This is a genomic window from Streptomyces sp. NPDC002265 (genome assembly GCF_040296125.1).
Taxonomy (GTDB): domain Bacteria; phylum Actinomycetota; class Actinomycetes; order Streptomycetales; family Streptomycetaceae; genus Streptomyces.
Genome location: NZ_JBEOWS010000008.1, coordinates 1 through 55,085 on the forward strand (window position 1 = coordinate 1; position 55,085 = coordinate 55,085).

54 protein-coding genes and 1 pseudogene (1 of these 55 running past the window's edge) are annotated in these 55,085 nt (G+C 72.0%); 24 read left to right on the top strand and 31 right to left on the bottom strand.

Features of this window, described 5'->3' with window-relative positions:
• The first annotated feature begins 147 nt into the window (after positions 1-147).
• A complete protein-coding gene (locus ABT085_RS02645; protein WP_351600855.1) occupies positions 148-1,587 on the top strand; it encodes a tetratricopeptide repeat protein in 1,440 nt (479 codons plus the stop codon).
• A gap of 21 nt (positions 1,588-1,608) precedes the next feature.
• Here the strand turns inward: ABT085_RS02645 and ABT085_RS02650 are convergent, their stop codons facing one another.
• Both ABT085_RS02650 and pnuC read right to left on the bottom strand, forming a co-directional pair.
• Entirely contained in the window at positions 1,609-2,700 is a 1,092-nt protein-coding gene (locus ABT085_RS02650) for an AAA family ATPase (RefSeq protein WP_351600858.1), read from the bottom strand.
• The gene (pnuC, locus tag ABT085_RS02655; RefSeq protein WP_351600861.1) at positions 2,697-3,302 is read right to left on the bottom strand and encodes a nicotinamide riboside transporter PnuC; all 606 of its coding nucleotides are present in this window, start codon (positions 3,300-3,302) and stop codon (positions 2,697-2,699) included. The genes ABT085_RS02650 and pnuC overlap by 4 nt, the downstream gene beginning before the upstream one ends.
• Before the next feature lie 188 nt (positions 3,303-3,490).
• On the opposite strand from pnuC, the gene ABT085_RS02660 reads away from it, so the two are divergent.
• The 4 genes from ABT085_RS02660 (at position 3,491) to ABT085_RS02675 (ending at position 9,483) form a co-directional block, all read left to right on the top strand.
• Complete coding sequence (locus ABT085_RS02660; RefSeq protein WP_351601046.1) at positions 3,491-4,237, top strand: LLM class flavin-dependent oxidoreductase; 747 nt, start codon at positions 3,491-3,493, stop codon at positions 4,235-4,237.
• A 219-nt stretch (positions 4,238-4,456) separates the two neighbouring features.
• On the top strand, positions 4,457-5,266 hold the full coding sequence (locus ABT085_RS02665; RefSeq protein ID WP_351600863.1) for an alpha/beta hydrolase: 810 nt from the start codon (positions 4,457-4,459) through the stop codon (positions 5,264-5,266).
• Positions 5,263-6,093 (top strand): SDR family NAD(P)-dependent oxidoreductase, encoded by an 831-nt coding sequence (locus tag ABT085_RS02670; RefSeq protein WP_351600866.1) that lies wholly within the window; start codon positions 5,263-5,265, stop codon positions 6,091-6,093. Before ABT085_RS02665 ends, ABT085_RS02670 begins: the two co-directional genes overlap by 4 nt.
• A 624-nt stretch (positions 6,094-6,717) precedes the next feature.
• Positions 6,718-9,483, top strand: coding sequence for a helix-turn-helix transcriptional regulator (locus ABT085_RS02675; protein ID WP_351600869.1), 2,766 nt, complete (start codon positions 6,718-6,720; stop codon positions 9,481-9,483).
• A gap of 688 nt (positions 9,484-10,171) precedes the next feature.
• Here ABT085_RS02675 and ABT085_RS02680 read toward each other — a convergent pair.
• Positions 10,172-11,311, bottom strand: a complete 1,140-nt coding sequence (locus ABT085_RS02680; protein ID WP_351600872.1) for a hypothetical protein — start codon at positions 11,309-11,311, stop codon at positions 10,172-10,174.
• Between the two features lie 83 nt (positions 11,312-11,394).
• Here ABT085_RS02680 and ABT085_RS02685 point away from each other — a divergent pair, with 83 nt between their 5' ends.
• The 3 genes from ABT085_RS02685 to ABT085_RS02695 are packed head-to-tail and all read left to right on the top strand — an operon-like array spanning position 11,395 to position 16,398.
• A complete protein-coding gene (locus ABT085_RS02685) occupies positions 11,395-13,155 on the top strand; it encodes an FHA domain-containing protein (protein ID WP_351600875.1) in 1,761 nt (586 codons plus the stop codon).
• On the top strand, positions 13,152-14,738 hold the full coding sequence (locus tag ABT085_RS02690) for a serine/threonine-protein kinase (RefSeq protein ID WP_351600878.1): 1,587 nt from the start codon (positions 13,152-13,154) through the stop codon (positions 14,736-14,738). Before ABT085_RS02685 ends, ABT085_RS02690 begins: the two co-directional genes overlap by 4 nt.
• A 34-nt stretch (positions 14,739-14,772) precedes the next feature.
• Positions 14,773-16,398, top strand: a complete 1,626-nt coding sequence (locus ABT085_RS02695) for a hypothetical protein (protein WP_351600881.1) — start codon at positions 14,773-14,775, stop codon at positions 16,396-16,398.
• Positions 16,399-16,463: 65 nt separating this feature from the next.
• Here the strand turns inward: ABT085_RS02695 and ABT085_RS02700 are convergent, their stop codons facing one another.
• A complete protein-coding gene (locus ABT085_RS02700; RefSeq protein WP_351600883.1) occupies positions 16,464-17,072 on the bottom strand; it encodes a TetR/AcrR family transcriptional regulator in 609 nt (202 codons plus the stop codon).
• Positions 17,073-17,165: 93 nt separating this feature from the next.
• On the opposite strand from ABT085_RS02700, the gene ABT085_RS02705 reads away from it, so the two are divergent.
• A complete protein-coding gene (locus ABT085_RS02705; RefSeq protein ID WP_351600886.1) occupies positions 17,166-18,026 on the top strand; it encodes a class I SAM-dependent methyltransferase in 861 nt (286 codons plus the stop codon).
• Positions 18,027-18,230: 204 nt separating this feature from the next.
• On the opposite strand, the gene ABT085_RS02710 is transcribed toward ABT085_RS02705, so the two are convergent.
• The 7 genes from ABT085_RS02710 to ABT085_RS02740 form a co-directional block, all read right to left on the bottom strand.
• On the bottom strand, positions 18,231-19,307 hold the full coding sequence (locus ABT085_RS02710) for a fatty acid desaturase family protein (RefSeq protein WP_351600889.1): 1,077 nt from the start codon (positions 19,305-19,307) through the stop codon (positions 18,231-18,233).
• A 171-nt stretch (positions 19,308-19,478) separates the two neighbouring features.
• Complete coding sequence (locus ABT085_RS02715; protein ID WP_351600891.1) at positions 19,479-20,177, bottom strand: SDR family oxidoreductase; 699 nt, start codon at positions 20,175-20,177, stop codon at positions 19,479-19,481.
• 64 nt (positions 20,178-20,241) lie between these two features.
• Complete coding sequence (locus ABT085_RS02720) at positions 20,242-20,619, bottom strand: ATP-binding protein (protein ID WP_351600894.1); 378 nt, start codon at positions 20,617-20,619, stop codon at positions 20,242-20,244.
• Between the two features lie 328 nt (positions 20,620-20,947).
• A complete protein-coding gene (locus ABT085_RS02725) occupies positions 20,948-21,433 on the bottom strand; it encodes a DUF1269 domain-containing protein (RefSeq protein ID WP_351600897.1) in 486 nt (161 codons plus the stop codon).
• A 115-nt stretch (positions 21,434-21,548) separates the two neighbouring features.
• Positions 21,549-22,811 (bottom strand): FAD-dependent oxidoreductase, encoded by a 1,263-nt coding sequence (locus ABT085_RS02730; protein WP_351600900.1) that lies wholly within the window; start codon positions 22,809-22,811, stop codon positions 21,549-21,551.
• A 177-nt stretch (positions 22,812-22,988) separates the two neighbouring features.
• The gene (locus ABT085_RS02735) at positions 22,989-23,933 is read right to left on the bottom strand and encodes a CU044_5270 family protein (RefSeq protein WP_351600903.1); all 945 of its coding nucleotides are present in this window, start codon (positions 23,931-23,933) and stop codon (positions 22,989-22,991) included.
• Complete coding sequence (locus ABT085_RS02740) at positions 23,926-24,582, bottom strand: RNA polymerase sigma factor (RefSeq protein ID WP_351600911.1); 657 nt, start codon at positions 24,580-24,582, stop codon at positions 23,926-23,928. Before ABT085_RS02740 ends, ABT085_RS02735 begins: the two co-directional genes overlap by 8 nt.
• Positions 24,583-24,810: 228 nt before the next feature.
• Here ABT085_RS02740 and ABT085_RS02745 point away from each other — a divergent pair, with 228 nt between their 5' ends.
• Positions 24,811-25,695, top strand: a complete 885-nt coding sequence (locus ABT085_RS02745) for a TIGR03619 family F420-dependent LLM class oxidoreductase (protein WP_351600914.1) — start codon at positions 24,811-24,813, stop codon at positions 25,693-25,695.
• Positions 25,696-25,813: 118 nt separating this feature from the next.
• Entirely contained in the window at positions 25,814-26,494 is a 681-nt protein-coding gene (locus ABT085_RS02750; protein ID WP_351600917.1) for an NADPH-dependent F420 reductase, read from the top strand.
• A 112-nt stretch (positions 26,495-26,606) separates the two neighbouring features.
• On the opposite strand, the gene ABT085_RS02755 is transcribed toward ABT085_RS02750, so the two are convergent.
• Positions 26,607-27,266, bottom strand: a complete 660-nt coding sequence (locus tag ABT085_RS02755) for an MSMEG_1061 family FMN-dependent PPOX-type flavoprotein (protein ID WP_351600919.1) — start codon at positions 27,264-27,266, stop codon at positions 26,607-26,609.
• 128 nt (positions 27,267-27,394) lie between these two features.
• On the opposite strand from ABT085_RS02755, the gene ABT085_RS02760 reads away from it, so the two are divergent.
• Positions 27,395-27,952, top strand: coding sequence for a hypothetical protein (locus tag ABT085_RS02760; protein ID WP_351600921.1), 558 nt, complete (start codon positions 27,395-27,397; stop codon positions 27,950-27,952).
• Positions 27,953-28,024: 72 nt separating this feature from the next.
• Here ABT085_RS02760 and ABT085_RS02765 read toward each other — a convergent pair whose 3' ends face one another.
• Positions 28,025-28,879 carry a carbon-nitrogen hydrolase family protein gene (locus tag ABT085_RS02765; RefSeq protein WP_351600924.1) on the bottom strand — a complete coding sequence of 285 codons (855 nt, stop codon included), beginning with the start codon at positions 28,877-28,879 and terminating at the stop codon, positions 28,025-28,027.
• Between the two features lie 244 nt (positions 28,880-29,123).
• On the opposite strand from ABT085_RS02765, the gene ABT085_RS02770 reads away from it, so the two are divergent.
• A complete protein-coding gene (locus ABT085_RS02770) occupies positions 29,124-29,552 on the top strand; it encodes a VOC family protein (RefSeq protein ID WP_351600927.1) in 429 nt (142 codons plus the stop codon).
• Between the two features lie 107 nt (positions 29,553-29,659).
• Here the strand turns inward: ABT085_RS02770 and ABT085_RS02775 are convergent, their stop codons facing one another.
• A complete protein-coding gene (locus tag ABT085_RS02775) occupies positions 29,660-30,712 on the bottom strand; it encodes an SGNH/GDSL hydrolase family protein (protein ID WP_351600930.1) in 1,053 nt (350 codons plus the stop codon).
• A 250-nt stretch (positions 30,713-30,962) separates the two neighbouring features.
• Here ABT085_RS02775 and ABT085_RS02780 point away from each other — a divergent pair, with 250 nt between their 5' ends.
• Positions 30,963-31,892, top strand: a complete 930-nt coding sequence (locus ABT085_RS02780; RefSeq protein WP_351600933.1) for an ADP-ribosylglycohydrolase family protein — start codon at positions 30,963-30,965, stop codon at positions 31,890-31,892.
• 61 nt (positions 31,893-31,953) lie between these two features.
• Here ABT085_RS02780 and ABT085_RS02785 read toward each other — a convergent pair whose 3' ends face one another.
• Positions 31,954-32,799: an oxidoreductase gene (locus tag ABT085_RS02785; RefSeq protein WP_351600936.1), complete on the bottom strand. Its 846-nt coding sequence runs from the start codon at positions 32,797-32,799 to the stop codon at positions 31,954-31,956.
• A gap of 107 nt (positions 32,800-32,906) precedes the next feature.
• Here ABT085_RS02785 and ABT085_RS02790 point away from each other — a divergent pair, with 107 nt between their 5' ends.
• The gene (locus ABT085_RS02790; RefSeq protein ID WP_351600938.1) at positions 32,907-33,821 is read left to right on the top strand and encodes a LysR family transcriptional regulator; all 915 of its coding nucleotides are present in this window, start codon (positions 32,907-32,909) and stop codon (positions 33,819-33,821) included.
• 114 nt (positions 33,822-33,935) lie between these two features.
• Here ABT085_RS02790 and ABT085_RS02795 read toward each other — a convergent pair whose 3' ends face one another.
• Positions 33,936-35,438 (bottom strand): hypothetical protein, encoded by a 1,503-nt coding sequence (locus ABT085_RS02795; RefSeq protein ID WP_351600941.1) that lies wholly within the window; start codon positions 35,436-35,438, stop codon positions 33,936-33,938.
• Between the two features lie 152 nt (positions 35,439-35,590).
• Between ABT085_RS02795 and ABT085_RS02800 the strand changes: the two genes are divergently transcribed.
• The gene (locus tag ABT085_RS02800) at positions 35,591-35,902 is read left to right on the top strand and encodes an NIPSNAP family protein (protein WP_351600944.1); all 312 of its coding nucleotides are present in this window, start codon (positions 35,591-35,593) and stop codon (positions 35,900-35,902) included.
• 321 nt (positions 35,903-36,223) lie between these two features.
• Here the strand turns inward: ABT085_RS02800 and ABT085_RS02805 are convergent, their stop codons facing one another.
• From ABT085_RS02805 to ABT085_RS02855, 11 genes are all read right to left on the bottom strand, one after another.
• Positions 36,224-37,351, bottom strand: coding sequence for an LLM class flavin-dependent oxidoreductase (locus tag ABT085_RS02805; RefSeq protein ID WP_351600947.1), 1,128 nt, complete (start codon positions 37,349-37,351; stop codon positions 36,224-36,226).
• A gap of 14 nt (positions 37,352-37,365) precedes the next feature.
• Positions 37,366-38,457, bottom strand: coding sequence for an LLM class flavin-dependent oxidoreductase (locus tag ABT085_RS02810; RefSeq protein WP_351600949.1), 1,092 nt, complete (start codon positions 38,455-38,457; stop codon positions 37,366-37,368).
• Positions 38,454-39,827 carry an NtaA/DmoA family FMN-dependent monooxygenase gene (locus tag ABT085_RS02815; protein WP_351600951.1) on the bottom strand — a complete coding sequence of 458 codons (1,374 nt, stop codon included), beginning with the start codon at positions 39,825-39,827 and terminating at the stop codon, positions 38,454-38,456. The genes ABT085_RS02810 and ABT085_RS02815 overlap by 4 nt, the downstream gene beginning before the upstream one ends.
• Before the next feature lie 19 nt (positions 39,828-39,846).
• On the bottom strand, positions 39,847-41,058 hold the full coding sequence (locus ABT085_RS02820) for an LLM class flavin-dependent oxidoreductase (RefSeq protein WP_351600954.1): 1,212 nt from the start codon (positions 41,056-41,058) through the stop codon (positions 39,847-39,849).
• Positions 41,059-41,133: 75 nt separating this feature from the next.
• A complete protein-coding gene (locus ABT085_RS02825; protein ID WP_351600957.1) occupies positions 41,134-41,223 on the bottom strand; it encodes a putative leader peptide in 90 nt (29 codons plus the stop codon).
• Positions 41,220-42,026 (bottom strand): GNAT family N-acetyltransferase, encoded by an 807-nt coding sequence (locus ABT085_RS02830; protein WP_351600960.1) that lies wholly within the window; start codon positions 42,024-42,026, stop codon positions 41,220-41,222. Before ABT085_RS02830 ends, ABT085_RS02825 begins: the two co-directional genes overlap by 4 nt.
• Before the next feature lie 180 nt (positions 42,027-42,206).
• Positions 42,207-43,022: an amino acid ABC transporter ATP-binding protein gene (locus ABT085_RS02835; RefSeq protein WP_351600962.1), complete on the bottom strand. Its 816-nt coding sequence runs from the start codon at positions 43,020-43,022 to the stop codon at positions 42,207-42,209.
• Entirely contained in the window at positions 43,019-44,050 is a 1,032-nt protein-coding gene (locus ABT085_RS02840; RefSeq protein ID WP_351600965.1) for an amino acid ABC transporter permease, read from the bottom strand. The genes ABT085_RS02835 and ABT085_RS02840 overlap by 4 nt, the downstream gene beginning before the upstream one ends.
• Before the next feature lie 543 nt (positions 44,051-44,593).
• Complete coding sequence (locus ABT085_RS02845; RefSeq protein WP_351600968.1) at positions 44,594-45,733, bottom strand: LLM class flavin-dependent oxidoreductase; 1,140 nt, start codon at positions 45,731-45,733, stop codon at positions 44,594-44,596.
• 105 nt (positions 45,734-45,838) lie between these two features.
• Positions 45,839-46,393 (bottom strand): NADPH-dependent FMN reductase, encoded by a 555-nt coding sequence (gene ssuE / locus ABT085_RS02850; protein WP_351600971.1) that lies wholly within the window; start codon positions 46,391-46,393, stop codon positions 45,839-45,841.
• A gap of 195 nt (positions 46,394-46,588) precedes the next feature.
• Complete coding sequence (locus ABT085_RS02855) at positions 46,589-46,672, bottom strand: putative leader peptide (RefSeq protein ID WP_350284076.1); 84 nt, start codon at positions 46,670-46,672, stop codon at positions 46,589-46,591.
• A gap of 350 nt (positions 46,673-47,022) precedes the next feature.
• On the opposite strand from ABT085_RS02855, the gene ABT085_RS02860 reads away from it, so the two are divergent.
• From ABT085_RS02860 to ABT085_RS02875, 4 genes are all read left to right on the top strand, one after another.
• Positions 47,023-47,715, top strand: a complete 693-nt coding sequence (locus ABT085_RS02860) for a hypothetical protein (protein WP_351600973.1) — start codon at positions 47,023-47,025, stop codon at positions 47,713-47,715.
• Between the two features lie 195 nt (positions 47,716-47,910).
• A complete protein-coding gene (locus ABT085_RS02865; protein ID WP_351600976.1) occupies positions 47,911-48,216 on the top strand; it encodes a radical SAM protein in 306 nt (101 codons plus the stop codon).
• The gene (locus ABT085_RS02870; RefSeq protein ID WP_351600979.1) at positions 48,200-48,439 is read left to right on the top strand and encodes a hypothetical protein; all 240 of its coding nucleotides are present in this window, start codon (positions 48,200-48,202) and stop codon (positions 48,437-48,439) included. The genes ABT085_RS02865 and ABT085_RS02870 overlap by 17 nt, the downstream gene beginning before the upstream one ends.
• A gap of 320 nt (positions 48,440-48,759) precedes the next feature.
• Positions 48,760-50,283: an FAD-binding oxidoreductase gene (locus tag ABT085_RS02875; RefSeq protein WP_351600982.1), complete on the top strand. Its 1,524-nt coding sequence runs from the start codon at positions 48,760-48,762 to the stop codon at positions 50,281-50,283.
• A 128-nt stretch (positions 50,284-50,411) separates the two neighbouring features.
• Here ABT085_RS02875 and ABT085_RS02880 read toward each other — a convergent pair whose 3' ends face one another.
• A complete protein-coding gene (locus tag ABT085_RS02880; RefSeq protein WP_351600989.1) occupies positions 50,412-50,900 on the bottom strand; it encodes an ArsI/CadI family heavy metal resistance metalloenzyme in 489 nt (162 codons plus the stop codon).
• A gap of 79 nt (positions 50,901-50,979) precedes the next feature.
• Here ABT085_RS02880 and ABT085_RS02885 point away from each other — a divergent pair, with 79 nt between their 5' ends.
• From ABT085_RS02885 to ABT085_RS02900, 4 genes and pseudogenes are all read left to right on the top strand, one after another.
• Positions 50,980-51,360, top strand: coding sequence for an ArsR/SmtB family transcription factor (locus ABT085_RS02885; protein WP_351600992.1), 381 nt, complete (start codon positions 50,980-50,982; stop codon positions 51,358-51,360).
• On the top strand, positions 51,357-52,100 hold the full coding sequence (locus ABT085_RS02890; protein ID WP_351600995.1) for an aquaporin: 744 nt from the start codon (positions 51,357-51,359) through the stop codon (positions 52,098-52,100). The genes ABT085_RS02885 and ABT085_RS02890 overlap by 4 nt, the downstream gene beginning before the upstream one ends.
• Positions 52,101-52,129: 29 nt before the next feature.
• The gene (locus ABT085_RS02895; RefSeq protein WP_351600998.1) at positions 52,130-52,552 is read left to right on the top strand and encodes an arsenate reductase ArsC; all 423 of its coding nucleotides are present in this window, start codon (positions 52,130-52,132) and stop codon (positions 52,550-52,552) included.
• Between the two features lie 29 nt (positions 52,553-52,581).
• Positions 52,582-53,054, top strand: a pseudogene (locus tag ABT085_RS02900) (GNAT family N-acetyltransferase).
• A 106-nt stretch (positions 53,055-53,160) separates the two neighbouring features.
• Here ABT085_RS02900 and ABT085_RS02905 read toward each other — a convergent pair.
• The 3 genes from ABT085_RS02905 to ABT085_RS02915 all read right to left on the bottom strand — a co-directional run.
• A complete protein-coding gene (locus ABT085_RS02905) occupies positions 53,161-53,508 on the bottom strand; it encodes a DUF1330 domain-containing protein (RefSeq protein ID WP_351601001.1) in 348 nt (115 codons plus the stop codon).
• 112 nt (positions 53,509-53,620) lie between these two features.
• Positions 53,621-54,286 carry a response regulator gene (locus ABT085_RS02910; protein ID WP_351601004.1) on the bottom strand — a complete coding sequence of 222 codons (666 nt, stop codon included), beginning with the start codon at positions 54,284-54,286 and terminating at the stop codon, positions 53,621-53,623.
• Positions 54,283-55,085 carry the 3' portion of a sensor histidine kinase gene (locus ABT085_RS02915; protein WP_351601007.1) on the bottom strand. The gene runs 373 nt beyond the window's last position, so the window shows 803 of its 1,176 coding nt (coding positions 374-1,176); its start codon lies off the right edge, out of view — the gene reads right to left on this strand; it ends in the stop codon at positions 54,283-54,285. The genes ABT085_RS02910 and ABT085_RS02915 overlap by 4 nt, the downstream gene beginning before the upstream one ends.

Sequence of the window (55,085 nt, forward strand, 5' to 3'; positions counted from 1 at the left end):
TCAGCATTGCTGCGGTGAATACGTTCCCGGGCCTTGTACACACCGCCCGTCACGTCACGAAAGTCGGTAACACACGGATCCGGGCCGACTCCGCTTTCGCCTTCCACTACAGCCGCCCCGTACTCCGGACAGGTTTAGGGTGCCCCCGTGAATGTTGATGATCTCCAGTGGCAGAAGGCCCATCTGGGCGGTGTCCTGCCGCGGTTCGTGGACGAGATCCTGGCACGCGGGGGCCTCGAGACCCTGGTGGAGGCGGCGCGTGAACGCGAGGACTGGTTCTGCGCCGTGGGCGCGGTACGAGGGCTGTGCGCTGCAGGGGAGTTCGAGCGGGCCTGGACGGTCGTGGAGGCGTTCGCGGCGGCGGGCTGGCAGCCGGCCGTACGGACGGGGGCCGATGTCCTCGTGCGGTGGGACCGTGTCGAACAGGCGCTGGAGCTGGCGCACCCGGGCCGACGGGGGCAGGAGAGTGCCGAGGCCTGGCGGGACTACGCCGAGGCGCTGGTCCGGGCCGGGCGGGCGGACGAGGCGATGGACGTGCTGAGCCCGTACCTGCGTGAAGGGTGGGTACTGCGGAGCCTGGTGGAGATGACCGACGGGCAAGGATGCGACGAGCGGGTGCTGGAGGTGCTCACCCCGCTCGCCGAGGGATTCCGGCATGCCAAGGGGCAGCGCGGCGCCCGTGACCTGCGCGAGGCCCCGCTCGCCCCGACCGGTCACCTGTGGGAGGCACTGCCCGCACAGGCCCGGGTCCTGGAACGGTCCGGGCGCGTCGACGAGGCGATCCGGCTGCTCGGCGCGGACGTGGCCGCACGCCGGTACGGACCGGAGAACACCGTCGGGTTCTACGTCGAGCTGCTGGCCCGGCACGGTCGGGTCGAGGAGTTGCGCGACCTCGCCACCGGCGGCCGGAGGACAGCCGCCGCGAGTCCGTACGTGAAGGTCCTGGAGAACCTGGGCCGAGCCGAGGAGGCGGAGGCGTACCTGCGTGACTGCATGGCAGGCGAACATCCGGGCTGGTCCGAGAGCATCCTGATGGATCTGCTCATCCGCCAGCGCCGCTTCGACGACGCCATCGAGGCAGTGGGGCACACGTTCGACGAGCTCTACGACGGAAACCTTCTCCAGGCGGCCCTCATCCTGCTTGCCGAACAGGGCCGGCCCGACCTGGCGATCGGACTCACGGAAGGACGCAGCCCTGAGTACCTCGCGGAGAACGAGACGTACTGGCTCCGGTCCAACCGGTGGTGGCTGATGGGCGAGGCGGGACGCGCTCGGGAGGCGATCGCGCAGATCGAGGCGCTGCCGGCCGACGAGGTCGACGACCGCGAGCTGACCATCGCCTGGCTCCTCGCGCAGGACGGCCGCGTCGAGGAGGCGATCGCGCTCCTGCGCCCGCTGCCCGGCAGGTCGGCCGCGAACGACCTGGCCGAACTGCTGATCCGGCAGAACCGCCTCGCCGAAGCCGTCGCCGTCATCCCCGACGTGGCCGCCCAGCGCAGGGAGCAGGAGATGGAGCGGAAGAGGGCTGCATCCGACAGCGTCGGCGGATGGGGCGGCCCATCGACCGTGGAGGCTTCCTCGACCTGAAGCCTTTCGGCGCGGCGGTCGTCAGCGGTGCTCCGGGAGCGGGTCGGCGAAGTGCCAGCCCTCGGCGAGCAGACCGTCGACCGCCTCCACCGCGGTGCGCAGCCGCTGCTCGGGGCTGCCGGTGACCAGCAGGTAGCGGCGGCCGGTGCGCTCCAGTTCCGCCCGGAAGCGGCCGGTCATCCACGGGCGCAGGTGCGGGCCGTCGCGCAGGCCGTCGTCCTCGAAGGGCACGCCCTCGTGGTCGGTGAGCAGGTACAGATGGCGCGGGGTGCGGTCGGCGACGGCCGCGGTCTCGGAGCTGGGCGTGCCGAGGTAGCGCTCGTGCCAGATCGTGGTGGCGAAGGAGTCGGTGTCGCAGAAGAGCACCGGGGATCCTGCGCGGGCCGCCCGCTGTTCGTCGGTGTCCTGGCGGCGGGCGATGAGGGGGAACTCCTCGGAGGTGAACTCGACTTCCGTCCAGTCGGCTGCGGGGTCGGTGGCGCGCAGGGCGGCGAGCTTGTCCTCGCTGTACGCGCGGCCGTACTCGGGCACCCAGCCGGTGTCCGTCCACATGCCGCCACGGGCGCGGTAGTGGGCGGCCAGGGCCCGGGAGAGCGTGGTGGTGCCGGTGGACTCGGCACCGAGGACGACCACGCGCCGGGCGAGGGCGGCGCGCACGCCCGGGCCGAGGTACGCCCAGCAGCCCACCGGGTCCTTGCGCACGGCCGTGCCGGAGACGGGGTACGCGGTGCGGTCGAGGTCGACCAGGACCTCGGCCGCGCCGAACCGGCGGGCCAGCTCGGTGCCGTAGGACTCGGAGGTGAACACGGCGTCCACCGGGTCCGGGACGGCCGTGCGGAAGACGGCCATGTGGGCGTCCCAGACCGCGGGGTCGTGCAGGTCGACCGGGTGGTCGTCGACGGCGCCGACGACCTCGGCGTCCGGGTGGGCCTCGCGCATCCAGCTCACCCGGTCGGCGAGCGGTACCGACTCCACGGAGGCCGCGCAGACCAGGACGGTCAGCCGGTCGCACTGCGCGAGGGCGGTGCGCACGAGGTGGTGGTGGCCGGCGTGCGGCGGATAGAACTTGCCGAGGACCAGGCCGTGCCGGTACTTGCGGGCGGCGGCGCTCATGCGGTCACCGCCGTCGCGGTGGCGGCGCGGGCGGAGAGGGTGCGCCGCCAGCCGAGCAGGCCGGCCACGCACAGCGCGAGAAAGCCGACATACAGCAGGGAGGTCAGGTACAGGCCCTTGTAGGCGTAGAGCGGGATGTAGACCAGGTCGGCGGCGATCCACAGCCACCAGGACTCCAGCAGCTTGCGGCACTGGCCGTAGGTGGCGGTCAGGGAGAGCGCGGTGGTGAGCGCGTCCCAGAAGGGGACGGTGGAGTCGGTGGCCCGGTCCAGCAGGAGGGTGAGGGCGGCGGTGCCCAGCACTCCGGCGGCGGCGAGCCAGGCCCATTCGACAGCCGTGGTGCGGCGTACCGGCAGGGCGCCGGCGGTGACCGGTCCGGCGCCGCGGGCCCAGGTCCACCAGCCGTAGGCGGCCAGTGCGATGAAGACGACCTGGAGACCGGCGTCGGCGTACAGGCCCGCCTGGAGGAAGAGCACGATGAAGAAGACGTTGTTGGCTATGCCGACGGGCCAGTTGGCGATGTGCTGACGTGCCACCAGCCAGACGCAGAGGGCGCCGGTGGCGAAGCCGAGCGCTTCGGTCCAGCTGAGGTTCCAGTTCACGAGCGGACTCCTTAATAGTCATCTCGACTATAAACAGAGTGGCGGGTGAAGGACAAGGGAGAAACCCGCGGGCACGCCGCAGCCAGGCCGGCGGTCTTCATGAGAGTCCGGCTGTTCGGCGAGCTTGCCGGCCGAGGCCCTTCGCCCTGCCGCTTCTCTAGAGCCGACGGCCTCTCCCGCCCGTCCTGATCCGGGCCGGACCGTCCGTCCGTCCGTCACAGGGCCCCAAAGGCCCATTCCCCGCCGGTGGCCGGCTCGTCGTGACCGTCGGCGCGGGCTTCCCCGGCCGCTTCGGGCGGCCCCTCTACGCGCTGTCCGAGCTGCCGTGGGAAAGGCGCTTCGCCCGTCTGGACGAGACCGTCGCGCTGTGGCGGGCCCTGTGGGATGGTGCCGACTCCTTCCACGGCGAGATCCACCGGTTCTCCGACATCCCGCCCGCGACCCGGCCGTACCGGGCCGGCGGCCCGCCCGTCTGGCTCGGCGGCGCCACCCCTGCGGCGCTGGCCCGCACCGGCCGGTCGTACGACGGCTGGCTGCCCTACCCGCCCGACCCCGCCGACTACGCGACCGGCCTGCGTCAGGCCCGCCGTGCCGCCGTCGACGCCGGGCGGGCAGCCGAGGACATCACCCCCGCGCTGTTCGTCTCGGTACGGATCGACGACGACGCCGAGCACGGACGCCGGGCGACGGACGCCTACGCGCGGGCCACGTACGGCATGCCCCTGGAGGAGCTGGAACGGATCCAGGCCGTCGTCACCGGCTCCGCCGACCAGGTGCTCCGGCGCCTGGACCGGTACGTCGCCGCCGGCGCCCGGCACATCGTCGTCCGGCTCGCCGCGCTGGACCTGCGCACTCAGCGCGACCAGCTCGAACGGATCGCGGACCTGATCCCCGCCGTCCGCAGCACAGCAGTTCACGCCGCCGGCTCGGGATGAGCGAGCGGCAGTGGCGGCCGGCTGCACCGCCGAGGACGGCTTCCGCGCCGAGCCGGGCGTCCCGCTCGCCCGCCGGGCCTCGCTCTTGTCCGGAGCTCCAAGAGCCGTGCGGTGTCCCGGTCCTGAACCACTGGGGTGTCACCCCGGTGCGAGGGCACCGGGGTTCCAGGTTTCGTGTGGACGACCGGCTCGGTACGCCCCCGCGAGAAAGGCGTCGTCATGACCGTCACGCGTCCCGTGGTCTTCATCCACGGACTCTGGCTGCACAGCAGCTCCTGGCAGCCTTGGATCGACCTGTTCGGCGAGCAGGGTTACAGCCCGTCCGCGCCCGGCTGGCCCGGCGACCCCGACACCGTCGAGGAGGCACGCCAGAACCCCGAGAGCATCGCCGGACACGGCATCGACGACGTGGTCGAGCACTACGCGGCCCTGATCGCGGACCTGCCGGTACGGCCCGTCCTGATCGGTCACTCCTTCGGCGGCATGATCGCGCAGAAGCTGCTCGGCCAGGACCGCGCCGCCGCGGCGGTCGCGATCGACGCCGCGCAGATCAAGGGCGTACTGCCGCTGCCGCTGTCCGCGCTGAGGGCGACGTTCCCGGTCTTCAAGAACCCGGCCAACAAGCACAGGTCGGTCTCCCTGACCGCGGAACAGTTCCGGTTCGCGTTCGGCAACGCCATCGAGGAGGAGGAATCGGCGGCACTGTACGAGCGCTGGACCATACCGGCGCCGGGCAAGCCGCTGTACGAGGCCGCCTCCGCCAACTTCGACCCGCACTCGCCGGCGAAGGTCGACACGGACAACAGTGGACGCGGTCCGCTGCTGCTCATCTCCGGCGGCAAGGACCACACGGTGCCCGAGACCGTCACCCGGGCCACCCTCAAGCAGTACCGGCACTCCGAGGCCGTCACCGACATCATCAACTTCCCCGACCGGGGGCACTCCCTGACGATCGACGGAGGCTGGCGCGAGGTCGCGGACACCGTTCTGACCTGGGTGCGGCAGCAGAATCCGGAGCCCGGGCGATGAGCACCCGGCCGCCCGAGGCCGCCGGAACGTCCGGCCCCGACGCGGGCCTGGCGGGACGTACGGTGGTGGTCACCGGCGCCGGGCGCGGCATCGGGCTGGCCGTCGTGGAGGCCTTCCTCGCGGCCGGCTCCCGCGTCGTCGCGGCATCGAGGTCACGCACCGACGCCCTCGACGAGCAGGTGAAGCAGGGGGCCGAACTCACCGTCGTGGAGGTCGACCTGGCGACACCCGACGGTCCGTCGGCGCTGCTCGCCGAGGCCGTCGCGGTCCACGGCGGTGTCGATGTCCTGGTGAACAACGTGGGCGCGGTACGGCCGCGGGTGGACGGTTTCCTGAGCACGACGGACGCGGACTGGGACTGGACGTTCACGGTCAATCTCATGGCCGCCGTCCGCACCACCCGGGCCGCCCTCCCGCATCTGCTCGCCGCCGGGGCGGGCTGCATCGTCACCGTCTCCTCCGTCAACGCCCGGCTGCCGGACCCGCTGGTCATCGACTACGGCGCGGCCAAGGCGGCACTGACCAACTTCTGCAAGGCCCTGTCCAAGGAGGTGGGTCCCCGCGGTGTACGGGTGAACACCATCGGTCCCGGCCCGGTGGAGACGGCGCTGTGGCAGGGCTCCGGCGGCGTGGCCGCCGCGGTCGGCCGGTCCCGGGGCGTCGACCCCCGGGAGGTGGCCCGCGGCGCGGCCGGGCAGTCGGTGACCGGCCGCTTCAGCCGGCCGTCCGAGGTGGCCGACCTCGTGCTCTACCTCGCCGGACCTTCGGCGGCGAACATCACCGGGGCCGACTTCGTCATCGACGGCGGTCTCGTCGAGTCCCTCTGACCCGTCGACCGACGGCCACGGTCTTCACCCCGGACGACCCGCGGGTCCTCGCCCGCCGCCCGCGCGACTCCGCGCACCTGGAGGCCGGCCTGCGGCTCCCGGCCATCCTGAGCGAGCAGGAGCTCCGAACAAGAGCGGGCCCGTCGGACGGCGCCCACGTGGGCCCGTCGGGCGCGCCCGCTCTTGTTCGGCCGGGGGCCGCGTGCCGTGGGCACGTCCCGCCGTCCGCAGCGCCGCCTTCCGTCATGAGTCGCCGGGTACGGAACACCACGGCCTGGCGCAGCACGACCCCGCCGACACGGTGGCGGCCCCGGTCGACGCGCCGGCCCCGCTGCGGCCTCTCCCACCGGAGCACCGGGAAGTCCTCGTGCACACCTGCCCCCGCCGTGCTGCAACGGTTCGCGTGCCGTACGGACGCGAGCATTCCGGCCCGAGGGTCCAGAGCGAGAGTGCACGATAGAAAAACACTGCACCATGGGAGCGGTCCCACAGGGCGGACAGCCCGCCACGCACCGCACGCGAACGGCAGGACCAGCGGCCGCGACCCGGACGCGACGCCCGCCCCGTCCGCCCTTCGAGCGCGCCCACGCCCGAGCCGGTCACTGCATCACGAAGGGGCTTGCCATGGTGTCCGACGTTCCCTCCGCGCCCGGGCCGCCGATGGTCGGTCGGCTCGCGGAGCGTGAGGCGATCGGAAGGCTGCTCGCATCGGTCCGTGACGGCTTCAACGGCGTCCTGGTGCTCCACGGCGACGCGGGCGTCGGCAAGTCCCGGCTCCTGCGGTACGCGGCCGAGTCCGCCCAGGACCTCACGGTCGTGAGGCTGGTCGGTGTCGAGGCCGAGACCCGGCTGAGCTACGGAGCACTGCACCGGCTCCTGCGGCCCTGCCTGGACCGGCTGCCGGCCCTGCCGCAACGCCAGTGCGACGCCCTGAACGCCGCGTTCGGGCTGACCGACGCACCGCCGTCCGACCGCCATCTGGTCGGGTTGGCCACGCTGACGCTGCTCTCGGCCGCCGCCACGGCGGCGCCGATGCTCTGCCTGGTCGACGATGTGCAGTGGCTGGACCGCGAGTCGGCGGAGACGCTGGCCTTCGTGGGCCGACGCCTGTACGCGGACTGCCTCGGGCTGCTGTTCGCCGGGCGTGAAGGCGCCGGCGACCTCGCTGTCTTCGGCGATCTGCCCGCACTCCGGCTGGAGGGGCTCGCCGGCCACGAGGCCAGGGCCCTGCTGAGCGCCCGTGTGACCGGGCACCTGAACCGGTCGGTCGCCGAGCGGCTCGTCGCCGGCACCGGGGGCAACCCGCTCGCGCTCCTGGAACTGGCGGTGAACCTGGGCTCGGAACGGCTGGCCGGGGTCACCCCGCTGCCCGAGCCGCTGCCGGTCAGCCGGCAACTGGAGGAACACTTCCGGCGGGCGGCGGCGCTGCTGCCCGCCGACACCCAGACCCTGCTGCTGCTCATGGCCGCGACGCCCACGGACGACCAGGCGGCACTGTGGCGTGCCGCCGGCGCGCTGGGACTGTCCATCCGGTCCGCCGCACCCGCCGTCGCCGCGGGGATACTCAACCGCGGCACCACCGCCGAATTCCGCCACCCGCTGATCCGTTCCGCGGTCCACTCGGCCGCGTCCGCGGACGAGTTGCGCAGGGTCCAGACGGCACTGGCCGCCACGAGCGCCCCCGAGCGCCGCGCCTGGCATCTGGCCGAGGCGGCCGACGGCCCGGACGACGACGTGGCCGCGGAACTCGAAGCCGCCTCGGAACTGGCCCAGGCTCGTGGCGGATACTCCGAACAAGCCCTGGTCCTCACGCGGGCGGCGGAGCTGACCGCACATCCCGGCAAGCGGGCCGAGCGGTATCTCGACGCCGCAGCGGCACACCTCACCTCCGGCAACCTGTCGGCGGTCCAGGCGCTGCTCGAACTCGCCACTCCCCACCTGAGCGGCCCGGTGGCCCGGGTTCAGGCGACTCGGCTGCGGGCGTCCGTAGAGATGCTCCGCGCCCGCCCCCGCGAGGTGCCCGCGATGCTGCTGGACGCGGCGGCCGAGCTCACCACCACCGATCCGACGGCCCGCTGGGACCTGCTGCGCGAGGCGATGCAGGCCGCGATCATCGGCGGCCGGATGATCACCGGGACGACACCCCGCGAGGTCGCCGAAGCCACTGCCGACGCCTGGCACGAAGCGGCGTTGCCGGCCGGGAGTCCCGATCCGCTGATGGCGGCACTGGCGCGCTCCATCGCCCACGGCTACGCGGCGGGGGCCCCGGCCCTGGTGGCGGCCCTTGACCGGTTGCGCAGCGCCGACGAGCTGCACGAACAGGACGCGTTCAGCGTCATGGTCGGCATCGCGGGCGACGAGGTGTGGGACATCGAGGGCAAGCGGGAGATCCTGCAGAAGCTGGTGGCGGCGGGCCGCGCTCGCGGCGCGCTCTACGGGCTCAGCCTTGCCCTGCTCGCCCTTGCCAAGGCGGAGATCTGGAACGGCCGGTTCGCCGCCGCCGAAAGCTGCTTCATCGAGTCGGACGACTACATGAACGCGACGGGATACTTCAGGTCGGGAGACTTCCACAAAGCCCTGCTGTACGCCTGGACCGGCCGGGAAGCCGAACTGCGGGCCGCCGTCGCGACGATGCGCGCCATGTCCGACAGTCACGGCACCGGGGTGACGTACCGGTGGGCCGCCCAGGCCCTGAGCATCTTCGAGATCGGCCGCGGGCGCTACCGGGAAGCACTCGACGCCCAGCTCACCATATTCGCCGACCACCCCTTGGTCCTGGGCGACATCAATCTCGCCGGAATGGTCGAGGCCGGGCTGCGGGCCGGTGATCCCGGAGCCGCCGCCCTGGCCATGGAACGTATGGAGGAACGCGCTCCGCTCGCCGCGACCCCGTGGGCGCTGGGACTGCTCGCCCGCTGCCGGGCCCTGATGACCGACGGCGACAAGGCCGAGCGGCTTTACCAGGAGTCGATCGCGCAGCTCGAGAAGGTTCCGGTGGCGGTGGACCTGGCGTGGTCGCGCCTGCTGTTCGGCGAGTGGCTGCGCCGCCGCAGACGTCGTGCCGACGCCAGGGTCCAACTGCGCTCCGCCTTCGAGTCCTTCGAGTCCTGGGGAGCCGTGCCCTTCGCCGAACGGGCGAAGGCGGAGCTGCTGGCCACCGGGGAGACGGCACGCAAGCGGACCGCCGACACCCGGTTCGACCTCACCCCGCAGGAACGTCATGTGGCGATGCTGGCCGCGTCGGGGCTGACCAACACGGAGATCGCCGGCCAGCTGTTCATCACCACCTCGACCGTCGAGTTCCATATGAGCCGGGTGTTCCGCAAGCTCGGCATCACGTCGCGCAGGCACATCGAGCGCAGGCTGGGTGAGACTGATCCTGGCGATTGACCGCGGGAAGCCCCGGGGCCCGACCGGTCGAGCGCGCCGACCCGACGGTCTCACCGGTGGCCGTATCCGAGCGGTGCCCGGCCGAGACGGCCGATCCTTCCGGAGGCATATTTCACTGGAGTGTCCAGCTCCCGGCCTTGCGCGGGTCATGCCATGCCCCTTATAACCGTCGGTGCAGCATCGGTGGGGGTGGCTGGAAAGGGCAGTTGCCGCCGGCCAGGGGGATCCTCAGCTCCGCCGGGAACGGACCGCAGCGTACGCAGACCCACGGAGACCCGAGGACATGACCGACCACGCCTTTCGCGATGCCATGACCCGACTTGCCGTCGACCCGGCCTTCAGGGCCGAACTCGACGGTGACACCGAGGAGGTGGCCCGAAGACTCGGCCTGACACCCGCACAGGTCGACGAGCTCCGCGCCCTGCGCGTCGAGTCCGGCGCCGCCGGGGGGCCGGCCGCACTCGACCCGCGGCTGTCCAAGTCGTCGCTGTTCTTCGGGAGCGCCGCACACGCGCTGGCCCACCATGACGCAGCGCATGTCCCTGTCGACCATGTGCCCGGCGACCAGGCCTCCGTCGAGCACACTACCGACCTGTCGCTTCCTGCCGACGGCCACGCCGGCGCCGACGGCCTCGACGTCTCCGCCAGCGGTGCCCAGAGCCTGCTCGGCGGAGGACTGGCCCGGCATTCACCGGCCGATGTGGGCGGCGGATTCGGCGAGTTCGGCGATTTCGGGGGATTCGGGAACGAGGCCGGGTCGGACCTCGGCGGGCTCGGTGGGCATGACGGTGGAGGTCCCGACGGCAGCCTGGGGGACTTCGGCGGCTTCGGGGACGCGGCCTCCGGTGACGGCGGCTTCGGAGCCGGTGGTACCGACGGCGGCTTCGGGGACGGCGCGTTCGGCGGTGGGTCCGGTGACGGCGCGTTCGGCGGTGGGTCCGGTGACGGCGGCGCCGACGGCGGGTTCGGCGGTGGCTTCGGCGGTGGGTCCGGTGACGGCGGGTTCGGCGGTGGCTTCGGCGGTGGGCCCGGTGACGGCGGCGCCGACGGTGGCTTCGGGGACGGCGGGTTCGGAGACGGCGGTGCCGGGTCCGGCGACGGCCTCGGCGGATTCGGTGGCCTCGGCGGACACGGCGGTCACGGTGGTGGATTCGGTGGCGAAGGTGGCGGCGACGCGGGCCGCTTCGGGCACGGCGGCATCTACGACCGCGGCGACGACGGCGGTGGGGACAGCGGCGGCGGTGAGGGCGGCGGCGGAGACAGCGGCGGTGGCGGAGACAGCGGCGGTGGCGGCGGCGGCGACCAGGAGAACACCGGACGCCGACCCGGCGGCGGTGAGGGGGGCGGCAGCGGCGGCGGAGAAGGCGGTGGCAGCGGCGGCGGTGAGGGCGGCGGCGGAACCGGTGACGGTGGTTCCGGTCACGGCGGCTCCGGTGGCGGTGAGGGCGGTGGCCACGGCGGTTCCGGCGGCGGCGACGGCGGGGGTTCCGGTGGCGGCGACGGCGGAGGCGGCGAAGAGGGCGGCGGTCACGGTCACGACGGCGGCTCCGGCGGTGGCGGCTCCGGCGGCGGCGAAGGCGGCAGCGGCGGCGGGGACCAGGAGAACACCGGTCGGCGGCCCGGCGGCGGCGGTGAACCCGGAGGCGGCGACGGCAACGGCGGCGGCAGCCAGGAGAACACCGGGCGCCGTCCTGGCGGTGGCGGTGGAGAGCCCGGCGGCGGCGACGGCGGCGAGGGCGGCGGCGGTGGCCGCGCGGGCATGACCGGCGGCACCGAGCGCATGCGCGGCGGTGTGAGCGCCCCCGGCCTCGGCAGCATCTCCACCCACCTCTCCCCCTCCGCGCCCGGCACCGACGGCGGCTTCACCGACGGAACGTTCACCAGCGGCTCCGGCGCGGGCTGAGCCGGCGCATGCTCTGCCACGCCTGCCGCGTCCATGTGCGGCGCGACTTCCCGTACTGCCTGCACTGCGGCACACTCCGCCGCGGCGCGGCACCGACGTCGTACGCCGCGCCGCAGCTGCGCGGCCTCGACGACCCCGCCCTGCTCGTCCCGCTCACCGGTCCGGTCACCACCCTGGGCCGGGGCGCGGACAGCGACGTCGTCCTGTCCGACGCCAGCGTGTCGCGGCGCCATGCCCGGATCGTGCGCACCGGGTCGGGCTTCCGGATCGAGGACCTGGACTCGTTCAACGGCACCGCCGTCGCGGGCGTCGACCTGCACGGCGGCGCCGCCCAGCTCGCCGACGGCACCGAGCTGTCCGTCGGCGACGTACGCCTGGTGTTCGAACAGCCCCGCGACGCCCACATCGGCCAGCGCACCCAGGTCGTCGGCACCCAGCTCACCCAACTGCCCACCGCGGCACGGGAGGAGGCGGCACCGGAGGCGAGCGGCCCGCTCACCGCACGTCCCCGCCGCCGCTCCGGCTGGGCGCTCAAGCAGCTGCCCGCCGACCGCGGCGAGGCCCGCTGGGTGCTCAACAGCACCCGCACCGGCAGGTATCTGGAGCTGGACGAGCGCGAGGTCTTCCTCTGGCAGGCCGTCGACGGCGAGAACACCGTACGGGACCTGCTGTTCGCGTACGCCGACCGCTTCGGCGAGCTCGCCCTGCCGCGCATCGAGGCGGCGCTCGCCGCGTTCGCGGACGCGGGACTGCTGCGTGGTCTGCCCGGGCACCCCGAGGCGGCGGAGCGCACGGGCTGGCGACGGGTGGGACACGCCGTGTACCGGGCGCTGCTGAAACTGGAGATCTCGGTCCCCGGCCTCGACCGCACCGTCGCCCGCCTGTACCAGGCCTTCGGCTGGCGGTTCTTCACCCGGACCGGGGTGACGCTGGTCTGGCTGTCGGTGATCGGCGGACCGGCGGCGTTCTTCGTCGCGCAGCAACGCCAGCGCCTGCTGGACTTCGGCGGCGCGGGCGTCCGGGGCCCGGTGCTGCTCGCCGCCGGATACATATCCGCCCTCGTCGTCCACGAGTTGACGCACGCCCTGGCCGTGAAGTCGTACGGTCGCAAGGTCAGGCGCGGCGGTTTCCTGCTCATGATGGGCATGCCGTTCGCGTTCGTGGACACCAGCGACATGTGGTTCGGCACCCGCTGGTCGCGTGTCGTCGTCGCGCTCTCCGGGCCGCTGTCGACGGCCGCGCTGGCCGGCTGGTGCGCGGCAGGCGCGGCCTTCCTGCCCGCCGGAGCGGCCCCGGCCGTCCTCTTCCAACTGGCCTTCGGGCTCTACCTGAACACGCTCTACAACTTCAATCCCCTGATGCCGCTGGACGGTTACCAGGCGCTGACCGATGTGCTGCGGATGCCGCGGCTGCGCGAGGAGGCGAGCGCCTACTTCCGCAAGGGGCTCTGGCAGGACCTGCGCACCGGCAACCGGCCGGGGCCGCGGCAGGCGGGCATGGCCGCGTACGGGCTCGCGGTCGTCGTCGGCACGTACGGCTTCCTCGTCCTCGCCCTGCTGGCCTGGCGCTCGCGGATCGGCGACCTGCTGGACGGGTGGCTGTCCCCGGCGTGGACCTCGCTGGTCGAGGCGGTCGTGGTCGCCCTGGTGGCCTTCCCGGTGTGGTCCGCGCCGGTGCGCTGGCTGGCCCGCCGGGTGCGGCGCCGGCGTGACGCACGGCAAGCCCCGCAGGCTCCGGCGATGGGCACGGTCGCGGAGGGAACGGCATGAACGAAGGCACCGGCAGACCCGGCCCGTGGGCCGTCCCCGGTTACGAAGAGGTGCGTACGCTCGGCGAGGGTGCCGGCGGGCGGGTCGTCCTGGCCCGGCACACCGCGACCGGGATACCCGTGGCGGTCAAGTATCTCGGCGAACACCTGCGTACCGACCGGGAGTTCCTCGCCCGCTTCCGCGCGGAGGCCCGGCTCCTCGGCGAGTTGCGCCACCCGTGCGTGGTGCGGCTGTACGAGTACGTCGAGGCGCGCGGCGGTGCCGCCATCGTGATGGAGGCGGTGGACGGCGTCAGCCTCCGCCAACTGCTGCGCCGGCACGGGGCGACCGGCCCCGAGGCCGCCCTGGTCCTGCTCAAGGGCTCGCTGCTCGGCCTCGGCGCGGCCCACGAGGCCGGGGTGGTCCACCGCGACTACAAGCCCGAGAACGTGCTGGTCCGTGCCGACGGCACCAGCGCGCTCGCCGACTTCGGCATCGCCGTACGCGCCGGCCGCGAGACCGAGGCCGCCGGCACGCCCGCCTACATGGCGCCCGAGCAGTGGCAGGGCGAACCGGCGGGACCGGCCGGCGACGTGTACGCCGCGGCGGCCGTCTTCCACGAGTGCCTGACCGGGCGCCGCCCGTTCACCGGCGACGACGTGACGGCGCTGCGCCTCCAGCACCTGCGGGCCCCCGTCCCCCTGGACGACGTACCCGACCCGGTACGCGGACTGCTGCGCCGGGGCCTGGCCAAGGACCCGGCGGACCGTCCGGGCGTCGAGGCGTTCCTCGCCGAGCTGGAGCGATCCGCCATCGAGGGGTACGGCGCCGGCTGGGAGGAGCGCGGACGGCGCAGGCTCGCCGAACTCACGGCGCTGCTCGCCCTGTTGTTCCCGTTCACCGCGACGGCGACCCTCGAGGCTCCGGCCCGGGCCCTGACCCTGCTGGGCCGGCTCAGGCGCGCCGGGTGGAAGGCCGCCGCCGGGGCCGCCGCGCTGGCGGCCGTCGCGGGCGCGGTGACGTCCGTGGCGGCCCGTCCGCACGACACGTCGACGACGGTGGCCAGTTCAGTGCCCTCGGCACTGAACTCGCCTGCACCGACCTCCTCTTCGCCCTCCGCGTCCATGTCCGCGCCCGGTGCCTCGCCCACGGACGGCACCAGCCCGACCGGGACCCCCTCGGACGGCCCGACGGTCTCCCCCAGCCCCACACCGAGCACCGCCGCGCCGACGGAGTCCCCCACACCGACGACCGCGGGCCCGGCCACACCCACACCCGCACCGACACCCACGCCCGGCACGATCACGATCACCATCGGCTCCTGGCAGCGAGGGCAGACCCCCGGCACGCTGGTCGCCGACGTCACCGTCGACACGACCGGCACCGGGCCCGTGACCGTCACGGCCGACTACTACGTGAACACGCCCGCCGATCCCTACGGCCACCGGACGCAGCGACTGTCCGGCAGCACGCACTACCCCGTGACCTTCGTGGCCGACTTCGCCAACCACCCGTGCCGGGGCACCTGGACGGTCACGCTCACCAGCACTCCGGCGGCGGCGAACGGACCCCAGACGGCCACCCTGGACGCACCGCCGTGCTGAGCTCCGTACCGAGCGAGAACGAGAACGGATCGGCATGACGACAACCACCACCGTCGCCGGGCGGACCCTGTCGGGCTGGTCGCGCGACTCCCGCCACGGCACCTGGTACGCACTGCTCCCGGTCAGGTCCGGCGAGCCGGTGCTCGGCGCGCTGCGCATCGACCGTGCCCTGCTCGCGCCGGAGGGCACGCGCGAGCGGCTCGCGGCGGCCGTGCTCGCCGTCGGCAGGCTCCGGCTGCCCGGGGTGCTCGGCACGGTCGACCTGGTCGTGGAGGCCGGGGAGGTGTGGCTGGTCACCGCCCGGCCACCGGCTCCCACCCTCGCGGACCTGCTGGCCCGCGGGGACACGGGCCCCGACGCGGGCAGCGCGGCCAGCGTCCTGAACGAGACCGCGCAGAGCCTGCTCGCCCTGCACGCGGCCGGCCTCGCCCACGGAGCCCTGGACGCGGACACCGTCGTCCTCGCCCCGGACGGGGTCGCCCTGCTCGCCGAGGCGGCGCTGGGCACGGTGCTGGGCGACGCACCTGACTCGGCGCGCCGCGAGGCGGACCACACGGCCTGGGCCGGTCTGGCCCGCACCCTCGGTGAGGCCTGGGTGACGCCCGGCACCCCCGCAGCCGCTCTGCTCGCGCGGTGTTCCGCCACCGCCGACACCGAGGGGCTCGCGGCGGCCCGAGCGGCACTGGTCGCCGGGCGCGCGGCGCTCCCGGCGGGTTTCCTGCGGCGTACGGAACTCCGCGCGGCGGCGGCCGCGGCGACCCCGGTGCTCGCCACGGCCGCGCCGGGGGAGGAGAGGCGGGCGGACACCGACCGTGTGTGCGCTCAGGGAGGGGAAGGCGAAGCCCTCGGTGCCGCACCAGGTGCTACCGAAGTCGCCGGTGCCGAAGACGCCGGTACTGACGACGTCGGCCCCGAAGACGTGGTTCCGCAGGTGGCCGGCCCCGGGCACGCCGTGCCGAACGTGTCGGATGTGTCGGATGTGTCGGACGAGCAGCTCACCGTGCCCGGCCGGCCCCGCTCCGCCCCGCACCGGGCCCGCTCCGCCGCCGCGGACGAACAGGCCACTGTCCTCGGCCGACGCAATCGCACCCCCGCCGCATCCCCGACAGCGACACGTGCCGAGGCGACGACGACGCCTCCGACCGGCGAGGACGACGGCGAGATCCTCCTGCGCTTCGGCCCCGGCGTCCCCCTGGAGGCCCAGGAGGTGCTGCGCGCCCAGTGGCGTACCGCACCCGTGCCGCCGGGCGGCCGCCCGCAGCCTCGAAGGCGGCGGGCCTGGATCGCCACGACGGCTTTCCTCACCGCCGCGGCCGTCCTGCTCTGGCTGCTGCTGCGGCCGGACCCGGCCCCGGCGGTCACCGCCGTCGAAGTCCGGGCGCCCGCGGGGCAGTTGCACTGCGGGCAGACCGCCGATCTGGTCGGCGTCGTGACCACGGACGGTCGCGGCGGCCCGGTGACCTACCACTGGCTGCGCAGCGACGGCCACGACTCCGGCGAGCTGGTCCACATGGCCCGCCGGGGCGATCGCAGGGTCACCGTGCACCTGCGCTGGACGGTCCGCGGCCCCGGAAGCTTCCGCGGATCCGCACGCCTGCGGATCGCGCACCAGCCCGAGCCGATCGAGGCGCAGGCGGCCTTCGACTACACCTGTTCCTGACGGCTCCGGCCACCGGCTTCCGGACAGCCTCGGCCACCGGCGCGCCGGTCGGAGCAACGATCGGCTCAGGAAGACTCCGTGGCCCCCGGTGCTGTGGTCACCAGGGCCGTGACCAGCCGTCGGATCAACGGGCCGGCGGCCTGCGGTTGCGGGCCCGGATGCATCAGGAGGTGGTGGACCGTGCCGGTCAGGGCGAGGGCCAGCATCGGGCAGTCGGCGTCCGGGGCCACTCGGCCCAGCCGTTGTTCCGCCTCGAGGTAGCGGGTCATCGCATCCTCGACCGCGCCCGGTCCCGGAGTGCCGTCCGCCCAGGAGCGGGCCACGCGCTGGGCGACCTGGGTGCGGGAGAGCGCGGCCGCGGCGATCGCGGGACCGCTCGTGCCGAGCATCGCGAGTGCCGCGGCGGTGAGGTTGTCGTGCACGCTGCCGCTGCCCGCCCGGTCGGGCAGCGGTCCCACCTCCGCGGCGATCCGCGCGAACCGGTCCAGGACGAGTTGCGTCACGAAGTCGTCCAGGTCCTCGAAGTGGTTGTAGAGCAGCCCCTTCGCGCAGCCCGCCTCCTCCGTGACGGACCGATTGGTCAGGCCGGCCGTGCCTTCGCGGGTCAGAACCCGCTCCGCCGCGGCGAAGAGCCGCTCCCGGACATCGGGGATCGCTACTCCGCGTGGGGACATCGGTTCCTCCGGACGACACTTGCCAGTATGGGCGAACGCCCATACCTTGGAATGGGCAGATGCCCATACTAGCTCTCCGGCAGGAGCGATCCCATGTACGAGCTCGTCAACACCGCACAGTCCCAGGCCTGGAACGGCGACGAGGGACGGCACTGGAGCGACCACCACGACCGCTGGAACGCCGTCAACGAAGGATTCGACGAGCCCCTCCTCACCGCGGCCGGGATCGGCCCCGGCGACCGCGTGCTCGACGTCGGCTGCGGGACCGGGCAGACCACGCGACTGGCCGCCCGTACCGCTGCCCGAGGATCGGTCCTGGGCCTGGACCTGTCCGGCCCCATGCTCGACCGGGCGCGCCTGCTGGCCGCACGGGAGGGCCTGGGCAACATCGGCTTCGAGCAGGGTGACGCCCAGGTCCATCCCCTGCCCGAGGCCGGGTTCGACGTGGCCGTGAGTCGCTTCGGGGTGATGTTCTTCGCGGATCCCGCCGCCGCGTTCGGCAACATCGCCCGCGCCCTGCGCCCCGGCGGACGGCTCGCCTTCGTCTGCATGGCGGACCCGGCCCGCTGCGAGTGGGCCCAGGTGTACGGCGCGGTGAGCGCGGCCCTGCCCTCCGCGCCACAGGCGGCAGATGGCCTCACCGGCCCGGGCATGTTCTCGCTCGCCGACCCGGTCGTCGTACGCGAGGCGCTCGGGCGGGCCGGCTTCGACGACGTACGCACCCAAGCCGTCGACGCACTCGGGGACTTCGGCCGCGACGCCGACGACGCCGCCGAGCACCTCCTGGGGTCCGGCCCCGGACGGCATCTGGTGGAGCGGCTCGGCGCCGCGGGCGATGGCGAAGGGGCCGAGCGCGTGCGGGCCGCACTGCGCGCTGCCCTCGCTCCGTACGAACAGGCTGCCGGGATCCGTATGCGGACCGGGGCGTGGCTGGTCACGGCCGTCCGCCGGTGACCGCGACGTCCGCCCCTCCGCCGGACCTGGAGTGGCGGGCGCGCCAGGGCGGGGGCGGGGGAAGTCGAGCTGTTCTCGAGCATTCCCTGTCACCGTGGGCGTCACGTCTGGTCCGTCACTCATCCCCGTGGTGACGGACCAGACTTCATGCCGCCGGACCCATGGGGTCGGCCCCCTGCGCAGGGGCATCGGACTGACAGGCCGTCAAGCGGCCTTACGATGAAGCCTGATGGGCTCTCCCACCCGGTGCAGATGCGCAAGCGCCTCGCGGTAGGACTGGATCAGCCCGGTCTCGTGGTACGGCACCCCGATCTCCGCGCAGTACGCGCGCACGACGACCTGGGCGCGCCGCAGGTGGGGAGTGGGCATGCCGGGGAACAGATGGTGCTCGATCTGGTAGTTGAGCCCGCCGAGCAGCAGATCGGTGACCGGGCCGCCGTGGACGTTGCGCGAGGTGAGCACCTGGCGGCGCAGGAAGTCGGGTCGCTCGTCGCCGGTGAAGGTGGGCATGCCCTTGTGGTTCGGGGCGAAGGTGCAGCCGAGGTAGACACCGAAGAGGCACTGGTGCAGGGCGAGGAACGCCACCGCCTTGCCGGGCGAGAGCACCAGGAACAGCGCGGAGAGGTAGGCGGCCAGGTGCAGGAAGAGCAGACTCCCCTCCAGCAGACGGCTCTTCATGAACGGCGAACGCAGCGCCCGCACACTCGACACGTGCAGGTTGAAGCCCTCCAGCGTCAGCAGCGGAAAGAACAGGAGTGCCTGGTGACCGCCTATGAGGCGGGCCAGGCCGCTGCTGTTGCGGGCCTGCTCGGTGGACCACACCAGGATGTCCGGGGCGACATCGGGGTCGAGTTCCTCGTGGTTGGGGTTGGCATGGTGGCGGGTGTGCTTGTTCATCCACCAGCCGTAGCTCATGCCGATGCCGAGGTTGCCGTAGAGCCGGCCCCAGATCTCGCTCGGGCGCCGCCGTCGGAACACCTGCCGGTGTGCCAGGTCGTGGGCCACGAGCGCGACCTGTCCGAAGAGCAGGGCCATGAAGGCGGCGACGGCCAGTTGCCACCAGGTGTCGCCCAGCACCACGAAGGTGGTCCAGGCCGCCGCCAGCAGCCCGGTCACCAGGCCCAGCCGCACGGTGTAGTAGCCGGGGCGCCGTCGCAGCAGACCCGCCTCGGTGATGCGCTGCGTCAGCCGGGCGAAGTCGCTGCCCGCGTCCGGGGCGGATCCGCGGGGGCGGACCGCGGACGTGGCGGTCGCGACCGTGAGGTCGGGAAGAGTTGTCATGCAGTGAGTCTGGGGAGGGGCGTCCCCTCGGCAGAAGCCGGTCAGTTGCAGGCTTCCAGGGGGGCTGTCCCCCCACCGCTTCGGGGGGTCGTCACCAGGCCCGCACCTCCTGACCTAGGGTTTTCTCCGGGTTTGAGGACGTCGAGCCGACAGAGGTGACGTACCGGATCGTCAGCGACCGCCGTACAGAGTCGCCAGATCACCCGAGAGCGCGGCACGAACCTGGCGGGTGCGCTCGTCGGCCAGCACTTCGACTTCGTCGTTGAGCAGCGCGGTCATGGTCTGCTCCGCCACGTCGGCCGCGCTGATCTTCGGCGAGTCGATGAAGGCCGCCAGGTCGGTGTCGACGTAGCCGGCGTGCACGCCGACCACCAGGGTGCCCTGCTCCTGCAGCGCCAGCCGGAAGGCGTTCGTCAGGGACCACTCGGCGGACTTGGAAGCCGCGTAGCTCGGCAGCTGGCGGTTGGCCACCCACGAGGCCACGGACAGCATGGTGACCAGCGCTCCGCCTCCGTTGGCGGCCAGTACGGGTGCGAACGCACGCGAGACGGCCCAGGTGCCGAAGTAGTTGACCTCCATCTCGCGCCTGGCCCCGTCGAACGCCCCCTCCAGCAGAGACGGGCCACCGGCGACCCCGGCGTTGTTGATGACGATGCTGACGTCCCCGGCGGCGGCCGCTGCCGCGGCGACCTGTTCCTCGTCGGTGACGTCCAGGCGCAGTGGCACGAGCCCCGGGTCCTCGACGGACTCCGGATCCCGGACACCGGCGTACACCTTGACGGCGCCGTGTTCGAGCAGCGCCTGCGCGAAGGCCCGACCGATTCCACGATTGGCGCCCGTCACCAGGGCCACCGATCCCTTGATGTCCATGATCGTCCTTCCTCTGGGCGGATCCGAGGGACTCCCCCTTCGACGCTAAGCCCTGGACACCGGCTCAACCACCGGTCGGCCGGGGCGTCGGCCGGGGCGGGCGCGGGCCGGCCCGTTCGTCCCCGTCGGTGTTCCGGTCGATGTCTCCCTCGATGTCCCGGTCGACGGCCCGAGGCGCGACAGGCAGTACGCAGCGGAACACACTGCCCGCGCCCGGCCGCGTCTCCAGCTCCAGGCGGCCGCCGTGGCCCTGCGCGATCGCGGCCGCGATGGCCAGGCCCAGACCGGAACCGCCCTGGTCGCGGGAGCGGGAGGGGTCGGCACGGTAGAACCGCTCGAAGACCCGCTCGGCGCCGGCCGGATCGATACCGGGACCGTCGCCGGCGACGACGATCGGCCCCTGGATCGTCGTCGCCGACGAACTGGAGCGCTGCCGCGACACGGACGGCTTCCCGGACCTCGGCCTGACGGTCGAGGTCGACGGCGTGCAGGTCGGATCCGACCGGTCCGGGCACATGGGCCGGCGCTCCGAGCACAGGGGGGCGCACGCGTCGCGGGCGTCGTCAGGTGAAGGCCGGCGACGTGCTCGCCTCGGGCACCTGCGCCTCCGGCTCGCCGGCCGAGTCCTGGGGCCTGAGTCCTGAGGTCGCAAGGGCTGGCTCGCTCGACCCGCCGCCCCTGCGGATCGGGGTTGTCGTGGGTGTGCGTCCACGCCGGAGCCGGGCCCGGGACGGACCCGGCCCCGTCGTGGACGCACGGCGCAGTCGGGGTCAGCCCTCGAAGATCTCGCGGAGCTTCGCCTCCTGCTCACCGCTGAGGTTGGAGCGGATCAGCTGCGCGTGGCCTCCCGGGAGCTCCGCCTTCACCCGGTCCACCACGGCGTCCTGGGTGAGCAGGAAGAGCGCCGAGGTGCCGGGGGTCACCTCGGCCTTCACGGTGTCGATGAGGTCGTCGTCGATGCCGACGTCGGCGAGGCTGCCGCCCAGCGCGCCCGCCGCGGCCCCGATCGCGGCACCCAGCAGCGGCACGAAGAAGATCAGGCCGAAGAGCATGCCCCAGAACGTCCCCGACAGGGCGCCGACGCCGGTGAGGTTGCGCAACTGCCGCGTCTTGGGCTTCTTCGCGCCCTCGGGCCAGCTGACGACGGCGGCGTCGACCACCTTGATCAGTTCCTGCTTCTGCAACCGGAGCAGAGCGTCCTCCGCCTTGTCGGCGCGATCGAAGGAGTCGAACTTCCAGACGGTAAGAGTCGCCACGTTTTTCCTCCAGTGCACGCGGGAGATACCCGAGGTCGGTGCGACCAGTAAACGATCCCGCCCGAAATGGTGCATCTCGGTGCATGTGGCACGAAGGCCGCCCAGTGAACGCTCCTCACGCCGTCCCGAGGCCGCCGGACTTGTCCGCAAAGCCGCCCTGGTCGCCTGATGCGGCAGGCGACGGCAGGTAGTCCTCGACGGTCACCGAGTTGTAGAAGCGTGCGCTCTGGGTGGTGAGCCGGACGAGGGCACGGCTGGGGCCGGCGGGCAGAGCGGAGATCAGACGGGCGCCCTGGGCCAGTCCCCACACACCGAGGCGGGACCTGGGGATCAGGGTCTTGGCCGCGTTCAGCGCGACCGCACGGCTGCCGTGCACGTGCTGCGCCATCACGCGCTCGTAGGCGGGGAAGGCGCGCTCGTGGTCGCCGCCCGCCCGTGCCAGCTCTGCGGCGAGTACGTACGCGCCGACCACGGCCAGGCTGGTACTGCCGCCGACGGCCGGGCCGGGGCAGTAGCCCGCGTCGCCGACGAGCGTCACCGTCCCCCTCGACCAGGTGTCCATGCGCAGCTGCGTGATCGAGTCGAAGTAGAACGCCGGGGTGCGGTCGAGTTCGCCGAGCCAGCCGTCCACGTCGGCGTGCAGGCCGGCGAACGCACCGCGCAGCAACTCCTTCTGCCGGGGCACGTCGTGGTGGTGGCAGTCGAGTTCGCGCTCGCTGCGGAACAGGAACAGCACCCGCGCCTCACCGAGGTGCCGCGCGCCGTAGATGCCTGCCGTGCGGCCGACGCCTACGTGGATGACGAGTTCTCCGTCGAGGCCGGTGACGTCCGGCAGCGTCAGCACCCCGAAGTGGGCCCCGATGAACGCCTCGGCGCGGGAGTCCTCGCCGAAGACGAGGCGGCGCACGTTGGAGTGCAGTCCGTCCGCGCCGACGACGAGGTCGAACCGGCGCGGCGCGGCGTTCTCGAACCGCACCTCGCCGTCGGGCGAGATCGCCGTGATCGAGTCACCGAAGACGTATTCGACGTCGTCGCGTGTGGCGTCGTAGTAGATCTCGCTCAGGTCGTCGCGCATGATCTCGACGTGCCGCTCGGAGGCGCCGCCGAAGATCTTGGAGAGGTCCGCCCGTACGGGTCGCCGTGCGCCCTCCCGGTGGACGGTCAGCCGGTTCGTGCCGGTGGCCCGTGCCTCGACCCGCGGGAGCACGCCCATCCTCTCCGAGATGTCCACCGCGGGCCGGAACAGGTCGACCGCGTGGCCGCCGGTCCTGCGCAGGGTCGGCGCCCGCTCGACGACGGTCACCGAGAAGCCGTGCCGAGTGAGCCAGTACGCCAGCACGGAACCGGCGACGCCGGCGCCGGAGACGAGAATCCGCATGGCACTCCTCCTGCTCGTTCAGGTCCGGGTCCGCCGTCGGATCGGCCATGAGCCCACTGTCTCCACCGGCCCCCACCGACGGATTGGACGAATGTTCCCCTCGGTCGAACCGATCCCGCGGACCGATCCCGCGGACCGATCCAGCGAACCGATCCCGCGCCCCGGCCCCAGGGCGCCCTAGGAACGCCGGCCTATGCGGTCGACCACGGCGATGTGCTGGAGGCTCCTTGTCTCGTCGTACACGTTGGTCTCTCGCCCCTCCCCGTTCACGACCTTTGTGGTGAAGCCGCCTCGGACGCGCGTGCCGAGGTAGGCGTAGGTGTCGCGGGCGAAGAGGAAGCCGAATTGGGAGCCCGGCTGGGACACGGCGATTCCGTGCCGGCCGAGGACGTCGACCTCGTCCTTGTCGATGCGCACCCCCGGGATCTCGGCGAGCACCTCGAAGGCGGCGGACTGAAGTCCCGGCGGCATCACCCGCGGTCCCTGCATGAGAAGACACACCTCGCCGAACGTCTGCATGTCCCGCATCGGCGAGTCGGGCATATTGCGATGGAACAGGACGAGGAGTTCGTCGGGGTCGGTGGGCAGCTTCTCGAGCTCGGAGTAGACGGTGGGCGGCCACGGCACCTCATGGGCGCCGAGCGGCGGATCGTGGTGGACCTTCCCGTGCTCCTGTCGGCTGGAGGGCTTGGATCCGTCGACGGACATCCAGCTCTCGTCCGTCCAGGTACGCCTTCTGCCTCCGTTGCGATACGTCCGTTCGATGTACGTCCTGGTGTAGAAGTACTGATCGTCACGCGGGATGGGCAGTCGGCCACGGTCGGCCCGCGTGGTGTCGGCGGCCCTGCGCAGGAGCTGGGCCGCGCTGAGTGTGGTGAGGTTCGGCGTGCTCGCGTCGTCGCCGTCGCGCGTGAGCGCGACCGTGACGCCTGCCGCGGCGGCAGCGGCGACACCGACGAAGGCGCCGCGCAGCACAAGGCGCCGGGGCAGCCCGCTTCGTGCGCCGCGACGCGTCTCCTGGCCGATCTCCTCCAGCAGGCGGCCCCGGGCCTCGGCGCGGGCCCGGGAAGTGAGCTGGACGTTGCCGGCTTCCCATTCAGGCAGCCCGGTGAGTTCATCCATGATCGTGCTCCTTGTGGGGTGCAGCCGCGCGAAGGGCGTCCTGAGTGCCTATGGACCGGCGCAGTTGGGCCCGTGCCCGGTGCAGGCGTGAGCGCACGGTGCCGACGGGAATGCCCAGGGACCGCGCCGTCTCCGCGTAGTCGAGGCCACCCCAGGCGGCGAGGAGGAAGACGTCCCGGTGGCGGGCGGGCAGTCCGGCGAGCGCGCCCGCCAGGACGCGCGCGGCGCGTTCGACGCTGTCTCTCTCGACGACCCGGTCCTCCATGGGCTCGTTCTCCGCGTTCCCCCCGTCTGCCGCGAGGGACGCCGCACGCGACAGCGCGCGCAGACGGCGGGCCTCGACCCGCCGATGACGTCCGACCAGATTGGTCGCGATGCCGTACAGCCACGGACGTGCCTGGGTCTGCGTCAGGTCGTAGCGACGGCGCTGCTGAAACGCGATCACAAATGTCTCCGCCATCAGATCGTCGGCCGCGTCGACGCCCAGCCGTCTGGCCACGTAGCGGTGGATGTCGTCGGCGTACCGGTCGAACAGCACGGCGAATACGTCGGGTGTCTCCCAGGACTTCTCCACGACCGAGGCGTCGGAGTCGCCATCGTGGTCGTCCCCGGCATCGGGCCGGGCACCGACGCCCGGCGAGAGCGTCACTCGTTGCCTCTTCGGTTCACGTACTTCCCCCTCGAGTCGTTCGCGTGGACACCAGTGGTTCGCCGATGCCTTGCGCGAGTTCCATCTTCACGATGTGGCCTGCGCCACATCCGGCGATCCGCCGCGTCACGTCCGGGATGAAAGCGCGGCGGTACGGGAGTTGAGGGTGGCGGCAGGGCGAGCGCCGGTCGTGGCGTCGTCGTCGGACCGCCGTCGAAAGGCAACCTCGTGCCCCCGCTGCGCCTCGGCATTTCCCTTCAGCCGCGCTGGCCGCTCGACGACGGAGCCGCCGTGCTCCGCGCCGCACGCCACGCCGAAGACCTGGGCTTCGACCATGTCGCGGTCGGCAACCGCCTCCTGGACAGCGGCTTCGGCCTCGACACGGACCCGCTGGTTCTGCTGTCGGCCGTCGCGGGCGCGACCACACGCCTGCGGCTGCTGACGTCCGTGCTCGTCGCGCCGTACTACCCGGCGCTGGTGCTCGCCAACCAGGCGGCCACCCTGGAGGTCGTCTCCGGCGGCCGCTTCATCCTGGGCGTCGGCACCGGCTGGAACCCCGACGAGTTCGATGCCGTCGGCGTCCCCGCCCGGGAACGCGGTGCCCGCACCGACGACCGCCTCGGCGCAGCCAAGGCCTTGTGGACCCGGCGACCCGCAGACTTCGACGGACCGTTCACGACATTACGCGCCGCGCGCCTGGGCGTACCTCCGGTCACCGACGGCGGTCCGCCGGTATGGGTCGGGGGCCACAGCAACGCTGCCCTGCGCCGGGTGCTGCGGTTCGGCAACGGCTGGTACGGCACCGGCGCCGACGCCGCGGAGGTCACCGACGTACGGCGCCGCCTGGGTGACCTCGCCGACGCGCAGGACACCGACCGGCTGACCCTCGCCTCGGCCGCGTTCCTCACTCCGCCGGGCCTGCCCGCGGTCATGCCGCCGCCGGGACGGCCGCTCGGCGGCACCGCGCCCACCGCGGCGAGCGTCGCCGACGACCTCGGCCGGCTCGCCGAGGCAGGACTCACCGCCTGCACCCTGTGGCTGCCGCTCGCGGCCGGGCATGTCGAGAAGGCCATGGATTGGGTCGCCGCCGAGGTGGCACCGCAGCTCACCTGAGGCCTCGGCCGGGACGAGCGAACCCGTCGCGCCACCACTGCCCGCGGCAACGACCGTCCGGTCCGCAAAAACCGGTCGGAAGCGGAATCCGCGGCCGCGCTGCGAGGTTGTCATCATCATGGCTACTCTCGGACTCATCGGCAGTGGACACATCGGCGGCACGCTGGCCCGGCTGGCGGTCGACGCGGGCCTGGACGTCGTGCTCAGCAATTCGCGCGGCCCCGAGACGCTCGGCGACCTGGTCGCGGATCTGGGCCCACGGGCCCGCGCGGCGACCCCGGCGGTGGCCGGCGCGGCAGGCGACTGGGTGGTGGTGACCGTGCCGCTCAGGGCGTTCGACCAGATCCCGCAGGCTCCGCTGTCCGGCAAGACGGTCATCGACACCGGCAACTACTACCCGGAGCGTGACGGCGAGATCACCGCACTGAAGGACGGCACCACCACGGAGAGTCAACTCCTCCAGGGCCATCTGCCGGACGCGCATGTGGTGAAGGGATTCAACAACATCTACTTCCGCCACCTGGGCGAACTGGCCCGCCCGAAGGGGGCGCCCGACCGCACCGCGCTGCCCGTCGCGGGCGACGACCCGGCGGCGGTGCAGCACGCCGCCGAACTGCTCGACCTGCTCGGCTTCGACGCGCTGGCCTACGGCGACCTCGCCGACAGCTGGCGCTCACAGCCCGGCACCCCGGTGTACGGGCTGCCGTACGCGGGCGACGCCGCCGACTTCATGAACGTCGAGGCCACCCCGGCCGGAGCCGACATCATCCGCGCCCGCATCGAGGCCGCCGCCCGCTGACACCTGGCGGGCATGCCGACCGGCCCACGCTCGCCGCCGCGCCGCTCACCGGGCGGGGCGGCGAGCGGAACGAGGGTGCCGGCCGGGGGTTCGGCAGTCGCGGACCGGCCCGTCACTCGTACCGGTATTTCAGCGAATCCGCCTCCGTCTGCTCGATGTCGGCGATCGTCAGCTCCGGCATCCGCAGCTGGGCGAGCGTCACCTCGGCCGACGTCGGCTGGGCGTCCGCGGGCAGCCACTGCTCCGGCTTCCAGGCACCGCTGCGCAGGAGGGACTTGGGGCAGTGCGGGTAGACCTCCTCGATCCCGACCACCAGCGCACTGGCCGGCGGCTTGCCCACGGGGGTCAGCTGCGACAGCAGTTCAGGCCGGGTGGAGACGCAGGCCCGGCCGTTCACCCTGAGCGTCGTGGTGCGCCCGGGGATGACGAACAGCAGTCCGGCCCGCCCGGTGGCGATGACGTTCTGGAGGGTGTCCAGACGCTTGTTGCCGGTAGCGTCCGGTATCGCCAGCGTCCGTGAGTCGAGGACGGCGACGAACCCGGCAGGCCCGCCGCGCGGGGAGACGTCGCAGTTGCCCTCGGCGTCCACGCTGGCGACCAGGACCAGCGACGAGCATCCGATCAACTGCCGGGTCTGCTCGGTGAGTTCCGTCATCTGCTTGCGCACGGCCGCGTCGCCGGGAAGCGCGTAGACCCGGCGCAGGGTGTCCTGATCGGACACGGCGTCGAGGTGGAGCGAGTCGAAGGCACTGCCGACAAGAGGTGACGTCATACCCCGACCCTAACGGGCCGACCCGCGACCGATCCCGGTCAACGGGCACCGGGACATGGAGACACCTTTAGACGATCGTGGACCGCGACGTGGTGGTTCTGGTCGAGGTTCGGCGTCATGATCCCTTCATGAATGACAGCGAAGCGCCCGGGTACGAGGTGTTGTACGGATTCGACCGCCGGACCACGTCGGTCCTGGCGTTCTCGGTCGTGTTCAGTGTGCTGCTGCTGGTGCCCTCCGTCGACATGCCGCTGGGTCTGCGGATCGTGGGCATCCTGCTGTTCGGTGGCGGCGGACTGATCATGGCCGCGGGAGCACTGACCCGGAAGACGGCGTTCAGGGTCGACGCGACAGGCATACTCCTCGGCGGGTCTCCCGTCCGCTATCGCGCCACCACGGCGCATGTGCCGTGGCAGGACATCACGGCTGTGGTGCTGTGGCAGCAACCGGTGCCGCACAGTGTGCTGCCGTGGGTCGGCGTCGCCCGGCGCGAGGGCGCCCCGCCGCTGCCCGGGTCCAGTCAGGGACGCATCGCCCGTTCCATCGGCGAGGCGCTCACCCCCGTACCGGCCGAACTGCTCGTGGCGTCCCGGGCCATGACCGGCTGGCGGCTGGACCGAAGCCGACTCGCCGCCGCCGTCGAGCAGTTCGCGCCGGGGATCCAGGTGGTCGAGTACACGCTTTAGCCAACGCCCGACGGACGTCAGCGCGGGCGCGCGGTGGGGGTACCCGTCTGATGCCGGATCGTCATGCCCGGCTCATACGTCAGCGCCGCTGCGGGGGCGTACCGGGGCTGTGAGCGAGGGGTCGGCCAGAACCGGATCCTCTGCCCGGGCCCTCGCCAGGACGTCGGGCTGGAGACGGGCGGTGGCCAGGCCGGGTTCGGCGGCGCCGGCATCGGCGAGCAGTGTGCCGTCCGGGTTCCATACGGCGCTGCCGCCGCAGCCGTGGTACGGGCCGCTGGGCCCGCTGTGGTTGGCCAGCAGTACATAGCTGGTGTTGTCCATGGCCCGTGCGGGGAAGACCGTTGCGCGCTGGCGCTCTCCGCTTCCCCGGCTGAACATCGCGCCGACCACGTAGGCGTGACAGCCGCCGAGGGCGGCGGCCCGGGCGTGCTCGGGATAGCCGGAGTCCCAGCAGATGCCGAGGCCGAGTCGCCAGCCGTCGAGATCGACGGTGCAGCCTCGGGAACCCGCCCCGAAGCCGGCAGCGCGCTCGTTCGGGGTGACGTGCTGTTTGTCGTACTGAGCGGCGAAGCGGCCGTCACGGCCCAGGACCACGGCGGAGATGTGCAGTTCGCCGGTCTCGGGGTCGCGGGTGGGTGCTCCGGCCACCACGGCGGTGCGGGTCTCGGCGCAGGCGGTGGCCAAGGGGTCCAGCCGGGGGTCCGCAGGGCTGAGCGTGCAGGTCGCGGGGTCGGCCACGATTCCCGGCAACTCGTAGCCGGTGAGGAAGAGTTCCGGCAGGACCAGCAGGTCGGCACCCTGGTCGGCGGCACGGCGGACCAGTGCGGCGGCAGTGGCGACGTTGGCGGCGACATCCAACCGGGCACAGGCCGCCTGACCGGCCGCGACGGTGAGTGGTGCGGCAGGCAGGCCGTGAAGATCATCCATGGCGGACCAAACTACCCGAGCCGGCCAACGGCCGAGGATCGATGTTGCCCCTGGCCTGTCATGCTCACTAGAGTCGGCCGGGTGACTGCCGGGTCGGCCGTGGGCCATGCACGAGTGAGGTTCCCGGCCTCGGCGTGAGCACGCGGCGGGCAAGAGACCCGCCGCCCTTCTCCGCGTCTTTGCTCCCGGCGCCCTTGTACGGCGCCCCCTTCACACGAGTTCCAAGACCGGAGACACACCACTGATGTCCCATGCCCAGCCGTACCCGCAGGAACCCGAACCGACGACGACCGGTGTCCAGCTGAACCACATCGCCGTCTACGCAAGCGACCGGCACCTGTCCGCCGAGTTCATCGCCGCGATTCTGGGCCTGAGGGTCGGCGCCCCGTTCGGCCCGTTCCTGCCCATCGACCTCGGCAACGGCGTCACGCTCGACTACTACGAGAAGCGGGACGAGCCCATCCAGCCGCAGCACTACGCCTTTCTCGTACCGGACGAGCAGTTCGACACCGTGATCGCCCGCCTGGAGGTGGTCGGAGTGACCTACTACGCCGACCCCAGCCACACCGAACCCGGCCGGATCAACCGCCTGTTCGGCGGCCGCGGCGCCTACTTCGCCGACCCGGACGGCCACAACATGGAGGTCATGACCCGGCCTTACGTCCGTCCCTAGAGCGCGCCCGGATCGTACTCGGGAGGCGGCCCGGTCCCGCCTCCCGTCCCGGTCGTTCTGCCCTCTCGGTCGCATCGGGCCCTGGCAGCCCACACCGGCGACCACCGTCAGCTCAGTGTCCTGCGGATGGCTGCTTCGACCTGCCTGGCGATGGCGGCGTGGCCGGCGGCGTTCGGGTGCACGAACGTTGCCTTCGTCCCGTCGGAGCAGTCCAGCGAGAACGGGCCGAAGGCCAGGTGGTCGGGCCAGTACGAGCCGGCCTGTCCGCAGATGCCCTCCACCCACTTCGTCGCCTGCGGTCGGCACACGTCGTGGCCCTCGCTGGAGGTGGCGGTGTCGACGTACACGTCGCCGTTCAGCTCGGTGACGGCCCGGATCACGGCGTTGAGGTGGGTGGTCACTTCGTGCAGCCAGGCGACGTCCCCCTGGGCGACCGAGAGCAGTCCCACGCCCTTGAGGTGGACGGCCAGCTCCGTGGGGCCGTTGCGGTCGCAGCCGCTGGGGTCCTCGGGAACGATCGTGGGGTAACCGACCGTGATGACCTTTGCGTTGGGCGCCTTCCGGTGCACATCCCGCAGCATGGTGGCGTACTCCCGGGAAACCCGGTCGTACTTGTCATGGATCGATTCAGGATCGAGGACCGGGCCGTCGGCCTCGTAGGCGTCCCGGCAGGGCGTGGCCCCGTCCGGCCGGCCGATCCCCGCGAGCAGGCAGGAGGTGAACAGCTTGCCGAAGGGCAGGCTGTTGCCTCCGACTCCGATCGTGACCAGATCGGTGCGCGCGTCCAGCTCGGCACGGTCCGCCTGCGGAGCCAGGCCGGGCCAGCCGTCCTCGGGAGGCTGCACCGGGCTGACGGGAGTCTGCCGGTCCGAGGCGACCTCGAGGATGGTGGCGTTGCCGCAGCTGACGTCGGTCCGCTGCACCTCCCGGCCCGCGGGCGGGTCGGCAGCGAGCCCGCGCTCGACGAGGTTCGGGTACGAACCCGTCGTACGGTCGCAGCCGTCGCGGCCCGCGTCGTCCAGCGGCGGGCTCGGATCGCCGACGAAGACGCCGGCCGTGTACGAGTCCCCGAGCACGGCCCACTGCACCGGAGCCGGTACCGCCGCCAGCGCCGTTGTCGCCGCCGCGTGGGCCGGAACACCGGTCGCCACCGACAGCACGGCCAGCGCACCCGCAGCGATGCCACGAAGGACAGCACTGCCCGGCAACACCCCTACAACCGGCCTTCGCCCGCGCGCCGCAGACATGGCTGTCCTGGTGCGGAACATGCGCCACTCCCCGAGAGACCGAACGACAGAGATACTGCACAAAGCATCTGGACAGTCACTTTACGTAATGGCCTGTCGGGTGCGTGGGCGCAATGGGGCCGCGTCGGCGTACGCGTCGGCGCGGCACGGATAGCCTGCGCGTATGGAGCGGATGCAGCGGGTCGCCGGCGCGGTCGTCGGCTCTGCGGTGGGAGACGCCTTGGGCGGCCCCTTCGAGTTCGGCCCGCAGGGAGCGTTCTCCGCGCGGTTTCCGGCCCCGGGAATCGGTGGCGAGATGTGCGGAGGCGGCGGCTGGGACCCCGGCGAGGCCACTGACGACACACAGATGGCCGTCCTGGTCGCGGAGTCGCTGCTGGAGCGGGGCGGACTCGATCTGCCGGACGTCTTCGCCCGCTTCCGGCGGTGGGCGGCATCGGAGCCGAAGGACATCGGCTTGCAGACCGAGGACGTCCTGACCAACGGGATGCCCTGGGACCTCGCCGCCGCGCTCCATTTCCAGGTCAACCGACGAGCAGCGGGAAACGGCTCCTTGATGCGGGCGTCGACCTCCGCCGTGCACTTCGCTGCCGCAGGTCAGGAAGCCACCATGGACGCGGCCCGCAGCATCGCTGCCCTGACCCACGGCGACCGGGCGGCCTGGGAAGGCACCGCGATCTTCCAAGAACTCGTCCGTGTCACCCTCGAGGGCGACGATCCCCTCGCCGCGCTCCCGGGCGTCCTGGACCTCGTCCACCCCGACCACCGCGACCGGTACGCGACTGTCCTCGCACCCGACTGGCACCCCGATCGGGCCACCGAGTTCAACGGTGCGGTCTGGCCCTGTCTGGGCTCCGCCGTCTGGGCCCTGCGCACCACCGGCAGCTTCGAGGACGCGCTGCGTGCGGCGATCGACCTCGGCGGTGACACGGACACCGTCGCCGCGGTGACCGGAGGGCTCGCAGGGGCGTACTACGGGCTGGACTCAGTCCCCGACCGCTGGACCCGGCCGCTCCACGTCCCGCTGCCGGGCTTCGACGGGCGGGTCCTGCATCTGGCAGAGCTGCTCCACCTCGCGCGGCGCCTGGGAGGCTGAACCGGGGTCCGCACCGGCGCCGGACCGCGGTTCTGCCTCCGGTTCGTACCGCGCTGGCGCGTCACTGCGGGTCGAAGCCCGTCCCCCGGGAGACCTTCTCCCACGCGGCGAGTTCGGCCCGTACCGAGTCCAGGTGGCCGACGAGGAAGTCCACCGCGTCGCCGCCGAGGGCGAGCCGCAGCGGGGTGTTCTCCGCGTCCAGGGCCAGCCGGATCGCCGCGGCGGCCTTCGCCGGGTCCCCGGGCTGGGTACCGTCGCCCTCCTGGACCAGCTTCCGGGTCGCCCCGACCTTCTCCTTGTACGCCGGGTGCTCCTCGGAGAAGTAGGCCGCGCCCTTGCCGAACAGGTTGGTACGGAAGGCACCGGGCTCCACGATCAGCACCTTGACGCCGAACGGCGCCACCTCGTCGGCCAGCCCCTCCGACAGCTGTTCCAGCGCCGCCTTGGTCGCGCTGTACGCGGAGAATCCGGCGAAGGACAACTGCCCGCCGAAACTGCTGATGTTCACGATCGATCCGCTGCCTCGCTCCCGCATCTGCGGCAGCAGCGCCCTGGTCAGCCGGGCCGGGCCGAACACGTGCAGCTCGAACAGGTCACGCAGCTCGTCGTCGGTGGTCTCCTCGAATGCCCCGACCTGCGTGCGCCCGGCGTTGTTGACCAGCACGTCGACCCGGCCGTAGCGAGCCAGGATGTCGGCGGCCACCGCGTCGATCCGCGGGCCGTCCGTGACATCGAGGCCGATCGCCTCCACCCGGTCGGGGTGGGCGGCGACCAGGTCCACCAGGCCCTCGGGCCGCCGGGCCGTACCGATCACCGTGTCCCCGGCCGCCACCGCGGCTTCGGCGATGGCCCGCCCGAAGCCGCTGGTCGCGCCGGTGACCAGCCAGACCTTGCCGTTCTCGGTCATCTCTTGTCTCCCCCATGCCCTGCCGTCCGGGACCTTCCCGTCGCCAGCCCCCATCCTTCGCCGGAATCCGGGACCACGTCCAAGATCTGCTGTGATAGCCATGCGTTATGGACGTCCACGGACGCGATCTGCGCTACTTCGTCACGGTCGCCGAGGAACTGAACTTCACGCGGGCCGCCGAGCGGCTGTTCGTCTCCCAGCCCGCGCTCAGCAAGCAGATCCGGATGCTGGAGAAGCAGCTCGGCGCGGGTCTGTTCAGCCGGGACCGGAGGTCGGTGCGGCTGACGGCGACAGGGGAAGCGCTGTTGCCGCATGCCCGCGAGTTACTGATCGCCTGGCAGGCCGCCGAGGCGGCGGTGGAGGACGCGAAGGCCGCCGAACGGCACACCTTGGTCATCGGGATGTCCACCAGCCCGGGCCGCGGGCTGCTGCCCGCCCTTCGCACCCGGCTGGTCTCCCTGTACCCGGACGTACGGCCCGTCCTGAGACAGGTCAACTGGGCCGACCCCAGTGCCGGACTGGCGGACGGGTCCAGCGATGTGGCGTTCGTCTGGCTGCCGCTCCCGGACGGCGAACGCTATCGGTACGCGATCGTGGCCCGGGAACCACGTGTCGTGGCGCTGCCGTACGGACATCCCCTGGCGGCACGGGCCGCGGCCGACCACGAGGGTGCGGTGGACTTCGCCGATCTCCTCGACGAGCCGTTCCTGGCGCTCCCCCCGGAGGCCGGTCCGCTGCGGGACTACTGGCTGGCCCTGGATTCCCGTGGTGATCGCGCGCCCCGATTAGGCGGAGTGGTGGCCAGCGCGGAGGAGACCCACGAGGCGGTCGCCAACGGCCAGGGGGTGGCACTGCTGGCGGCCGGCAACGCCTCGCTGGTCGTCCGGGACGAGGTGATCGCCGTACCGGTCCGCGGCATTTCCCCCTCCCGGCTGGCGGTGGCCGCGCGCAGGGACGACCAGCGGCCCACCGTACTGGCCTACCTGGCCGCAGCGGAAAAGGCGGGGGCCGGCACCTCTTGACCACCCGATCCGCACCGCCACCGGTCCCCCCTCGGCGCGTGGCACACCGGCTGCGACCGCGCCGTCGTCACGCGCCGACGACCGCCCACGGCACCCGTGCCCCCGGACTCACCGTCAGGGGCGTGTGTCGTCGGAGGTGTCCGGCTGAGGTGTCCGGGCGGCGCGCAGGTGGTCGGCGGCCTCCTGCGTGAGTGTGTCCGCTGGCCATCCGTCGAGGGTGGCCAACGCGGTGCGGCGTGCTTCGGGCGTGCCGGTGGTGAGGGCGGATCGCAGCAGGGGCCGGCCGTGTCCGGGATGGCGTCGCAGGAAATGCGCGAACAGCAGCAGGGCGTGGTCGCGTTCGGGACGGGGGGTGGTGGCGAGGCGTCGTTCGGCCAGGTCGAGGATGTGTGCGGTGTGCCGGCGGCTGTGGTGCAGGGCGTGGCCCCAGGCCGGGTCGAGCAGGGACGGTCCGGTTTCCAGATGTGCCAGGAGTCGGGCCGTCGGGTTCAGGTGCAGGACTTCGGCAGGCCGCAGAGCGAGGTGGAAGTCGGGGCGTCCCGGTTCGTCGAGGTGGTCCAGGACCAGCGCTTTCCAGCGGGGTTCGTGGAGCAGGCCCTCGTAGCGTGCTGTCAAGCGCTCGATGTCGGCGGGTGCCCAGGGCAGTTCTCGGGGCGGGTGGCGGAAGAACATGGTGATGCTGATCAGATCGCGAAGCATGCCGATGCCGGGTGTCCCGGTCTGCGCCAGGCCGGCATAGCGGTGCAGCACCGTGACGGCGTCCGCGTAGTCGGCCAGGCCGGGTGCGGGCCCTGCCTCGCCGTCGGCCAGCGCGGCCAGGATGCCGCCGCAGCCGTTCAACAGCGCGGTCTCGACGTGTGGTTGGCTCAGTGCGCTGCGCAGGTCACCCGTGGTCGCGGCCAGGTGGGCGAGGTACTCGTCCATGATGGCGTTGCGGAAGCCCTCGCGCAGCAGCCATGCCCTGATGGCGGGATCGGTGGTGTCGCGCAGGGTCCGGACCGCCTGGATGCGACCCCAGCCCGCGACCTGCCGGGCCAGGACGTGGACGGCCCGGTCTCCGTCGGGCTGGGAGCGGTGCAGTGCGACGGCCGCGTACAGGGTGAGCTCGTCCAAGGTGCCGAGCAGCAGCAGGAGTTCCCGGTCGCGGCTGTCCCCGCCCAGGCCCAGGAGCACCAGGCCGATCTTGACCGGGGCTCGGTGGGTGCCGTGCTCCGCCAGCCGGCGGCCCAGCCGGCGCAGGCCGTCGCGCGGCAGACCGCGACGACGGATCTCGGCACTGAGCTCGTCGGCGACCTCTATCGGCGAGCAGGTGGCGAGGTGGTCGTGAAGATCCCCCAGTTCGTCGCCGCTCGGGCCGGGCGCCGTTGCCGGCAGCAGGCGTTCGATGTGGTCGGCGAGTTCGACGCCGGTGGGCGGGCCGGCACCGTCCCCGTCCGGGGTACGTCGCAGCAGAGCGTCCTCGCCGCCGCCGCCGAAGACGAGGCGGGTGCCGTCCGCGTGTGCGTCGGGGAGCGGATCGCCGAATCCGGGCCACGGACCGGGACCGTGACGACGACGCAGGGTCCGTGCATGGTCGAGGAGGGTGGGTCTCCCGTCGGCGCCATCGTCGCCGCGCACCCACCACGAGCCGGTCAACGACCGGCGGGCCAAAGGCCCCTTCGTGCAGTCATGACGTGGATGGTGCCCAACACGGCTCCTGTTGGCAATCGGGTTGTTCGGACTGCGGAGGCAGTCTTCGAGCCCTGACCGGCATGCAGCATCATGTGGGTGTGATCACCATTCACCTGAAGTACGAGATCGACGCCGACAAGATCGAGGATTTCGAGGAGTACGGGCGACGCTGGGTCGTGCTCGTCAACCGGTTCGGCGGAACCCACCACGGCTACTTCCTGCCGAGCGAGGGCGACAGCGACATCGCCTACGCCCTCTTCTCCTTTCCCAGCTTCGCTGCGTACGAGCAGTACCGCAAGGACAGCATGACCGACCCTGAGTGCCAGGACGCCGTCGAACTGGCTCGCAGCACCCGTTGCATCAAGCGGTACGAGCGCCGCTTCCTGCGTCCGCTCGACGTCACGTCGTAGGCCGCGGCCGGGTCTGAACGGCTGTCCCACCGGATGCGCCCCGACGAGGAGTCACCTGCACTTCTGGCAGGCTGAGCGCGTGACGCCAGTGCCGGGTACCGCCGAGGAGTGCACCGTCCACCGTCCTCGTACAACGTCCGCCTGGCCGGGACGACGTATCACCGGTTCCGCTCGGGCGGGCATCTGACGCCGAACAGGGCCGTGGGCAAGGTGACGTTCGAACACTTCCTGCCGCGCCGTTTCCCCGCGCAAGGCTGACGCCCGGACCGCGGTCCGATGCGTCGGCCGCACCGAGGCGCTCGTCGCCTCGCCTCCCGTGTCTCACCGCTTGCGCCATTCCTCGGCCAGCAGTTCGTAGGACCGCACCCGGTCCGCGTGGCCGTGGGTGATCGTGGTGATCAGCAACTCGTCCGCGCCGGTGGCCTCCTGGAGCTGCGCCAGGTGGTCGGCGACCCGGCCCGGGGAGCCGACGAACTGGGTGTCGAGACGGTCCTGGACCAGTTCCCGGTCCGTGTCGGCCCAGACGTGGGCGCGGGCCTCGTCCGGCGTCGGGAACCGGATCGCGCCCTCGGCCGTACGGATGCTGCGCACCCACAGGCCGTATCCCGTCGCGAGTTCGCGGGCGGTCTCGTCGTCCTCGGCGACGACGACGTCCGCGGACACACTGACGTACGGCTTGTCCAGGACGTCGGAGGGCTCGAACGCGGCGCGATAGCCCTCCGCCGCTTCGAGCACCGTGGCCGGACTGACGTGGTAGTTCGCCGCGAACCGAAGACCGTTGCGGCCCGCGACCGCGGCGCTCTCGCCTCCGCTGCTGCCCAGGATCCAGATCTCGACGTCGGCGCCCTCCCCCGGCACGACATGGGCCTCGACGCCGTCGGCGGAGCGGTAGGTGCCCGCCAGCAGCGCCAGGATGTCGTCGATCTGCTCGCCGTAGTCCTGCGACTCGGCGTTCGGCAGGTGGAGCAGCTTGCGCTGGAGTGCCACGCGCGGTGAGCCGAGCAGGTGCTCGAACGAGAACCGGGGCGGTATGCGCAGCCCGTTGGGGGCCCGCCCGTCGATCACCCCGGTCGCGGTCGGCGCCGGGCCGGCGGTCCTGCCGGGCGGGCGTCCGCCGGAGCGGCCGAGGCCCAGGTCGAGGCGCCCGGGGTGCAGGGCGTCGATCAGGCCGAACTCCTCGACCGTGGACAGGGCGGTGCGGTGGCCCAGTTGGGCGGCGCCGGACCCGAGCCGGATGGTCGAGGTCGCGGAGGCGGTCAGCGCGAGGACGACCGCGGGCGAGGTGCCGGCCACGCCGGGGTTGAGGTGGTGCTCGGCGACCCAGTACCGGGCGTACCCGAGCCTCTCGGCCTGCTGGGCCAGGTCGATGGAGTTGCGCAGCGCTTCGGTGGCGTCGGCGCCGGACGGGATCGGGATCAGGTCCAGGACGCCGAGGGGGATGTCGGACATGTTCGGTGCGCTCCTCAGTGGTCGGCGGGCACGGGTGCGGGAACGGGCTGGGCGAGGACCGGGTCCCAGGAGAACGGCGGATCGGGGATCTCGCGGCGCAGCACCGGCGCGATGTCCGACTGGAACAGCGCCAGGGAGTCGCGGTGTTGACGCTCTGTCAGGCCACCTGCGTCCGCTTGCAGATGGAGCACGGTGTGCCCGAACTGTTCGTGGTAGCGGTGCACCTTCTCGGTGATCTGCTGGGGGCTGCCGATCAGCGCGGAGCTGCGCTCCACGAAGTCCTCCAGCGTCGCGAACACCGGTTCGAGACCCAGTCGCTTCTGGAACGCCAGGTTTCCTTCGAACACGGGCCGGTAGGCGGCGATCGCCTCCTGGGAGGTACGGGCCGCGTAGAGGCCCGCCGTCCCCGCGCCCACCGCGACGGCGGCCGGATCGTGGCCGTAGTGCTCCCAGCGTTCGCGGTAGTGGCGGATCAGTTCGGCGTAGGGCTCGATGGGGTTGGTGACGTTGGCGGAGAAGAGCGGGTCGCCGTAGCGGGCGGCCAGGTCGACCGACTCCTTGCTGGTGGCGCTGCCGTGCCAGACCCGGACCGGCTGTTGCAGGGGCCGGGGCCACACCTCCGCGTCCTTGAGTTGCGGGCGGAAGCGGGTATCGGCGGTCACCTTGGCCTGGCGCCAGAGCTTGCGGAACACCTCGTAGCTCTCGGCGTTGCGCTCCCATTGGTCCTCGGGGGTGACCTGGAACAGGTCCCGCTGGGCGGACCCGTTGCCCTTGCCGATGATCAGCTCCAGTCGTCCGCCGGAGAGATGGTCCAACGTCGCGTAGTCCTCGTACGCCCGCACCGGGTCGAGGAGGCTGAGCGTGGTGACGGCGGTGAACAGCCGGATCCGGGAGGTGAGGGCGGCGATGTGGCTGAGGACGACGGGCGGCGAGGAGGAGATGAAGGGCCGCTCGTGCCGCTCCCCCACGCCGAACCCGTCGAAGCCCAGTTCCTCGGCGAGCAGCGCGTTGTCGAGCACCTCGCGGAAGCGGTCCTGCGTGGACTTGCCTGCGCCCGTCACCGGGTGCGGGGCATGCACGATCAGGGTGATGGCGAGGAACTTCACGACGCCGCCCGCTCGTCGCGTACCTCGTCGGGGTGGGCCAGGCCGAGGTGGTGGCGGAGGGTGGGTCCCTCGTACTCGGTGCGGAAGACCCCCTGCTCCTGGAGCAGCGGGACCACCTTGTCGGCGAAGGGGTCGAGGCCGCCCGGAGTGATGTGCGGGACGAGGATGAAGCCGTCGCCGGCGTCGGCCTGGACGAAGTCGTTGATGGTCTTGGCGACGGTGGCCGGTGAGCCGATGAAGGCCTGCCGGTTGCCGGTCTCGATGACCAGGTCGCGGATGGACCACCGGTTGGCCGCGGCGAGTTCGCGCCATTCGCGGGCGGTGGCCAGCGGGTCGCGGTACATGCGCACCTGGGCGCGCCCCTGGGAGATGTGGTGGTCGCCGACCTCCGGATCGATGTCGGGCAGCGGTCCGTCCGGGTCGTACGAGGACAGGTCGCGGTTCCAGACGAATTCGAGGTGCTTGATGGCCGTGGCGCCGCTGACCTGGCTGCGGCGCACCTCCTTGGCCAGGTCCTCGGCGTCGGCGTCGGTGTCGCCCAGCACGAAGGTCGCGGCCGGGAGGATCAGCAACTGGTCGGCCCGGCGGCCGTACTTGGCCAGGCGGGACTTGACGTCGGTGTAGAAGGCACGGCCGGCGTCGAGGGTGCTGTACCGGCTGAAGATGGCGTCGGCGCCGGCCGCGGCGAACTCCCGGCCCTCCTCGGAGTCGCCGGCCTGGAAGATCACCGGGCGGCCCTGCGGCGAGCGCGGCACGTTGAACTGGCCGTGGATGTCGAAGTGCTGGCCGCGGTGTTCGAAGGCTCCGGCCTTGGCGTCACGCAGGAAGGCGCCGGTGGCCCGGTCGGCGAGGATCTCGTCACCGTGCCAGGAGTCGAACAGTTCGTGTGCCGTGGCCAGGAACTCCTTGGCCCGGGAGTAGCGCTCCTGCTGCGGCAGGAAGCCGCCGCGCCGGAAGTTCTCGCCGGTGAAGGCGTCCCAGGAGGTGACGACGTTCCAGGCGGCCCGGCCGCCGGAGAGGTGGTCGAGGCTGGCGAACTGGCGGGCCACCTCGTAGGGCTCGTTGAAGGTGGAGTTGATGGTGCCGGTCAGCCCGAGGTGCTCGGTGACGGCGGCCAGCGCGGCGAGGACGGTGAAGGTGTCGGGGCGGCCGACGACGTCCAGGTCGTAGATCTGCCCGCCCTGTTCGCGCAGCCGCAGTCCCTCCGCGAGGAACAGGAAGTCGAACTTGGCGCGCTCGGCGGTCCGCGCGAAGTGCGCGAAGGAGCTGAACTCGATGTGGCTGCCGGCCTCGGGGTCGCTCCACACCGTGGTGTTGTTGACGCCGGGGAAGTGGGCGGCCAGGTGGATCTGCTTCAGGGGCTTGCTCATGTCGTACGGTCCCTCCGGCTCAGGCGTTCGTGGCGGCATAGCGGTTGGCGGGGCGGGCGAGCCCCAGCAGCCCGCGCAGGGTGTCGGCCTCGTAGGCGCGGCGGAAGGCGTCCCGGCGCTGGAGTTCGGGAACCAGACTTCGGGTGATCGCGGGGAGGTCGTGGCCGGCGACAGCGGGCCGCAGCCGGAAGCCGCTCAGCCCGGCCGACTGCAATTCCTGCAGCAGGTCGGCGAGTTGGGCCGGGGTGCCGGTGAAGATCCGGGCGTCGCTGGCGTACGGGTGTCCGGCGAGCGCGTCCAGGCGTTCCCGGCGGGCCGCGGCCGCGCCGGGCTCGTCGTCGAGGAAGACCACCAGGTCGCCGAAGACGTGCAGGGTTTCTGCGGCGCGGCCGGCCGCGGACTGCTCGGCACGGATCTCCTCGACGACGGCGCGGGCCTGGCCCGCGTCGTGCGGGGTGACGTAACCGATGTCGGCGGCCCGGGCCACCAGCCGGTAGGGGACGGTCGCATGGGCCAGTGCGCTGACGACCGGCTGGCCCTGCGGCGGGCGGGGCGTGATCGAGGGACCCTTGACGCTGAAGAAGCGGCCCTCGAAGTCGATGTGGTGCAGCTTGTCCCGGTCGACGAAGCGGCCGGTGGCGACGTCCCGGATCTCCGCGTCGTCCTCCCAGCTGTCCCACAGCCTGCGCACGACCTCGACATGGTCTGCCGCCTCGTCGAAGGCGTCCGCCACCACCTCCTGCACGGCAGGTGTGCCGTAGTCCTCGATCCGCAGCGGCGGAAACGTACGACGCCCGAAGTGCGCGGCCTCGTTGCGGCGAGCGGTGACCTGGACGCGCAGACCGGCGCGGCCGCTGCTCACATAGTCGAGGGTGGCGATCGCCTTGGAGATGTGGAACGGCTCCGTGTGGGTGGCCACCACCGTCGGCACCACACCTATGTGGCGGGTGAGCGGGGCGACGCGCGCGGCGATGAGGACGGCGTCCAGGCGTCCGCGGACCTGGTCGGTGCGGCCGTCGGGTTCGGTGGGGGACGAGGACTGGAGGCCGAGCCCGTCCTCGATGGTCACGAAGTCGAGCAGTCCGCGCTCGGCCTCGATGACGAGGTCGGTCCAGTAGGCGGCGGTGAGCAGTTCGCGGGGCCGGGCGACGGGCTCGCGCCAGGCGGCCGGGTGCCAGCCGGCGCCGTCGAGGGCGACGGCGAGGTGCAGCGGGGAGGGTGACGAGGACACGGGATCGGTGCCTTCCTGATCAGCTGTACGAGGGAGTCGGCCCCGGGAGCAGGGGGCCGCTGCGCGGACATCGGGTCAGGGACGACAGAGCGCGCCGGCCGTGCGCACCAGGTCGATGTGCGGCCGGGAGTACAGGTGCAGGCGGCGGGGCGGGGCGGGCTTCATGCCTTCGCTTCCGGCTCTCCGGTCACGCGTTCGTCGCTGCCCTGCGCACCGTCGCGGTCCTCCCTTTCCGCCTGTTCGCCCGGCGTGCGGACCAGCGTGAACCGGGTACGGCGGCGCAGGGTGAACCCGATGGACTCGTAGAGCCGGATCGCGGAGGTGTTGCTCGCCGCGGCGTGCAGGAAGGGGGTGTCGCCGCGTTCCCTGATTCCCGCCGCGACCGCGCGGACCAGCCGGGTGGCCAGGCCCCGGCCGCGGTGGTCCGGGTGGGTGCAGACGGCGCTGATCTCGGTCCAGCCCGGCGGCCGCAGGCGTTCACCGGCCAGGGCGATCAGCCGTCCGCGGTCCCGGATGCCGAGATAGGTGCCCAGTTCGACGGTGCGGGGCAGGAAGGGGCCCGGCTGGGTGAGGGCGATCAGGCCGAGGATCTCGGGCACGTCGGCGGGACCGAGTCGTACCGCTTCGGGCGCGGGTTCCGCCAGAAGAGCAGTGTCGATCAGCTGGACGCCGGCCCCGCTGTCCTCGATCGCCCATCCCGGGGGCACGGTCCCTACCGCGGTGACCGCTGTGACGGTGCCGGGGCCCACCAGTGCGGCCAGGTCGTCCCAGGCCCGGGGATCGGCGGGGTCTTCCAGGGCGGTGAACGGGGAGACGTCCGTGGGGTAGCGGGCGGCCCGGCCGATGCGCTCGGCGAGGTGGGCGTGCGGACCGGTCAGTGCGGCCCAGGCTGCGTTGTCCAGGACGTGCGGTTGCGTCGGGCTCGGGGAGGAGGACGGAGACGGGGCGTGGTGGACGCTGGTGGACATGGCGGTGCGGGGTCTCCCTTGTCTGGAACGCTGCGTGGCGCGATCGGGACCGTGCCGTGTCACGGCGCGGCCCGACGGGCCACCGGCGGCCTGGAGTTGCGGGGCGGCGGACGGCGTACGGCGTACGGAGGTGGGCGGTCAGCAGTCGGCAGTCGGCAGTCAGCAGTCAGCAGTCAGCAGTCAGAGGACTCTGCTGAGGAAGTCCCTGGTCCGCTCGTGTTTCGGGTGGTCGAGGACCTCGGACGGCGGGCCCTGCTCGACGATCCGGCCCCCGTCGATGAACACGACCCGGTCGGCCACCTCGCGGGCGAAGCCGATCTCGTGTGTGACGATGACGAGGGTCGTGCCGCTGGTCGCCAAGTCCTCGATGACGGCGAGGACTTCGCCCACGAGCTCGGGGTCGAGGGCGGAGGTGGGCTCGTCGAAGAGGATCACGCCGGGGCGCAGGGCCAGGGCGCGTGCGATGGCCACCCGTTGCTGCTGGCCGCCGGACAACTGCCGGGGATACGCGCCGGTCCGGTCGGCCAGGCCGACCCGGCCGAGCAGTTCCCTGGCCAGTTCCTGCGCCTCGGGCTTGGTGAGCTTCCCGGTCGCGACCGGGGCGGCGGCGACGTTGTCCAGCACGGTGAGGTGCGGGAAGAGGTTGAAGTTCTGGAAGACGAAGCCGATGCGGCTGCGCTGTGCCAGGATCGCCCGCTCGCTCAGCTCCTTCAGCCTCTCCCCCTGGCGCTTCACGCCGATCAGCTCGCCGTTGACGCTGACGTAGCCGACCTCGGGCTTCTCCAGGTGGTTGATGACCCGCAGCAGCGTTGACTTGCCGGAGCCGGACGGGCCGAGGACGACGGTGACCTCACCGGGTCGTACGGTCAGGTCGACGCCGTCCAGCACCCGGTGGGTGCCGTACCACTTGTGCACGTCGTGCACCTCGACGGCGGCGGGCACCGCGGCCGTCGGGAGCTCGGCGAACTCGGTGGTCTCGGTGGTCTCGGTGCTCATACGGCGGCCTCCCTGCGCGCACGCGCCCGCAACTCCGCGATGCCGGCGCGGAGTTTCTGCAACGGGGTCGGCGGCAGGGCGCGGGTGGCGCCCCGGGCGAAGTACCGCTCGACATAGAACTGGACGACGGAGACGGCGCTGGTGAGGATCAGGTACCAGACGGTGGCGACCAGCAGCAGCGGCACGATGTCGCCGGGGTAGGTGCTGCCCATCATCTGCACCGTGCCGAACAGGTCGAGCAGGGACACGTAGAACACCAGCGAGGTGGCCTTGATCAGACCGATCAGCTGGTTGACGTAGTTCGGGGTGATGGACCTCAGGGCCTGCGGGAAGACGATCCGGGTGAACTGGTAGCTCTTGGGCAGACCGAGCGCGGCGGCCGCCTCGTGCTGACCCTGGTCGACGGAGAGGATGCCGCCGCGCACCACTTCCGACGCGTACGCCGCCTCGTTGAGGCTGAGTCCGACGACGGCGACGGCCATGTCGGTGGCGAGCTTCGACTCGTCGAAGGTGAAGAAGGCGGGCCCGAAGGGCACCCCGAGGCTCAGCGTCTTGTACAGCGCGCTGAAGTTGTAGAGGAAGACCAGCAGGACGACCAGGGGTACGGACCGGAACAGCCAGGTGTAGAGCCAGGTCACGGCTCGCAGCACCGGGTTCCCGGAGAGCCTGCCGAGCGCGATCAGGATCCCGCCCAGCAGCCCCAACACCGCGCTGAGGGCGGTCACTTCGAGGGTGATACCGAGCCCGTCGAGGACGGTGGGCCGCAGGAACCAGTAGCGGAAGCGGTCCCACTGGTAGAACGGGTTGGTCACCAGCCCGTGGGCGATCTGGGCGGCGAGCACGAGCACGACGACTGTGCTGATCCAGCGGCCGGGCCGCCGGAGCGGAAGGACCCGCTGCGCCGCGAGGGGCTTCGGTTCGACAGGGAGAGCCGGGACGGCAGGAACGGCAGGAACGGCAGGGCGGGGGATCGCCTCGGCGGGCGGTGCTGATCCGGAGGACACAGCGATACCCGGAGATTCACTCATGGTGGGCTCCAGCGGATTCGGACACCCCGGATCACGCGCCGCGGCACTGTCCGCGCCGAGCGGGAACGGCTCGGTACGCGGCGAGGCACGGGTACACGCAGGACGGGGGCTGGGCGGGGAAGGGGACCACCGTGACTGCGGTGGTCGTCAGTGACTCAGAAAGCCGTCAGCCTCGGCAGAGGGCGCAACAAGCGGCCGTACACAGCGCGCTGTTGACGCGCAGCAGGTCGACGGAGCGGTCCGCGCACAGCAGGACGCGGCCGGAACGCCGCCATGCGGCCGTCCCTTCGGCTGCGCACATCGCTGTCACCATCACTTCTCCGGCCCTGGGGGCATCTCGGTCTGCGCGGCAGGTTAGACATGCCCCGAAAAGAATGTCAATGCGGGTGACCACCGGCTGAGACCACGTCGGTTCCGCCCGTCGTCCCGGGCGCGTCCGTCGCAAGAAGGCCGAACAGCCCTGGTCAGTCGCCCGCGTTGACCGGCCGACGGCCGGTCGGGCCGTGGTCGCGGCCCTGGAAGGTACGCCGGTTGCCCGCGCCCTCACGCGAACGGCACCAGCGCTTCCGGAACGGCCGGTGCCGCGGACGGATGACGCCACAGCCCCTCCCCCGCCAGCCGGGGCAGCACCCCTTCCCCGAACCGGTACGCCTCCTCCAGGTGCGGGTACCCGGACAGCACGAACTCCTCGATACCCAGGGCCGCATACTCCTTGATCCGCTCGGCGACCTCCTCGTGCGAGCCGACCAGGGCCGTGCCCGCGCCGCCGCGCACGAGCCCGATGCCCGCCCACAGGTTGGGGTGGATCTCCAGCGCGTCGCGCCGGCCCGCGTGCAGAGCCAGCATGCGTTGCTGCCCCTCGGACTCGCTGCGCGCGAGCCCCTCCTGCACGGAGCGCACCGTGTGCGGATCGAACCCGTCGAGCAGCCGCCGCGCCTCGGCCCACGCCTCCTCGGAGGTGTCCCGGGTGATCACATGCAGCCGGATCCCGAACCGCAGTGTCCGCCCGGCCTTCGCCGCCAGGCCCCGGATCCAGCCGATCTTCTGCGCGACCTGGAGCGGCGGCTCGCCCCAGGTGAGATACGCGTCGACGTGCCGGGCCGCGACCTCGCCGGCGGCCGGTGAGGATCCCCCGAAGTACACCTCGGGAACGGGATCCGGTAGCCGCGCCAGCTTCGCGGCCTCGACCCGGAGGTGCTCCCCTCTCAGGTCGACCGTCTCGCCCGCCCACAACGCCCGTACGACCTGGAGGAATTCACCGGTACGGCGATAGCGGGCGTCCTTGTCGAGGAAGTCGCCGTAGGCCCGCTGCTCGTGGCTCTCGCCGCCGGTCACCACGTTGAGCAGCAGCCGTCCGCCGGTCTGCCGCTGGAACGTGGACGCCATCTGCGCGGCGAGCGTGGGCGAGACGAAGCCGGGCCTGAAGGCCACCAGGAACTTCAGCCGCTCGGTGTTCTGGCTGACCATCGCGGTCGTCAGCCAGGCGTCCTCGCACCAGGCCCCGGTGGGGGTGAGCGCCCCCACGAAGCCGAGGTGTTCGGCGGCCCTGGCGATCTGGCTCAGATAGGCGACCGTGGGCGGCCGGTCCCGGCCCGAGGCGGTGGCCGGGGTCCCGTGGCCGCCGCCGACGACGTGACGGCTGTCGCCGTTGGTGGGCAGGAACCAGTGGAAGGTGAGGGACACGAGAGGTACTCCGATCGAGAGGGCCCGTCAGGGCAGGTCGTGCCGGGACGGCAGGGCGCCGTCGAGCACGTACCGGCCGATGTGCTGGATCTTCGGCGGGCCGGGTCAGGCCGCCGTGGACAGTGCGGGCAGGCGTCCGAGCGCGGCCGAGAACTGGTCGACGATCGGGAACAGGGCGTCGACGACCGCCGGTGCGAGGGCGAGGGTGCCGTCCTCGCGGACGGTGATGTCCTTGTCCAGCGTGAACCAGCCCTGGACGATGTGGGCGGCGCCCATCGAGGTCAGGACCGGGCGCAGCGCGTAGTCGATGGCGAGCACGTGGGCGACGGAGCCGCCGGTGGCCAGCGGCAGCACGGTCTTGCCGGCGAGCGCGTACTGCGGGAGCAGGTCCAGCAGCGCCTTGAGGACACCGGAGTACGACGCCTTGTAGACCGGGGTCGCGACGACGAGTCCGTCGGCTCGGGCGAACAGCTCGGCGGCCTCGACGATGGCGGGGTGACGTGGGTCCGCGCCCAGCAGCGCCTGGGCGGGGATGCTGCGGACGTCGAGCGGGACGACCTCGTGACCCTGAGCGATCAGCTGCCGGTCCAGGTGGCGCAGCAGGCGACCCGTGCGGGAGGAGGCGGACGGGCTGCCGGAGACGGAAAGGACGGTGGCCATGAGGCTGCCTCTTTCTGGAATTTCACAAGCACTGCGGACAATGCAGAGCCCCTGGTGCGGAATTGTTTTCGGGCACGCCGAAATCGACGGGCGTGCACAGGAACGCAAAGAGGCCGGGAACGGATGCGCCGGCGCCGCGACGGGCTTACCGGCATGCCTGATACAGGCGGTTAAGGGAGGGCTGCGGCGGAGTGGTCAGGCCGCGGCGCGACAGGAGGCGCTGGAGACACGTGCGAGGTCGACGTGGCGTCGCCGCGTGAGGTCCAGTCGCATCTTCATGCCGTCGATGGTGGCAGCCGGTGCCGAACACCGTCAAGGAAAACCCGACCGTTCTCGAATCGCGGACCACTGCATTTCACGAAGATGTGACAGGAGAACCCTTGAACTTGCCCCGCGCAGGGCGGTCGACGAACTCGATCTGTCACAGCCCGCCTTGAGAGAAACGGTGCCCGATCGAGAGCGGGAACTGGGGGTCGATCCGAAATTTCCACCGGCCGGTCATCGGGGCACCACCCGCGACTACGGCCGTGATCCGCACGGGCCACCGGCACCGCCTGCCCCGCGCCACTGACAGGAGGGAGCGCAACCTTTCCCGCCCGCTCCGAGTCGAACCTCCCAAGGAGGCGCAGATGGGCAGGACATGGGACGCCCGGCAACGAGCCCGGGGGCTGACCGCCTTGGCGCTGCTCCTCTTCCTCGGCGCAGCCGCCGTGCTCGCGGTGCCGTACCGGCACAGCCTTGCCACCACACGGGCCTACGAAGCCGCGTCACAGACCCGGGGCATCCCCGCCGTGGTCAGGAAGCTGGAGAACCACTCCAACGGTCGTGGCGGCCACTACTGGGTCGAGGTCACGGGCCCCCCTTCCGTATCCGGCCGGATCGACCTCGACGACTCCGAGCCCGTGCTGTCGAGGCTGCACAAGGGCGACCGCATCGGGGTGGTCGTCTGGCACGGCCACCGCACCGACATCACCTTCCGCGGGAACGTTCAGCAGACGACGGACTCGCCGACGAAGTATCCAGCGCTCTACCTGGGCAGCGGCCTGACCCTGCTGGACGGCGGGGTGCTCGCGCTGTACTGCGCCGGACGGTTGCGCCGCAGGATGCCCGAGTCGGACGAGCCGGGCGTCTTCGACGAGTTCCCGCTGACCGGCAGGATGATCGTCGGAGCCGGCGTGGTCACCGTCGCCTCCGGCCTCGTCACCGTGGAGGAACACGAGGGCGACCCGCTCGAATTCGTCGGCACCTGGATCCCCCTCGCCCTCATCGGCCTCGCCGTGTGGGCGGTGCGACGCTGGTTCCGCAACCGATGGCTCGACTGACCGTACCGGCGCCGGGTCCAAGTCCGGGTCCGGGTCACGGGCGGGGCGCAGGCGCCGGTACGTCACTCACCGCGGGGCCGACGCGAGAAGGCGGCCGGCCCGCTCGATCCCGCGGACGGTCTCGGACGATCCACCGCCGTCGCACGGGATCACCGCACCGGAGATGTAGGCGGCGGCCGAGGACGCGAAGTCACGGTGCTGGGGCCGGATCTGGCGGGGTTCTCCTCCCCGCGCCATGGCCCCTTCACCGTGGGCAATGTGCGCGACGCCGACCTCGTCGACCTGGTGCGGCGCGCGCCGCAAGCCGCCTGGGTGGCGGAGACCCTGGAGGGCTTCGCAGCCTGTCGGGCCACCTGCGGCCACTTCAGCTACTGCCTCGGTGGCGCGCCGGCGAACAAGTACTTCGAGACCGGCCGATTCGACGTCACCGAGACCGCGTACTGCCGCAACAGCAGGAAACGACTCATGGAAGGGCTGATCCGCAGTGTCGGACACACCTGAAATCAGCGAGAACCTCGAGGAACGCATCGAAGCACACCGAGCCGCCCTGGCAACTCTGCCGGCTCGGACCGAGGTCACGGCCCGGCCCGCCGCGGCCGAGGGCGCGCCACCACGGGCGGACGTGCTGATCTCCTCTGACGCGAACCCCTGGCAGGAGGGCCGCACGAACAGGGAGGAGAGGGAGGAGAGCAAGGAAGAGGAGAAGAAGAGCGAGAGCGACTAGGACCTGTCCGGAGGGCCACCGCGCCGGGGACAGGTCGGTGCGGGTTCGGCCGCCGTCCCCACAGGGTGTCTCCTGGCTCCGCAGCCGGGGTCCTGACCGTGAAAAGCCCAGGTCACCCCCCATCTCAGTCTCCGCTGCTCCCCTGGTTGCGCCGACTCGGCCGGCGCACGGCGCCGGGGGCTGCGGCATCCGGCCCCCCGCTCGTGGCACTGAGCGTGTCGAAACGGATCACCGTGATCATCCTTGTTACCGTCCACTTCGCCTTGAATGATCCATAAAGGACCGATTCGCACCCGCGAGTGGTCGAGAGGACACGGACCATGAATGACTTTTCCCGCCGCCGGCTGCTGAAGACTTCCGCAGTCGCCGGCGCCGGCTCCGTCGTCGTGCCGGGCATCGCGGCCGCCGCGGCTCCTGGCGCGAGCGCCGTGACGGAAGCCGCCGCGGGTGCGGTGCACGGAGGCCATGGGGGGCACGGACACTGCCCGCCGGCAAAGCTGACCGGCCGGATCGTCCGCCCCCACGACCCCGGGTACACGGACGCGCGCCTGGGCTGGGACCAGCTCTTCTCCCACTATCCGCTGGTCATCGTCTTCGCCCAGAACACCCAGGACGTGGTCAACGCCCTGACGTGGGCGCGGCAGCACGACACCGCGGTGCGGATCCGCAGCGGCCGCCACAACCTGGAGGGCTGGTCGAACGTCGACGCCGGCCTCGTGATCGACATCAGCGACCTGAAGTCGGTCCACATCGACGCCCACGCCCGCGTCGCGACCGTCGGCTCCGGGCTCAACCAGGGTGAAGCGGTGTCCGCGCTCGCGAAGCGGAACTTCGCGGTGACGACGGGTACCGAAGGCAGCGTGGGTCTGTCCGGCGCCACGCTCGGCGGCGGCTTCGGCTTCCTGACCCGCTGGATCGGCATGGCCTGCGACAGCCTCATCGGCGCCGAGATCGTCGTCGCGGACGGCGACGAGTGCGCCAAGGTGCTCAAGGTCGACCTGAACCACCACTCGGACCTGCTCTGGGCGCTGCGCGGCGCGGGCAACGGCAACTTCGGCATCGTCACCTCCCTCACCTACAAGTTGGCCCCGCTGAAGAGCGTCACGTACCTCACGGCCACGTGGAACGACACCAAACACCTGCGCAGGACCTTCGAGACCTACCAGCGCGTCGCGCCGTTCACCGACAACCGCCTCGGCACCCAGCTCGAGATCCACAAGAACCAGATCCTGCTGTTCGCGGTCCTCGCCGAAGGAACGCCCGCGGAGGCGAAGCGGCTGCTGGCCCCGCTCCTGTCGATCGACAGCCCCCAGGTCACGACGCAGGTGGGCAACTGGGGCGACGTGTACACGGGGTTCCAAGTCCCGATCGAGCTCGAGCCCGCGAACTGGAAGTTCTTCTCGCAGTTCACCAGGAAGCCGTTCCCGGGCAAGGCGATCGACATCGTCAAGCACTTCATCGAGCAGGCTCCCACGGACGACAGCAACTTCTTCGTCCAGGCGTTCGGCGGGGCGGTCCGCAAGAGCCCCCGTGGCGGCACGGCGTTCCCGCACCGCGACGCGCTCTTCTACGCCGAGCCGGGCGCCGGCTGGGGCAAGCGCAGTGACCAGCCGGGCATCTGTGACCCGCTCACCCCGCAGGCCCAGGCCTGGATCGCCGAGTTCAGCCAGAAGCTGCGCCCCTACGTGGACGGCGCCTACGTCAACGTGCCGAACATCGGCACGCAGGACTGGGAGACCGCCTACTGGCGGAACAACTTCGACCGCCTGCGCAGGATCAAGGCGAAGTACGACCCGCAGAACGTCTTCCAGTACGACCAGAGCATCCCGCCCGCGGTCTGCTGACCGAGCGCTGATGGAGCCCTCCTCCCGACCGCGGAGGGGGGCTCCGCCATGCCTGCCTGTCGCGGGCAGGCGCTTCGCCGGACGGTTCTCTCATGCACGGGACAAGGGCGAGCCCGTGTACTGCCGGTTCATCCGCAGCCGCAGCCCGCCGACTCAGGGGCGGGTCCGGCGGCCCGGCCGGTGCAGCAGCCGTCGCCGGTGGCGTCGATGGCACCGGTGGCGTCGGGGTCGGCGCTCTTGCCGAGGGTGTCCGCGTCGGCCTTCACGACATAGACCTCCCACGGCTCCCGGCCGGGTCCGTGCACCCACACCTTGTCCTGAAGGGCGTAGCAGCAGGAGGTGTCGTTCTCCTCGAAGGTGGCCAGGCCTGCGTCCTTGAGGCGGTCGGTGGCGGCATGGACCTGGTCGGCGGACTCGACCTCTACGCCGAGGTGGTCGAGCCGGGTCTCCTCGCCGGGACTCCCCTCGATCAGGACGAGCTTGAGCGGGGGCTCGGCGATGGCGAAGTTGGCGTAGCCCTCGCGCCGCTTGGCCGGTTCGGTGCCGAAGAGCTTCGAGTAGAAGGTGATCGACGCTTCCAGGTCGCTGACCCGCAGGGCGAGCTGAGCACGGGGCATGGCAGGACTCCCATCTGCTTGCATTGACGTCTTTCGATGCAACCTTGCGGCTTGCATCGAAGGATGTCAACATAGACGCATGTCAAAGCAAGAACTCGCGGTCCTCGGTCAGGACGACGAGAACGGCGCATGCTGCCCCGGCCTGGTGACCGCCCAGCTGGACGACGGCCAGGCGGCCGAGCTGGCGAGGCTGTTCAAGGCCCTGGGCGACCCGGTCCGTCTGCGGCTGCTGTCGATGATCGCCTCGCGGACGGGCGGTGAGGTGTGCGTCTGCGACCTGACCCCGGCCTTCGAGCTGTCCCAGCCGACGATCTCGCACCACCTCAAGCAGCTGCGGCAGGCCGGTCTGATCGACTGCGAGCGACGCGGCACCTGGGTCTACTACTGGGCGCTGCCTGCCACCCTCGACCGGCTCGCCGCCTTCCTGAAGACCTCACAGGCTTCGGCGGCGACCGAGTGAGCGCCCCGCTCGGCCGCCGGGCCGTCGCCGAGTTCGCCGGCACGGCGGCCCTGGTCGCGGTGGTCGTCGGCTCGGGCATCCAGGCCACCGAGCTCACCCATGACGTGGGCGTGCAGCTGCTCGCCAACTCACTGGCCACGGTCTTCGGCCTGGGCGTGCTGATCCTGCTCCTGGGGCCGGTCTCGGGAGCGCACTTCAACCCGGCCGTCACCCTCGCCGCCTGGTTCACCGGCCGCCGCACCGGCAACGGACCGACCGCGCGTGAGGCCGCCGCGTACATACCGGCTCAGGTCGCCGGAGCCGTCGCGGGGGCCGTCCTGGCGGACGCGATGTTCGGCAGGCCGCTCGTGCGATGGTCCAACCACGACCGCTTCGCCGGCCATCTGTGGCTGGGCGAGGTCGTCGCGACCGCCGGGCTCGTCCTGCTGGTCTTCGGGCTCGACCGCACCGCTCAGATCCGCCACGCACCCGTGGCCGTGGCCGCCTACATCGGCGCGGCGTACTGGTTCACGTCGTCGACCTCGTTCGCGAACCCCGCGGTCGGCATCGGACGGGCCTTCACCGACACCTTCGCCGGCATCTCCCCCGGCTCCCTCGGCCCGTTCATCGCGGCCCAACTGCTGGGCGCCGCACTGGGGCTGGGGCTGGTGCGCGCGGTCTTCGGACACCCGGCACCCGTACCGGCCGTCTCTGCCGACCTTCCCGGCGAGCCCGAACTCGCCGCCCCCGCACACCCCTGACCGGCCCTCCGCCAGAAAGCGCATCCGCCATGAACATCCCTGCCGAACGGCCGTCCGTACTCTTCGTCTGCGTGCACAACGCCGGGCGTTCCCAGATGGCCGCCGCGTTCCTCACCCACCTCGCGGGCGAACGCGTCCAGGTGCGCTCCGCCGGGTCCGCCCCCGCCTCGACGGTCAACCCGGCCGTCGTCGAAGCCATGGCCGAGGCCGGCATCGACATCTCGGCCGAGGTCCCGAAGGTGCTCACGGTCGAGGCCGTGCAGGCCTCCGACGTCGTCATCACGATGGGCTGCGGCGACACCTGCCCGATCTTCCCCGGCAAGCGTTACCTCGACTGGGAACTCCCGGACCCGGCCGGGCAGGGCGTCGCCGCCGTGCGTCCCATCCGCGACGAGATCGAGAAGCGCATCCGCGAACTGATCGACGAGATCGCCCCGGTGGGCCGAGCGTGAGCGTCCCGCCCGGCCTGCGCATCACGGCCATGGGACCCGAACACGCCGCCGAGGTCCTGACGATCTATCAACTCGGCATCGACGAGGGCGACGCCACCTTCGAGACGACCGCACCCACCTGGGAGCACTTCGACGCCACCAAGCTGCCCGGCCACCGACACGTCGCCGTCGACGACTCGGGCCGGGTGCTCGGCTGGATCGCCGCGGTGAGGGTTTCGGACCGGTGCGCCTACGCGGGGGTGGTCGAGCACTCGGTGTACGTCCACCCCGACGCCCGCGGCCGCGGCGTCGGCTCGGCGCTGCTGGACGCCCTGATCGCCTCGACCGAGGCGGCGGGCATCTGGACCATTCAGTCGGCGTCTTCCCCGAGAACTCCGGCAGCCTGGCCCTCCACCGGAGAGCCGGATTCCGCGTCATCGGCACCCGCGAACGCATCGGCAAGCACCACGGGGCCTGGCGCGACGTCGTACTGATCGAGCGCCGCAGCCCTGCTGTCACGTAGGCGGGCGGGCCGGCCGCGGGAGGTCGGTTCTCCTGCGGCAGACCATGTCCCAAATTCCGCCCGGACGGGACGCTCCGCGTCCTGGGACCCGGGCCCGGACCTGGGCCTACTCGGCCGGCAGGCTCTCCCGCATCGCCTTGGCGGTCGTGGCCGCGTCGTAGTTCTCGGGGACACCCTCGACCAGGATGATGTCGCCCTCGATGTGCCGTGAGCGCAGCGGTGCGATCTCCTGGTACGCGGGCGAGTCCCACCAGGCCCGCGCCTCGGCGATCCCGGGGAAGCCGATCACCACGACGTACCCGGGCCAGCTGCCCTCCTTCACCTCGTGCTGGGAGGCGTGCACCAGGAATCGGCCGCCGTACGGGGTGAAGGTGGCGGTGATGCGCTCGATGTACTCGGCGATCTCGGGGACCGGGGTGGCCTCTTGCAGGTGCGCTATCGCATAGGCGGGCATGACGTCCTTCCCTTCGGTCGGGCTCCGTACGTCACCGATCATGGCATGCGAGAGCACCTGGAGTGACGGCCCGCCGGGAGTTCCCGCTTCGCCGTGAGGGCCGGCGACGGCATCAGCGAGGCAGGGTGACGAGCCCCGACTCGTAGGCGGTGATGACGAGTTGGACCCGGTCCCGGGCGCCCAGTTTGGTGAGCAGACGGGAGACGTGCGACTTGGCGGTGGCCACCGTGATGTACAGGTCCTGGGCGATCTCGGCGTTCGACCGGCCCCGGCCGACCAGGGTCAGCACTTCCCGCTCCCGCTCGGTGATGCCCTCGACCGGCCGTGGGCAGGGCGCAGGGACCGGCACCGGGCGCCCGACGAAGTCCGCGATCAGACGACGCGTCACACCCGGCGCGATCAGCGCGTCGCCGGCGGCGACCACGCGGATCGCCGCGAGGATGTCGTCCAACGCCATGTCCTTGACCACGAAGCCGCTCGCGCCGGCCCGGAGCGCGCCGTAGACGTGGTCGTCCTCGTCGAAAGTGGTCAGAACGAGGACGCGGGTGGTCGCCGCCCGTCCGGTCGTGATCAGGCGGGTGGCTTCGATCCCGTCCATGCCGGGCATCCGGATGTCCATGACCACGACATCGGGGCCGAGTTCGCCGACCAGTCGGACGGCTTCGGCGCCGGTGCCGGCTTCCCCGACGACCTCCAGATCGCCGTGGTCGGCCATGAGCACGCGCAGACCGGAACGCACCAGCGGCTGGTCGTCGGCGAGCACCACCCGGACGGTCATCGGGCTTCCACCACGGCCGCGACGGCTGCGGGCAGCGGCAGCCGCGTCGCCACCCGGAAGCCGCCCCCGGGACGTGGTCCGGCGCTGAGGTGACCGCCCAGCAGGGCGGCCCGCTCCCGCATCCCGATGATGCCGAAGCCGTGCGCCGTACCGTTGCCGGTGACGCCGTGCCCGTCGTCGACGATCTCCACGGACAGTTCCTCGTCTCCGTAGTCGACGGCCACGCGGCAATGCCCGGTGCCCGCGTGACGGACCACGTTGGTCAGCGCCTCCTGCACGATGCGGTAGGCGGACAGATCGATGTCGGCCGGCACCGGGCGCTGCTCCCCGGTACGGTGCACGTCGACGCGTACCCCCGCGCCCGCCGTCGCCGCCGCCAGCCGCTCGACGTCCGCCAGACCGGGCGCCGGTGCGAGCGTCGACCGCTCCTCGGTGGTCGCGGCTGGGTCGGCCTGACGGAGCGACACCAGAGTGCGCCGCAGCCCCGACAGGACCTCTCTGCTGGTGGCCTCGATGGCGCGCAGGGCCTCGCGCGCCTCTGCGGGCTGAGTCCGGATGACCCGGCTGCCCACACCGGCCTGGATGGCGACGATGCCGATGCCGTGCGCCACCATGTCGTGCAGCTCCCGTGCTATCCGCAGCCGTTCGGCGACCACCGCCTCGGCCACCTCCTGTGCCCGCAGCGCCACCGCGTGCTCGCGGCGCTCGCGGCTCAGCAGACCGGCCAGGCAGGACGCTGTCAGGGCCAGGACGGCGATCACCTCGTTGACGGCCAGGCCGTCCCCGTGCGAGAAACCGG

What these genes read in the sequence shown, in the direction of transcription:
- ABT085_RS02650 (WP_351600858.1), bottom strand. Translation starts at nt 2,700, where the DNA reads ATGAGCGCCGCCGCCCGCAAGTACCGGCACGGCCTGGTCCTCGGCAAG.
- ABT085_RS02665 (WP_351600863.1), top strand. Translation starts at nt 4,457, where the DNA reads ATGACCGTCACGCGTCCCGTGGTCTTCATCCACGGACTCTGGCTGCAC.
- ABT085_RS02670 (WP_351600866.1), top strand. Translation starts at nt 5,263, where the DNA reads ATGAGCACCCGGCCGCCCGAGGCCGCCGGAACGTCCGGCCCCGACGCG.
- ABT085_RS02675 (WP_351600869.1), top strand. Translation starts at nt 6,718, where the DNA reads ATGGTGTCCGACGTTCCCTCCGCGCCCGGGCCGCCGATGGTCGGTCGG.
- ABT085_RS02685 (WP_351600875.1), top strand. Translation starts at nt 11,395, where the DNA reads ATGCTCTGCCACGCCTGCCGCGTCCATGTGCGGCGCGACTTCCCGTAC.
- ABT085_RS02690 (WP_351600878.1), top strand. Translation starts at nt 13,152, where the DNA reads ATGAACGAAGGCACCGGCAGACCCGGCCCGTGGGCCGTCCCCGGTTAC.
- ABT085_RS02695 (WP_351600881.1), top strand. Translation starts at nt 14,773, where the DNA reads ATGACGACAACCACCACCGTCGCCGGGCGGACCCTGTCGGGCTGGTCG.
- ABT085_RS02700 (WP_351600883.1), bottom strand. Translation starts at nt 17,072, where the DNA reads ATGTCCCCACGCGGAGTAGCGATCCCCGATGTCCGGGAGCGGCTCTTC.
- ABT085_RS02705 (WP_351600886.1), top strand. Translation starts at nt 17,166, where the DNA reads ATGTACGAGCTCGTCAACACCGCACAGTCCCAGGCCTGGAACGGCGAC.
- ABT085_RS02710 (WP_351600889.1), bottom strand. Translation starts at nt 19,307, where the DNA reads ATGACAACTCTTCCCGACCTCACGGTCGCGACCGCCACGTCCGCGGTC.
- ABT085_RS02715 (WP_351600891.1), bottom strand. Translation starts at nt 20,177, where the DNA reads ATGGACATCAAGGGATCGGTGGCCCTGGTGACGGGCGCCAATCGTGGA.
- ABT085_RS02730 (WP_351600900.1), bottom strand. Translation starts at nt 22,811, where the DNA reads ATGCGGATTCTCGTCTCCGGCGCCGGCGTCGCCGGTTCCGTGCTGGCG.
- ABT085_RS02735 (WP_351600903.1), bottom strand. Translation starts at nt 23,933, where the DNA reads ATGGATGAACTCACCGGGCTGCCTGAATGGGAAGCCGGCAACGTCCAG.
- ABT085_RS02750 (WP_351600917.1), top strand. Translation starts at nt 25,814, where the DNA reads ATGGCTACTCTCGGACTCATCGGCAGTGGACACATCGGCGGCACGCTG.
- ABT085_RS02755 (WP_351600919.1), bottom strand. Translation starts at nt 27,266, where the DNA reads ATGACGTCACCTCTTGTCGGCAGTGCCTTCGACTCGCTCCACCTCGAC.
- ABT085_RS02760 (WP_351600921.1), top strand. Translation starts at nt 27,395, where the DNA reads ATGAATGACAGCGAAGCGCCCGGGTACGAGGTGTTGTACGGATTCGAC.
- ABT085_RS02765 (WP_351600924.1), bottom strand. Translation starts at nt 28,879, where the DNA reads ATGGATGATCTTCACGGCCTGCCTGCCGCACCACTCACCGTCGCGGCC.
- ABT085_RS02770 (WP_351600927.1), top strand. Translation starts at nt 29,124, where the DNA reads ATGTCCCATGCCCAGCCGTACCCGCAGGAACCCGAACCGACGACGACC.
- ABT085_RS02780 (WP_351600933.1), top strand. Translation starts at nt 30,963, where the DNA reads ATGGAGCGGATGCAGCGGGTCGCCGGCGCGGTCGTCGGCTCTGCGGTG.
- ABT085_RS02785 (WP_351600936.1), bottom strand. Translation starts at nt 32,799, where the DNA reads ATGACCGAGAACGGCAAGGTCTGGCTGGTCACCGGCGCGACCAGCGGC.
- ABT085_RS02790 (WP_351600938.1), top strand. Translation starts at nt 32,907, where the DNA reads ATGGACGTCCACGGACGCGATCTGCGCTACTTCGTCACGGTCGCCGAG.
- ABT085_RS02805 (WP_351600947.1), bottom strand. Translation starts at nt 37,351, where the DNA reads ATGTCCGACATCCCCCTCGGCGTCCTGGACCTGATCCCGATCCCGTCC.
- ABT085_RS02815 (WP_351600951.1), bottom strand. Translation starts at nt 39,827, where the DNA reads ATGAGCAAGCCCCTGAAGCAGATCCACCTGGCCGCCCACTTCCCCGGC.
- ABT085_RS02825 (WP_351600957.1), bottom strand. Translation starts at nt 41,223, where the DNA reads ATGAAGCCCGCCCCGCCCCGCCGCCTGCACCTGTACTCCCGGCCGCAC.
- ABT085_RS02830 (WP_351600960.1), bottom strand. Translation starts at nt 42,026, where the DNA reads ATGTCCACCAGCGTCCACCACGCCCCGTCTCCGTCCTCCTCCCCGAGC.
- ABT085_RS02835 (WP_351600962.1), bottom strand. Translation starts at nt 43,022, where the DNA reads ATGAGCACCGAGACCACCGAGACCACCGAGTTCGCCGAGCTCCCGACG.
- ABT085_RS02840 (WP_351600965.1), bottom strand. Translation starts at nt 44,050, where the DNA reads ATGAGTGAATCTCCGGGTATCGCTGTGTCCTCCGGATCAGCACCGCCC.
- ssuE (WP_351600971.1), bottom strand. Translation starts at nt 46,393, where the DNA reads ATGGCCACCGTCCTTTCCGTCTCCGGCAGCCCGTCCGCCTCCTCCCGC.
- ABT085_RS02855 (WP_350284076.1), bottom strand. Translation starts at nt 46,672, where the DNA reads ATGAAGATGCGACTGGACCTCACGCGGCGACGCCACGTCGACCTCGCA.
- ABT085_RS02860 (WP_351600973.1), top strand. Translation starts at nt 47,023, where the DNA reads ATGGGCAGGACATGGGACGCCCGGCAACGAGCCCGGGGGCTGACCGCC.
- ABT085_RS02875 (WP_351600982.1), top strand. Translation starts at nt 48,760, where the DNA reads ATGAATGACTTTTCCCGCCGCCGGCTGCTGAAGACTTCCGCAGTCGCC.
- ABT085_RS02880 (WP_351600989.1), bottom strand. Translation starts at nt 50,900, where the DNA reads ATGCCCCGTGCTCAGCTCGCCCTGCGGGTCAGCGACCTGGAAGCGTCG.
- ABT085_RS02885 (WP_351600992.1), top strand. Translation starts at nt 50,980, where the DNA reads ATGTCAAAGCAAGAACTCGCGGTCCTCGGTCAGGACGACGAGAACGGC.
- ABT085_RS02895 (WP_351600998.1), top strand. Translation starts at nt 52,130, where the DNA reads ATGAACATCCCTGCCGAACGGCCGTCCGTACTCTTCGTCTGCGTGCAC.
- ABT085_RS02905 (WP_351601001.1), bottom strand. Translation starts at nt 53,508, where the DNA reads ATGCCCGCCTATGCGATAGCGCACCTGCAAGAGGCCACCCCGGTCCCC.
- ABT085_RS02910 (WP_351601004.1), bottom strand. Translation starts at nt 54,286, where the DNA reads ATGACCGTCCGGGTGGTGCTCGCCGACGACCAGCCGCTGGTGCGTTCC.